Origin of the sequence: Vulcanibacillus modesticaldus, from assembly GCF_001730235.1 — a bacterium.
GTDB classification, from domain to species: Bacteria; Bacillota; Bacilli; order Tepidibacillales; family Tepidibacillaceae; genus Vulcanibacillus; species Vulcanibacillus modesticaldus.
In genome coordinates this window covers 1-57,671 of the sequence record NZ_MIJF01000046.1, presented here as the reverse complement: position 1 = coordinate 57,671, position 57,671 = coordinate 1, and the positions used below count along the sequence as shown (strand labels likewise).

The window sequence follows — 57,671 nt, the reverse complement described above, 5'->3', positions numbered from 1 at the left end:
TGTGTTCAAAGATGTTGGCTTTTTTATTTTATGAAAAATTTACAGTTTTAAACGAACAAATGTTTGTATATAATATTAAAGGAAGGTTTAATTGGGATGTTTCAACAAGCTAGGAGAGAGAAGAGGTTGATTAACGGTTGATGTACCCTGAAGAATATCAAGAATTTTCTCGGCTGATTAAGGAATATGTTGTGTTACACATTATTCTCAAAGTACTTGAATATGATCGAAAAGCGATTAGACAATCCACGTGTAAATTTTCAAATCTTTATGATCAACTACTAACGAATATTCAATGGAAAATTGAATATGATTTACGTCGAATAAAGAAAAATATTAAAAAATTAGGGGGGACCATAATATCCCAAGAGCAACAATCCGCTGTCAGGGTTGTAAAAACAAAATTTAAAGGTTTTGTTTACACTCATCGATACCTGAATTACGTTTTACAGGCTGAAAGTGAAGAATTATTAAAAACTTATATAAACTCCATCTAATAAATTATTAAATACTTTAAACATGTTATTTAACACGTCTTGGAGGAGGAGATTACTATGAGAAGATTGTTAGGTATTATCTTAATGATAGTGTTAGTGGCTACTTTCATTTTTTTTTATAGTGAAGCCACATATGAGAAGGAAAACTTATTAGAGGCAAAGGTCATCAGAGTGGTTGATGGGGATACATTTATTGCAGAGATTGAAGGGAATAAAGAGAAAATTCGTTTATTATTGATTGATACACCTGAAACGGTTCATCCCAAAAAACCAGTTCAACCTTTCGGACCAGAAGCGTCAGCTTTTGCTAAAGAAAAATTGGAAAATAAGATAGTCAGATTAGAATTAGATGTGCAAGAAAGAGATAAATACGGGAGAATACTAGCATATGTGTATTTAAATGATGGTAAGATGCTAAATGAATTATTATTGGCAAAAGGTTTAGCAAGGGTTGTCGTATATCCACCTAATGTCAAGTACGTAGAAAAATTCAGAGAGATTCAAAAAAGAGCTCAAGAAGAAAAGGTTGGAATATGGAGTAAATATAGCAGATAAGAATATCTATTTGTGATACAATAAGATTGGTAAATATTTTTATGATAATTTTCTTGATTGTAGCTATTTGGGATGTTAACATTTTTTTAAAAATTTTGATAGGGCATGAAGGAGACGATTAGTCATGTTTCCAAAGAGAGCTGGATTGATAGTATGGGTTAATGATACCAGATTAGCCAAAAATTTAGAGCGTTTTGGTAACCTGCTTTATATTTCAAAGCGGTTAAGATATGCAGTACTTTATGTTAATGAGTCTGAAGTTAAAAATAAAATAACAAACATTGAAAAACTACATTATGTCCGTAGAGTTGAACGATCATTAAGGACGGAGTTGATGACAGACTTTACAAAGGTTACGTAGATTTTCATAAGGGTTATGGTAAAGTTATTAGGTATTCTATTTTCATATATCACTAGTATTTTTGGTAGGTATTTAAAAATAGAATACTTTTTTTATGATCTTTTTATTTTCAGAAAAATCAAAAGATAAAGATAGGGGAGTTTTATTTGGGGAGATGACCTTATGCAACGATGGAGTAGGAATTTATATGTGTTATGGGGAGCAGTTTTTTTACTCATGGCCGCTATGTCGTCAATCATACCATTTTTACCACTTCTAATTGAGCAAAATATGGGAATTGAATCAGAAAAAGAGGTGGCAATGTGGTCGGGACTTATTTTCGGGGCCAATTTTTTTACTGCTTTTCTCGTTTCTCCATTTTGGGGGATTGTAGCAGATAGATATGGACGAAAGATAATGATATTAAGATCAGGTTTTGGGATGGCAATCGTTATAATAATGATGGGGTTGGCTACAAATGTTTATCAACTGCTAATTTTACGTTTAGTAAATGGATTGATTGCTGGGTTCAATCCTGCGGCTATCGCGCTAATTGCTACCAATACTCCTAAAGAAAAAGTTGGATACGCCTTAGGAGTCTTGAATTCAGGAAGGGTTGCAGGAACGATTATTGGGCCATTCTTTGGAGGTTTGTTAGCTGATTATATTGGGTTTAGTCAAATTTTCTTATATACTGGATTGTTAATCATGTTGTCAGCTTTTCTTGTTTTGTTACTTGTTCAGGAAGATTTTAAACCTATTGCAAGTTCACAAAGCGGAAGTTTTATTCAAGATTTCAATATTATTTTAAGAACCCAGCCTTTGTCGTCACTTTTTATGGTATCTTTTTTGATTCAATTTGCGGTTTTAAACGTTAATCCTATCCTACCTTTATATATCGGGAAGTTAAATCCACCTGGAGACAGGGTTGCTTTCTTTGCAGGTTTAGTTTCTGCTACTACAGGATTCGCGAATATGGCATTCTCGCCAAAATTAGGGAAACTTGGTGATAAATACGGCTCAGAAAAGGTGTTATTCTATTCTCTAATTGGTGCAGCCTTATTCTTTTTGCCACAAGGATTTTCAGGAAATGTATGGCAGCTTATGATGTGGCGTTTCTTGTTAGGGTTAACAATTGGAGGGTTGTTACCTTCAATTGATTCATTAATTAGACATTATTCACCAGTGGGAATGGAGAGTAGAACATATTCATATAGTAGCAGTGCACTTTTCCTTGGAAATCTACTAGGACCTATAGTTGGGGGAATTTTGGCTGGAATTATTGGCTTTAAAGGAATGTTTTTATTTACGGGGATCTTGTTGCTTACAAATGGTATTATAGTAAAACGTTTATTACAAAAACAAATTCAAATTAGAAAGTTTCAGAGTATGTAGGCCACAAATAGGTGGTTTATTTTTTTTTTGCTAATATTTGTTCATTGAATCTATGTTAGAAATCTATGAAGATAGAGATAGAGAAAATACAGGGGAGAGCGAGATAATGAAAAGATTGTTAAATAAAACAATAAGGATCTTTTTCGTTGGAATTATTATTGCTTCTTTTATTTTAGTAGATTCAACAACTATAAAAGCTGAAAGATTAAAGACTGAAAGATTTAATATGAGCTATTTATATTTTGGAAATTCCCAGAGTTTTGTTGAATACATTCCAAACACAAAAGGGGCATTAAATACTATATCTCCAAGTTATTTTGATTTATCTGCAGATGGTTACCTGGATGAAAAAGTAGATCCATTTTTTGTAGCACAGATGAAGAAAATGAATATTAGAGTTGTTCCTTTCTTAAGTAACCATTGGAACAGACAAAAAGGAAGGGAAGCATTAAAAAATAGAGAAAAATTAGTGGATCAGCTAGTAGATGTAATTACGAAATATGATTTAGATGGAATCAATGTTGATCTTGAAAATTTAACGGCTGATGATAGGGATAACTACACGGATCTTATAAGGCTTTTAAGGGAGAAATTACCGCCAGAAAAAGAAGTATCTGTTGCTGTTGCAGCAAACCCATATAAGCTTGAAATTGGTTGGCAAGGTTCTTATGATTATGAAGAATTGGCTAAATTTAGTGATTATTTGATGTTAATGACCTATGACGAGAGTTATTATGGCAGTGAACCCGGACCAGTGGCCAGTTTAAAATTTGTTGAGAAATCAATAGAGTACGCACTAGAAAAAGTTCCACCAGAAAAATTAGTATTAGGAATACCTTTTTACGGACGATATTGGAAAATAGGTGAGAAGGGAGGGCGAGGGATTTCAATAAGTAAAGTAGAGGAATTAGTGGATGAATTTAATGGTAAAGTCTACTTTGATAACAAGAGCAAGACACCATATGCTGTGTTTACGATACCTAAAGATGAACATCCAAAAGTTCATTATCGAAAGCTAACTCCCGGGAAATATATTGTTTGGTATGAAGATGACAAATCTCTTAAATTAAAATTAAGGTTAGTGGAAAAATATAATTTATTGGGTACGGGTAGTTGGAGCCTTAACGAAGCGCCAAAAAATATATGGAATTATTACCAATCTTGGTTAGACGGAAAACATTATTTTATTGATACTGAAAAACATTGGGCGGAAAACGATATTTTATCTATGTTGGATAGGGGATGGATGGTTGGAACTTCGGAAGAAAATTTTTCACCTAATCTACCGTTATCTCGGGCTCAGGCAGTTGTTGTAATAGTAAGGGCTCTCGGATTAAATAATGATTTTTCAGTAGATAATTTCTCCAATTTTGTGGATGTTGATGCCGATTATTGGGCTAAAAATGAGATTGAGATTGCTTATAGATACGGGATTATAAAAGGAGTTAAAGAGGGATATTTTGCACCAAATGAACCATTAACTAGGGCCCAAATGGCAGCAATATTATCAAGGATTTTAATTGATAAAAATAATGTTCAGATAGCAGAAAAACCAATTGATCGATTTGAAGATGTAAACTTTAATCATTGGGCTTACGCTGATATCATTAATTTGAGTACCCGTAATATTTTCATGGGATATACTGATGGTAAGTTCCATCCTAATGACTATCTCAGCAGGGGACAGATGGCGGCTTTGATGAATAGAATTGCTTCAAAGATAATGATTAATGAATAATAGTAATAAATCTAGAGAAAGATAAGTTATGAAATTATTCATGGAGGACTGGAATATGGATAAAAAGAGAGGAAAGACTCTAGATTCGAAGGGGGAGTATTTTGAGTTTAATATTGCTGATAAAAGCCATCAAAATATCAAGAGTATGAATGATGAAAATCTCAAACCATCGGATTTACTAAAAAAAATAACCGAATCAGATGAATATTAGAAATCATTTATTTATAGCAAACTGTTAAGGATGTCTTAACAGTTTTTTTGTTAATGATTTCAATAAAGTTTAGGCGACTTAAATAATTTGTACGGTTGTAAATCGGTATCCTTTATATTGATTATGTTATAAGATAAAATATATCTCATGAAAAGGAGTTAGACCATTGGATAATAAGCGAATTTGTTTAAATTTTAGAGAAAATAAAGATATAAAAGTTGGGGATAAAATATTAGTCAAACTGCCAAATGAGGAGATAGAGCGTAAATTCCTGGTGAAAAAATTGGATCATCGATTTAAAAACTTACCAATTGTCGAGTATAATGGAATAGAAATCGTTATTGACCTTTCAATAATCATCAGGAAAATGAATGATTAAGTTTTATGAGTTTAAAAGGAGCAAAAATTATGGTAGAAACTTGGCGTTTTATTGATTTTCAATACCACTCTCCTGCTTTTAATATGGCCTTAGATGAGGCTTTGTTAGAGTGGCATAGTAAAAAACTTTTTCCTCCCACAATTCGATTCTATGGTTGGGATCCACCGACATTATCAATCGGTTATTTTCAAAACATACATAAAGAAATAGATATAGATAAGGTTAACGAATATAATATTGGATTGGTTCGACGATTAACGGGCGGCAGGGCCGTTTTTCATGATAAAGAACTTACCTATAGTGTAATAGTCTCAGAAGATCATCCGAATATGCCTAAAACAGTAACTGAAGCCTATCAAAATATAAGTCGTGGATTATTAGAAGGTTTTAAACAACTGGGTTTAAATGCGTATTTCGCAGTACCTAAAACGAAAGAAGAACATGAAAAACTAAGAAATCCCCGTTCTGCCATCTGTTTTGATGCACCTTCGTGGTACGAACTTGTTGTGGAGGGAAGAAAAGTTGCCGGAAGTGCCCAAACAAGAAAAAAGGGTGTTATCCTTCAACATGGATCAATATTAATAGACATAGATGAAAATCTGCTTTTCGATTTATTCAAATATCCCAATGATAGAATTAAAGAACGGTTGCAGAAAAATTTCAAGAACAAAGCTATTGCGATAAATGATGTTGCCAATAAAAAAGTGACGATAGATGAAGTTAGAAATGCTTTTTATAGAGGATTTGAAATAGGATTAAATATCCGTTTTGAGCCGTATGAACTAACTGAAAAAGAGAAGGCTTTCGTAGAGGAGTTAGCTAAGGAAAAATATGAAAGTTATGATTGGACTTACTTGAAATCTAACAGAAGGGAAGAATAAAGATGGCAAAGGAAGTTAGAGAAAAACATCCATGGCTTAAGATTAGATTGAATACTAATGACAATTATAGAGGATTAAAGAAAATGATTCGCAATCGAAAATTACACACTGTTTGTGAAGAAGCGAGATGTCCTAACCTTCATGAATGTTGGGCAGAAAGAAAAACAGCTACTTTTATGATATTGGGTGATATCTGTACGAGATCATGTCGTTTCTGTGCAGTTACTACTGGTATTCCAAATAACGTTGATTTAGATGAACCAAGAAGAATTGCTCAGTCTGTAAAGGAAATGGAGTTAAGGCATGCAGTAATTACATCAGTAGCTAGGGATGATTTAGAAGATGGTGGAGCGTCTATTTTTGCTGAAACTATTAGAGCAATTAGGAGTCTTAGCCCATTGACTACCGTTGAAGTCCTTCCATCAGATCTTAATGGAGTGTATGAAAATTTGAAAATATTGATGAATGCCCGCCCAGACATCTTAAATCATAATATTGAAACAGTTCGTAGATTATCTGATAGAGTTCGCTCGAAGGCAAAATATGATCGGTCTTTAGCTTTTTTGCGACAAGCAAAGGAGTTACAGCCTGATATACCAACTAAATCCAGTATAATGATTGGTCTTGGAGAAACCAAAGAAGAAATTATTGAAGCGATGGATGATTTACGAGCAAACAATGTTGATATATTAACCATTGGACAATATCTTCAACCAACTAGGAAACATTTGAAAGTAGAAAAATATTACCATCCAGATGAGTTTGCTGAGTTAAAAGAAATTGCTTTAAATATGGGATTTAGTCATTGTGAATCTGGTCCTCTCGTTCGCTCATCTTATCATGCTGATGAACAAGTTAAGTTGACCTAATCTCTTAATATATTGGTCTTTTATTACAAAGAAAAACCGGATGATCTATATCATCCGGTTTTTTCCCCTATAATCCTGGGTTACGATCGAGGTCATCTCCCAATATATTGAAATTAGGTCCCGGTCCAAATCCTGTGCCAGGTCCAGGACCGAATCCTGATCCAAACCCTAGTTCAGAATCTGGTCCAAATCCTGGTTCACCTTCTAAACCAAATCCTGGTTCCATTCCTGATCCAAATCCCAATCCCGAATTGGGACCAAATTCGGGACCAAACCCAGGACCAGGTCCAGAATCTAATCCTGGTCCAAATCCTGTGCTAGGTCCAGGACCAAATCCAGGCCCAAATCCAGCCCCAAAATTTTGACTACTTCTAGGACCAGGTCCGCTTCCAAAGGAATTATTTACCGGTCCTCCCATACCGAAAAAATTTCTATTACTAAAGCCACGGACGGGTCTATTTCTTCTAGCTCTTGGATTAGGTGTTAGTATTTGTCTCAATACGTTTTTAATAGATGGTTTAGGCAAAAATAATCAGCCTCCTTTCAACAAAATCAATTCATTATAATCTATGCAGGAAGATTAGTCCTTGTAAGGCTGGTAAATATCCATTTTTAATGAATCATCTATATTTTTGAGCCATTCACTTACCCGTTCATATTCTTCTTTAAGTAAGAGACTATCAGGATAATTCTTTAGCCCCTTTATTAGATTCATCTTTGCAAATTCTAAAAGGATTACAGTTACTTTCATATAAGTTAATTCAGGTGAATTAGTTTTATAAATAATTTTTTTTGCCTCATCAACATCTCCAGTTAGCCATAAACTACCGGCTAAAAAGGGGATAGTGTCAAATATCTCTTGCTCGATTTTTATTTCTAAAAGTTGGGGGATAATTGGAAGATTATCTAATAAGATTTCTTTAATCTTCTGTAGAGGTTTATAACTAGTAATTCCATCTTCGGTAACGTATATTTTGTTATTTTTGGTCAAATGATGTCGCATAGAAAGACATTTACTAAAATCCTTGATAGCAGACTGATATTTTTTCGCCGCTTCAAGACAAAGTCCACGTATATAATACAAGTCTGGGTAATCAGGATATTTGTTAATCCCTTCATCAAGGTAATTTTTGCATTCAACTAGCTGTTTGCTTTCTAACAGAGATATTCCGAGCATTTTATATAATCGGGATTCATATCCGATTTCTTGGTCGGTATGTTTTAAAGCCTTTTTATAGTAGTGAATTGCTTCATTAAATTGATGTAGACGGAGATACTCGCTTGCTAAATTATACAGAGTAAATCCATCTGTAGGGTTTTTCTTAATTTCTGCTTGTAAAATTTCTAGATTTCTTTTGCTTTTTTTCTTATCTTTGTTGATTGATGGTAGGTATCCAAAATGATGGATTATCAGTTCAGTCATAGCAACAAATTTATCTTTTATAGGGAGTTGTTCGTGTATGGCACCAAAAAAACGAAGTTCAGGTTTATTGCGAAATAAGCGTAGACTTACACTCTTCTCACTATGAGTCAGACTTTCATCAGTATAGTTGATAATATTAAAGAGAAACCCTTCAATATCCTTGTCAGCTTTTTCTATTAGTTTTTTTAATAGTTCGCCATGTTCCAAAATTTCATCAGCGTCCAAATATAAAATCCACTCACCATTTGCTTTTTCTAGACCATGATTTCTAGCAATTGAAAAATCATTTTGCCATTTTATCTGAAATACTTTTGCTCCAAATTTTTGAGCGATTTTGATTGTATCGTCGGTTGAACCAGTGTCGATTATGATTATTTCATCTACATAATTAACTACACTATCTAAAGATTTAGGGAGGGATTTTTCTTCGTCTTTTGTAATCATGCATAAGCTAATTTTCATTTTTGATCGACTCCCTTAGCTGATACAATTTTATTTGTCCTTCATCAGTTAATTTTTCACTTTGGAGAGCAGAGTTGATAAGGGTTGAAATTTTTTTAAGCAAAAATTTATTCTGAAGATAGTGGCCTTCAACTCCAAAATTTGAAGAAGATTCTAACTTTAAAATGTCTTCAGCTTCAATATTGTGGCCATCTTTTAGCAATACCATTGCCACCTTTTCTTTAAAGCTAACTTTAACCTCTTTATTATTTAACTGAGAATATATTTTTTTTATGAGAGATATTTCTTTAAGTGTTGCTAAGAGTTCTCCAATACTAATCCACAAATTTTCATCACTTGATTTATAAAGCCATTCCATTAAAACTGTTGCTTTATCAATTTGTTTTAAGAAAAGCATATTTTCGATCAATCTAGCGATGATTTGATAGCCTTCAATCTCTAAGTTATTCAAAGTTATCTTTTTACCGGTTAATAGGGAATGAAGATCGAGATAGAGCTCTTTAATCTTTTGATTGAGGTTATTGGAGTTTAATATTTGTTTTAGTAAATTTTCTGCTAAATCCCATTTGTTATGAAACCAATAATTTTGAATGCGTTTTAATAGAACTTGCTCGTAATAACTATGTTCTTTGGGAATTGTAGAAAAATATTTTTCTGCAATTAGTGGTCTTTCTAACATCATATAACATATCCCTTTAACAAAAGCGATATCTTCCATTATATTTTGATTCGCTTTCGCTTCTAAAATATTGATGTAATAAAGTGCCTTCTGATATTCTTTCTCTAAGCATAAGATATCGATTAAAGTCATTAGTTGGTTATGCTCTGATTGTCCAAGATATTTAAGCAGGATTTTATCGATAACCCCCAATTGTGGATATTTTTTTACTAAGGTACCAATCAGATATAATGGTTCAGTTAAACTAGGTTCACTATGAAATGCTTGAGAATAGTAATCTAGGGCTTTTTCTGCATTAAGCAATTCTTCATGTATTTCTCCTATGGCTAAAAGAGCCTTATAACCTCCAACACCAGGTTCAGAAACCATTGAGGATGGAGGATCACCTAATTGATGACAACGTTTAAAATCATCAATAGCTTCAGAGAATTTGTGTAGTTTTTGATATATTTTACCTCGTAAAAAAACTAAGTCAGTATAAAATGGAAAGTATTTAAGCCCTTTATTGGCAATCTCAATTCCTAGTTCTAGTTTTCCTGTAATATAAAGTGACCAAGTTAGTAATTTATATAGGTGGGGAGTGTAAAGGTGATAGTGCTTAACGTATTTGACAGCTTCTTGAAATTGCTTGATGGCTTCTTCAATTTGATTGTTGTTTAAAAGTTCAATTCCATAAGTGTACCGTAGATAACTATCGGTAGGATTAAGCTTAATGTCTTTTTTTAGTAGCTCTATTTTCATTCGCTGTCTTTGAAGATATTTATCGGGATCTGGTTGATGGATTATTGTTATTTCAACATCTTTAATATTCGTAATAATTTCTTCTGGAATTCGTTCATAGACTAGGTTTTGATAGCGATATTCTTTACGATTGCGAAAAAGACGAAGAGATTGGGTAACGGAGGTAGATAAGTGATTTTCTATTTGGGTGCGTATATAAAATAGGTATCCCTCTACCAGTGGGTTATTAAGTAATCCTTTTATCTTTCTGGAGTCATCAATAGATAATGTTTCATCTGCATCAAGGAATAAAATCCATTTTCCTGAGGCTTTTTCGATTGCATAATTCCTAATTTCACTAAAATCATTATCCCACTTTTTAAAATAGACTTTAGCTCCAGCCTGTTTTGCCACTTTCACAGTCTTATCCGTTGAGCCGGTATCGACAATAACTATTTCGTCTACCACATCTTTTATATTTTTTAAACATAATGGTAATTTTTTTTCTTCATTTTTAGTAATAATACATAAACTTAATAGATTATCTCTCCTTTGCAACATTATCTCCCCTTTTCATATCACTAAAATAATATATGAGTAAAATTAAACAGATGTGTTTTGAATGGACATTAATGAGTTAAGTGTTTAATTTTCGGATGAATATACATATACACAGGCAATCAATTTATTAACAACGTAATTTAATAAGAGGATTTGTAAGGGGGGGATAATCATGAGTATGAAGGTTTTTACAGATACGGATAGTCAATTTCTGGCGCGTGTCTTCCAACCAACTGCTTCTAGTTTAAAGATGGAGCCAATTCAAACTGTTGCATCAAATTTACAAACTACCGCAAATCAAAGCTCAGCATCAGCATTACAGATGACAGCAAACCAAAGCGCAGCTTCGGCATTGCAAATGACAGCAAATCAGAGTTCAGCATCAGCATTACAGATGACAGCAAACCAAAGCGCAGCTTCGGCATTACAGATGACAGCAAATCAGAGTTCAGCATCAGCATTACAGATGACAGCAAACCAAAGTGCAGCATCAGCGTTACAGATGACAGCAAATCAGAGTTCAGCATCAGCACTTAATGCGACAGTATTCCAAACTGCTGCTTCCAATCTACAGGTTACCATCCATCAATCTTCTGCTTCTAACATGAATATTACTTTAGCAAATAGGGCGGTTGTTGACGAATCAGCAGTACTTACTGTTGCAAGTAGTTCAACTTATGCTTTTGGTGCTACAAAGACAGTTATTTCCTTAAGTAAATTTAGTTTTCTTGTTAAAGGTGGTACGGCATCAGTCAATGTTAAAATTCAATTAAGTCCGAATGGATTAACAGCTGCAAGTAACTGGATTGATGATGATACAGTTACTAGAACGTTAACTGCTAGTGCGTTAACTATTTTAACACCTACAAGATTTAGTAAATTTGTGCGTCTAGCAGCTATTCAGGCTGGTACCCAGTCAGCTTCATTAACTGTTTATTACCAAGGACAGGTATAATCATAAAAAATTAATAGATTTAATAAAAGGGCCGCTCAATTGCGGTTTTTTTTTGTGTTTATTTTAAATTTTTATAAGTTTTAAAAATAGTCATATCTTGTACTTTGCTTCATATCCATACAATAGATGGTTTTTCCTCTTACCATTTGGCGGAATCTTACGGCTACATTCTAAATAGTAAGGTTCAAAGAGTGAAAAACCGACTATTAGAAAGTAGTTTTGAGTTTCCAGACTGGTTGAAAGGGGGAAGGGCTATCGAGAAAAAATTAAAGGAGGAAAAAAATGAAACAAGGAATGGGTAAAAGGTTTTTCAGCTTGTTATTAACTTTGTTGTTGGTAGTTTCATTAATTCCCATCAACGCACAAGCAGCACCAAAAGTGGATAAGCCACGCGTTGACGTGAGCGACTTCATTAATAAGAACCTAGTGAATCTAAAACCATTAGAAAGAGTATTCATATCACCCAGTATTGATACTAAGACTGATAAATTTATAAGAGTAATAGTTGAGTTAGATCAAAATCCAATCAGTGTTGAACGAAATATTCAAGAACAAAATGGATTTTCATTTACTAAAGTTGATGAAAGACAAGTACTAAATAAAATATCCAACGCACAAGCAGAATTTACTTCATCACTAAAAAAATTACAGTTACCTGCAAAAGTAGTGCAGGAGTACCAATACGTATTTAATGGAGTGGTTGTCGAACTTCCCGGAAAATCAATCCCAATGTTAGCAAAAGCTAAAAACGTTAAAGGAATTTATCCGGTAGTTGAGTATTATGCCTTACCGATTGAGACGAAGCCGATGATGAGTGAAAGTGGGCCATTTGTTGGTTCAACTGCTATATGGGATCTTGGATATAAAGGTGAAGGGATTAAAGTTGGGGTTATTGATACTGGCATTGACTACTATCACCCAGATTTAGTTGATGCTTATGTCGGTGGTTATGATTTTGTTGATGATGATCCTGACCCATACGAAACTTTACCAGGCAATCCAGCTGGTGAAGCTACAAGTCATGGTACACATGTATCTGGTATTATTGCAGGTCAACATGTACAAGATAATGGAATCTATGGTATTGCACCTGAAGTAGATTTATATGTATATCGTGTACTAGGCCCCGGAGGGTCTGGAACTAGTGATGATGTTATCAGTGGAATTGAGCAAGCTGTTGTTGATGGCATGGACGTTATTAATCTTTCATTGGGAAATGATCTAAATGATCCAGATTATCCAACGTCCGTAGCTTTAAATAATGCGATGCTAGCAGGAACAATCGCTGTTACTTCCGCTGGTAATAGTGGTCCTAATCGTTGGACTATTGGTTCGCCAGCTGCATCGGCCTATGCAATAACTGTAGGTGCATCAACACCGCCTGGTGACCGTCCATTAGCAACAGGTGTTTCATCGTTAGATGAAAATTTAACCTATGATTTACGTATAATGGCTTATGATCCGACACAAGACTATCAAACTTTATTAAATCAACCGCTAGAAATGGTATATGTTGGGTTAGCATATCCAGAAGATTTTGAGGGGCTTGATTTAACAGGTAAGATAGCTTTTGTGAAACGTGGAGAAATCCCTTTTGTTGACAAGATTGCTAATGCAAAAGCAGCGGGTGCTGTGGCAATTTTGATGTTTAACCGTGATGGCTTGGATGATCACATTGGTTATTATTTGGGTGATTCAGTCAACTTCATACCGACATTTGATATGCGCGGAGATGAGGGTAGAGCTCTATTAGAAATGATCAATAATAATAATTCTACACCAACATTAATCAAAGTTAATAACGAGAATCTAAAAATAGAAAAAAACAAACCCATTCAAGAAAAACCAGGCGTGATTGAAAAAGCTCAACCAATTAAGTCAAAGGAAAAGGTTAAATCATCAACTATATATAAAGCGATGGATAATGATCTTGTTACTTTTACATTAACCGGGTTTTCTAATGAACGCTATTTAGGGGATGAATTAGCTTCATTCAGTTCTCGTGGTCCAGTTAAGAAAACATTAGATATTAAGCCGGATGTACTTGCACCGGGTGTATCAATTCGTTCAACTGTTGCTGCTTACGGCGGAGATTATACAAATGCTTATGAACGTTATCAAGGAACCAGTATGGCAAGCCCACACGTAGCAGGATTAGCAGCACTAGTTAAACAGGCTCATCCTGATTATTCGCCATTTGATGTTAAAGCGGCTTTAATGAATACATCAACTTTGATCGGAGATTTTGGTGAGTATACGGTATTTCAACAAGGATCTGGAAGGGTACAAGGATTAGAGGCTGTAACCACACCAGTATTAGTAGAAGTTTTAGATAAGACAGAATTTACGGTTGATGGTGAATTGACAGAAATGGATGACATTACGGGAAGTATTAGCTTTGGTCATGCGCCATTAGATGCTGATTTTAATGATACCAAGACTATCCTCTTGAAAAATGTTGATGGTAATGAGCATTCCTATACTGTTGATATCCAATTTTTAAATCAGGATACAACAGGTGTTACTTTAACTGTTGATCAAGAGAACATAACTGTTCCTGCAAATGGTCAAGTTGAAGTAACAGCAGAAATGTTCGTCGACCATACTTTAGCTCAACAAGATGAATATCAGGGATATATTTATTTCACAGATGAAAATGGAAATTCTGTTCATGTACCATTTGTTGTCTATGTTGGCGATATTGATATGCCAAAGGGATTTGGAGAGGTATTCCAATATCCCGAAGATTTCTCGCCAAATGGTGATGGTATCCTAGATACCACAGGTATTTATGTAGAAATTTATTCAGAGATGGACAGTCAGATGCTACTAGTTTGGGACCCAATTGCATATTACGAAGGTTATAACTATGGTTACATTGGTGAAATAGCTTACTGGGAAGGCGAAGATACCATTCCACCAGGTTTTTGGGTCATACCTGATTGGGATGGAACGTACTACGATTTCCGCACAGATGAATACGAAACCCTTCGAGATGGCTTCTATACCCTTGATTGGTATGGGTTTGATGAAGAAGGAAGTTATGTTGTGTGGAATGATCTCTATGTTGACACAGTAGCACCATCTATTCAATCGGGAAATGATAATTTCAACGTTGATGATAGCTCATTTACTTTTGAGGGAAATGTGGAAGATATGTATGTGCTGTTTGAAGAGTTAGATAAAGTAGCTGTCACTTATGATGTTTATGCTGAAGATGGAACGATGATTGAAGTAGGTGAAGTTGGTCTTAATGAAGATGGTAGTTTCTTATTAACATTATCGGATTTACCGGAGGGCGATACTAATTTAACATTCTATACTGCCGACATTGCTGGTAATACTGGCGAGACAAGTTTTGTTCTAAATTATCCTAAAACAGCTGAACTTGAAGGAACTACCGAAGCGGACATAGGTGGTACTTATGAAGTGAGTTTAGTTGCTGATGGTGTAGATAATTTAGTTGGAGCTCAAGTTGAAATAGCTTATGATGACTCTGTTTTCACTTTAGAAAGCGTAACTCCATCAGAAGCATTTATGGCTGGAGCTGGTGAAGATGGGGTTGTTGAGCTGGTAAATGAAGATCTTGGCTATACTGATGATGGCTTAAAATTAGTTACTGTAGGTGTAGCCTATAAAAATGAAGTTGAAGGTCTAAGTGGCAAGAATCAATTATTAAAAGTCACATTTAATGTCGCTAATGATTATACAAACCTAGATGAGCAGTTTACCTTTGTTGCACAAAATGCTAAGTTTGTAAACAAAGATTTAGTAGAATACCTGCCACAAACAACTTCTAATGCTGAAGTTACATTATTATCAACTTTAACAATGAGTGGAGTAATGTTACCTGAAGCATTTATGGTGGACGATGAATTAAACTCTGAAGTTGATTTCACTGCAATTGGGGCAACTTTAACTTCCGTAAATGATAAAGGTGAGTTAGTAAATGGAATGATTGACCCTGACGGAACATTTGTATTTGAACGAGTTTCACCATTTGAACAATTCAACTTAGAATTAAAAGTTCCAGGACACTTCCGTTCTGTTCTTGAAGATGTTCAAGCCCAAGTAGAAGTTGAAGGTGTATTGCAACCAGCAAGTATTGTAGTGGACTTCGGACTTCAGTTAGCTGGAGATGTTAATGGTGATGATGTCATCGATATTTGGGACGTTGTTGCTGTAGCTAGATTTTTCGGAATGGAGAAAACTGATGGGCTATGGCCAAATGAACAAGCTGGTAATGGGGATCTAAATCAGGATGGACAGATTGATATTTTAGATCTTTCATTCGTAACAAGTAACTTTGCGATGATAAATCAGTTAGTTCCTGAAGTTAATACTACACCATTACTTGAGATGCCTGAAGATCTAGATTTATCTTCACTGCAGAACTAATCAAATAGATGGGGTAGTCACTGGCTACCCTATCATCAAAATATAGTAATTGATCAGAAAATATGAAAGAGGTGAAAAGGATGACGTTGGTGCAAAAATCATTTTTAATCATCCTGATAAGTGTACTGATTATCTCTTTATTACCACTTAGTGCTAGTGCAGAAACTTTACCTACCCTTAATATAATAGATGACAAAGACGCGCTACGTGAGGGAGAAATTTTTACCTTAACAGCTGAATTGCTAGGTTTTGTTAATGATTATCAGAATATTTCATCGTTTGAAGTTGAAATCCTCTTTGATCCAAATGTTCTTGAACCGCAATCCTCTAAAGTTGAACTGGGTGATATTTTTTCAAATTGGGAAAAAAATCAATATGTTGTTGTGAAGGACAACCTTAATGAAGGTAAATTACATTTTGCAGCAAGTATTTATAAAGGTACAGAGCCATTTACGGGCAATGGAATTTTATTTTCAGCGCCATTTAAAGTTTTAACAAGTGGTACGATTGAAATAACGGTAAATAAATCCTTATTTGTTCAAAGCGATAATCCTGGGGTTAATGTTGTACATGCTGTCAATAATTTATCATTATCAGTGCAACCAGCAGAAACATCATCACCAGAGCCACCTTCGCCAAATCCTGACCCTGACCCAAATCCAACTCCAGAACCGAATCCTACGCCACCTCCTAGTCCTAAACCGACACCTAGTCCTAATCCTGGTCCATCCGAGCCACCATCAGATGGAGGAGTGGTAATTCCTGAACCAATTGAAATTGTTTATCCTACTAAGAAGAAAATTGAAGATTATAATGATTTTGAAGAAATAGCAAAAATTGATTGGGCTGTTGCAGCTATCGCTCGTTTAACTATGCTTGGCGTATTTAATGGTGATGAAAATAATAACTTCAGACCATTTGATAAGATGACTCGAGAAGAATTCGCTACAGTAATAATGCGGGTATTACAACTCGAAACAGTTACCACAACCGAAATAACTTATGATGATGTTAAACGAGGTAGTTGGTCAGATGAGGCTATAAAAGCTGTTGTTGCTAATAAGTTAATGAATGGAAAAAGGGTAGGCAATAGATTGATTTTCGCTCCAAAGGATTTGATAACAAGGGCAGAGATAGCTACTATCTTAGTTAGGGCTCTCAACTTACAGGTTAGTGATTATCCATCTCCATTCTCAGATACTTCAGGACATTGGGCACGAAGGGAGATAGATATCGCTTATCATAATGGATTGATTAAAGGGCGAAGTAAAGACCGATTTGCACCAGATGAGGAGGCAACAAGGGCAGAAGTTGCTGTGATGTTAGTAAGATTATTAGATTTTAAGCCTAATGTGAGGTAATGAATAATGAAAAAATTTTTAATCACCCTCCTGGTTTACTTGATTTTGTTTGGAATGATTCCCGTTACTGTATTTGCTGAAAATAATAATCTTGAAGATAAAGCGGATTTGTTCTTTGATGTAGCACCAAAAGTTAAAAAAAGATCAGTTTTTCCAGTAAATATTCGTTACAAAGGAAAGCAAAAGTTATATGGAATTCAATTCCAAATTAGTTATGATCCTAATGTACTTGAACTTGTGGACTTAACGGGACGGCCCTCTAACCGTGGTTATTTAGGTGCTTTATTCTCTAATCAATTAGGTGATTTGGTAATTGTTCAAAATGAAAATGAAGAAATTGATGGAAAAGCTAAATTAAAATTTGCGGTGTCTTATAAAGGTGAACCTAAAGAAGAGCTTTTAACAGATGGAGTTGTTGCCAAATATTATTTTCGTTGGCGCAACGGTGGAGTTAATTCTACTGATTTAATATGGGATCCAGTATTAACGTTATTAGTGGATGATCAGGTAAATAAAATTGAAACTTCTTTATCGAATACGACATTAAAAGGCACAAATGCCAATGCAAATAATACCAGCAATAATCAGTGTGTAAAAGTATCTAAGAATATTTCTAACGATAACGATGAGGTAATCTCTAGTGACTGTGGTGCTGATCTTACTATTCCTTCAGGTAGCCTAACGGTCGATAGTGTAGTATCACTTAAGTTTTTATCCGATGATAGTGAATTACCGAATTTAATCAGCAAAATCGTTGAAATATCGTTCGATACTCCTGCGTCATTTAAAAAACCGATAACACTAAAGATAAATTATTATGATGAAAAATTATCTGAAGGAGAGCAAGGAGCGATATATTATTATAATGATGAACTGGGGAGATGGATTTTCCTAGGGGGAACATCGAAGCAAAATATTATTAGTGTTCAAATACAGCGCCTCGGAAAGTTTGCAGTTTTTAGATATTCTCCAAAGTTATACACAGATGTCTTTGATCATTGGGCTAAACCGTATATTGAAAGACTGAGTACACTTGACATTATAAATGGTTATAAGGATCAAACTTTTCGTCCTGATAATTATGTGACAAGGGTAGAATTTGCTAAAATGCTAGTTAAGGCATTATGGTTAAGTAGCGAAGGAGTAACAATCAATTTTGCAGATGAGAATAAAATTCCAGAGTGGGGAAGAAGTTATGTAGCAATTGCTATTGCAAATAACTTAATCAAAGGTTATGAAGAAGATGGAACACTAATTTTTAAACCGTATAAAAATATTACAAGAGCTGAGATGGCGGTGATGGTTGCAAGGGCAATAAAAGATCAAACTGACTATGGGGAAACTTTATTTATTGATCAGGAAAAAATTCCACAATGGGCCAGAAATGCTATAGCATTGACCACATCAAAACAGATAATAAATGGTTTTCCCGATGGAACTTTTGGACCGGGGAAACTCGCAACTCGTGCTGAGGCAGCAAAAGTGCTTTATATGTTATTGAAGGAATTAAATATATAATTAAAACATTTGTATATTTCTATCAAAGCAAACAAAGCAGCTCCCTTTCTAGGGACTGCTTTGTTTGTTTAGGGTGTGATAGCAATTTTGTTCCAGTTTTTCAATGGACATCTCGAAATTTATGGTAACGCTTTGACAAACTATGTTTAAATTATGAAATAACTCTTCATGAATGAGAAATACTTTTTTAACTCTCTCTGGGGATTTGATGACTCCAAGGCGATTCATTTTATGAAAACCGATCAAGAGGACTTGTTGTAAAAAAACATAGTACAGATTATCAGTCATAAATTGTTTTAAATCTTTAAAATTATCTTCATAGGCCTTTTCTAAGATGTCAATAATTTCTACTATTTTTTTTTGTTCAAAAAGCTCAATCATCTGTTTAGAACGGATATTTCCTTTAATAGCTACTTGGCAAAGATTGCGAAACTTTGCTGCATATAATGAAAGTTCATCAATTAGATTTTGAAATTTTTTTGTTCGCTCAGATTGATTAATTTTATTTTTATTATTATTAATAAGTTGATCGACGCGAAGGGAGATTTTAGTTTTACAATATTTATGGATTGCCGTACTTAGTTTTATCTTAGTAGTACCATAGATTTTGGCTCCACCTTCAGTTGCATTCAGAATTTCAAGGTGAGGGTAGTTAGCGATTTTGCGTTCTAGACCTCGTTTAAAATCTAGCCACAATTGTGTAGAAGGAATTTGTGTTCCATCATTTCCTTCCGTATAAACAACGGGTTTGGATTTGATTTTAGAAACGGACTTTTTTCCGATATCTTCATAGTAAACGGAGTATTTACTATGAGTTCTCCCATCTAGACCGTAAGCAAAGTCTTGCCCAACGAAAATGATGGGGTTGGCCCCAAGATAAACAGCGATTTCAAAGGCAAGATGGGATACATTTGCTCCTGCATCAAGTTCACTTTCTTTATCGCCAATTATATTATTCATCCAACGATTAATCGATTCGGTACAACGAAAAATGGGGATTTTAGGTCCTGAAAAGGAGGGGAAGATGTTTCTATCGATTAATGCCAATGCCAACAATGAGATATCATCAGAATATTTTCGATCTTTAAAATGAAACTCATAAGCATTTCTGATTCTCTCAACGACGCAGAGTATATCTGGTTTTATATTATTTTTTGTTAGTGGTATAATAGCTGATTCAGTACTAATAATCAAACCACGACCTTTAATCTTTTTTAATTCATGGATGTTTTTGTCTAGTGATGGTCCGTTAGCAATGATAAAAGCGGGAACATCTTTATATTTGTTTTTTAAAATACTTAGATAAGGGTTTTCTATTACTTCATATACATTGGCTATTAAGTTATGAAAACCTAACAAGGTATCGTAGTGATCATTTCCAAGATAAAATATATTTAAACTAAGTTCTTTAAAGATGTAAGAATGGATAGCCAAATATTCATTTTTGAAATTTCTTTGTGCAGTTGGTGTGAAAACGACATATGGTGCAGTTGAGTATAAAAAGACGTCTGTAAAAAAGAGGGCTTGGAATTCGCTGGCAAACTCTTCAATTTTTCCAACAAAAAATCTAAATTTTTGAGTCTTAAAAATTGGTTCTAAATCAAAATAGTAGAGCATTGCAACAAATAAATAAATATTTTGTTCAAATACGATAACTATTGTATTAGGCTGTTTTTGTTTTAGTATTTCAAATAGTGGATAACCAAACCCGCATCCGTAAACGAATAGTGCTCCAGCATCTTCGATTGCTAAATTATGGTACCAGTTTTTGGCTTCTATTGTTGGCTGTGAACTATTAATGTGAAAAATGTGTTGGCCAGTATTATATTTACAAATTGGATGACCTTCCTTTGTATATTCTATTATTACATTTTCCCATATTTCTTCACTTCTTATCTTCAGAATTCTATTTAAAAGTTGAGAAGGTAGGTATTCGATATTTTTATTAAAATTGGCCATCAATTCATCTTTTTTCTCCATCTATCTCCACTTCCTTTTTCCACTTCGTAAGGAGTGGTAGAAGTTCAAATTCAATAGTATCAGTGATACCTATCAGGTCTTTATTCTGAAGATATACTAATAATTTTTCCAATAGAAAGCGTAATTCACTTAATATTATAGGATCATTTTTCTGTTCATTAGGATAAAATTTGAGGATATTTTCAAGTATTTGCATCCCTTGGGTAAAGTTCTGAAGTCCCTGTTGATCGTTACCATTTCGCCAATTATTAATAGTTATCGTCATTTTTTGTGTAAATTCTTCTAGCAACTGACCAATGTTAGTATTTTTCAACATCTTAAGTCATTCTCTCTGTCAAACAGTTTTTTCCATCCTTCATCTTTGTACCATTCCAAATTTGATAGAGTTGCCCAACTTAAGTGTAGCAACCGCTCTTCTAACGAATCAATATCCCTTTGTAGTTGCTGTAATTCTTCCTTTGACCAAAATAAATGCTGTAGTTTTTTTGCTTCCTCAATAATCCTAGCAATTAATTCTTCATAAGTAGCTAGATCTTCCAAAGTAACCACCCCTTTGATAATAGGATCTAATAACGAGGAAAAGAAGGTTTAAAATTCATAGATTACATAAATTTTAGTTCTTATATGATATGCTATTTAATTAATTTTGAGCCTTATTTTCAGCAAAATATGCGCAACCGATTAATAAAATGAATATTTTACCATATATAAATTTTTATTATAAAAGTGTTTTTATGGAGGTTTAAAATGAAACGTCAAGGAAGTTCCTCAACAAAAAAGAAGAAAATTATTGCCAAAAAGAAAAAAACTACTGTTAAGAAAAAAAGAAAAAGCAAAAGTAGTAAACCTTTGAATTTAGTAAATGAATTAGAGGTACAGGAAATGCAAATAGGAAAGTTGAGTAATAGTTATGAAAGTATAGCTGACCTATCAAAATCAGATGGACTTATTGAGATTTTTTCCGAGGGTGAATCTACAAGAAACACATTTGATAGCGATAAATTAAAGTATGTTGATTTAGGTGATGATAAAGAAATTATTGAAAAAGTCCAAATTTTTGGTGTTGATGATTCAAAGGTATTACCGATTATTACAGACCCAGAAGGACGATTGAAAGTAGTTGCTGACATCACGATCAATCCCATATCTTACAGGGAAATCGTAATTAAAAATTTACCAAGTTTGAATAACTATAATTTTACCCAACCTTTTGATGTTTCACAAAGTACTAGAACTTCGTTTATCGTGGTAAATCGTAGTTTAGTTAATACTGTAACGGTTCAACTTCAAAACAGCCCCGATAATTCGATCTATGAAACGGATCTTCCAGAGGATACTATCAAACCTAATTCATTTAAAATTTTGACCCCAACGAGATTTATTCGTTTTTATCGAATCGCCTATCGTTCAACGATTGCTGATAAACCCGCTGTAATCGATGTCTATTATCAATCACAAGGGAACCCAGTAATGCCATGAGCATTAACAGATTTAAATTTTTTAAATCTGAAAACTTATTAATTTGGTGAGAGAAGGTGGTTTTATGTCTGGAACTAAAGTTTTTAATGAAGATCCTAAACAAATAAAACCATTAGTCCATGGTTTAAATAACGGTAGTCCAACTCCAATTGCTGTTAATAGTAGTGGAAGAGTAAAGACACTTATTTATGATGTTAATGGTAATATGATCAATTTTATTTCCTCTTCATATAAGGATTTACGTGTTGTACAAATATTTGCTGAGGCTGGTTGGTTATTTAATTATAATGTTAACCCCTATATGATAATTTCAAAAACTACAGGAAGTGGAAATGTTTCAGTATCCAATAGTAAAGCAGTGTTACAAACGTCAGCTACAACCAACTCATCAGCAAAGATTGAATCCATTAGAGTAATACGTGCGGTACCAGGTGTTGGCTCACTCGTTAGATTTTCAGCTTTATTCACGACTGGTGTTACCGGAAGCACACAGATTATTGGCATTGGAGATGAGACTGATGGGCTATTTTTTGGTTATAATGGCACATCATTTGGAGTAATGCGTAGACAAAATGGTACGGATTATTGGACTCCTCAATCTAGTTGGAATGGGGATAAGTTTGATGGTACGGGGGTAAGTGGTGTAACCTTAGACCCTGCCAAGGGTAACGAATATTATATTACTTTCCAAGCTCCAGGATTTGGCTATGTATCTTTTGGAATCGAAGACCCTTCAACAGGTGATTTGATTATTGCCCACAAATTACGTTTCGCTAATTCTTCCACTAAGCCATTTTTACTTAATAATACTTTACCATTGATGGCCGAAGTAGAAAACACTACTAATAATACTAATATATCGTTAGAAACGGCTAGTGGGATGGCTTTTAATGAGGGAATAGTAACTGATGCACTTGATACTAGAAATTCGATTTCCGCATCCAAAACAAATATTTCTACTGAGAAAGCAATTTTAACTATCCGAAATAAGTTCACATATCAGTCCAAAACGAATCGTGTAAGAATAAAATTAGATTTTTTATCTATTAGTGTAGATGGTACAAAAAATGCAGAAGTTCGCTTGATAAAGAATACTACGTTAGGTGGTACGCCGAGTTGGACGGATATTAACACCAACACCAGTGTTATTGAATATGATACATCAGCAACTATCGTTACGGGAGGTAATTTAATTATATCTTCACAAGTAGCTAAAAATATTTCCAAAGATTTATTCTTGGGTGATTTGAACATTTTTTTATCTCCGGGAGATATTCTGACAGTTTCAGCATCCACATCTGGAACGGCTGAAGTTTCAGTGACTTTAAGTTGGCGTGAGATGTTCTAGATTTTAAAAAGTTTATGTCTAGTAATTGAAAATGAAGAAAGATTGTGAGAAGGTGATTTTTATGTCAGGAATTAAAGTTTTTAATGAGGATCCCGAGCAATTAAAACCATTAATTCATGGTTCAAGTGGTGGTAGTCCAACCCAAATTGCAGTTAATAGTAGTGGAAGGGTAAATACGCTTGTATATGATATTAATGGTAATATTGCGAATTTCAATTCTACAGCTTTTAAGGAATTACGTGTTGCTGAAATGACTGCTGTTACCGGCTGGACATTTAACTACAATATTAATTCTGATTTAGTTACATCTACTACGACAGGGAGTGGGACAATTACAACCTCAAATAGTAAAGCAGTGTTACAAACGACCGCTGCAACAAGCTCATCTGCTAAAATCGCAACAAAAAATGTACTTCGCTATTTACCAGGAATTGGGGCTCTTGTGCGTTTTACCGCTTCATTTACTACTGGAGTTGCGGGAAGTACACAAATAATTGGAGTAGGTGATGATACGGATGGATTCTTTTTTGGTTACAATGGAAGTTCTTTCGGAATTTTACGTAGACAGAATGGAAGTGACTTTTGGATTGCTCAATCTAGTTGGAATGGGGATAAATTCGATGGTACCGGTGTAAGTGGGGTTACCTTAGATCAGACTAAAGGTAATGTGTATTTTATTAATTATCAATGGCTTGGTTATGGTTATGTTGTTTTTGGCATAGAAGATCCATCAACCGGTGATTTTATTATTGCTCATAGTATTCAATATGCAAACACTAGTACAGATCCAACTGTTTTTAATCCAACGTTTCCAATTATGGCGGAAGTAAAAAATACAACTAACAATACTAATATTACATTACAAACTCTGAGTGCAATGGGATTTGTTGAAGGTAAAATAACTGCGGCAATCGATACTAGGAACTCAATTTCTTCATACAAAACAGGAGTTTCATCTGAAGTAGCAATTTTATCCATACGCAATAAATCAACATATCAAGCGAAAACAAATCGTGTGAGAATTAGACTGGATTATTTGTCAGTTAGCGTTGATGGTACAAAGAATGCAGAAGTTCGCTTGATAAAGAATACTACATTAGGTGGTACGCCAAGTTGGACGGATATTAACACCAATACTAGCGTTATTGAATATGATACATCAGCAACTACTGTTACAGGTGGTGACCTAGTTATATCTACACAAGTTGCCAAGAATATTTCTAAAGATCTATTCTTAGATAGTTTGGACTTGATTCTATCACCAGGTGATACTTTAACAGTTTCGGCATCCACTTCTAGAACAGCCGAAGTTGGGGTAGCTTTAAGTTGGCGTGAAATGTTCTAATCGTGATTACCAGATTTATAAAGGAGAAAACTGAATGTACTTTAAAGGAAAAAAAGTGCTGATTATTGGTGGTACGGGTTCTATTGGACAAAAGTTGGTTAGTAAAATTCTTCAAGATGATCCAACAGTAATTAGAGTTTTTAGTCGGGATGAGTACAAACAGTTTAAAATGCAAAATAAAATTGGGACTTATTCCAATATCCGCTATTTAATTGGTGATATCAGGGACTATGATCGAATCATAAGGGCGATGCAAGATATTGACTACGTTTTCCATTTGGCTGCTATGAAGCACGTACCATCATGTGAATATAATCCTTTTGAAGCTGTACAAACAAATATTATTGGCACCAACAATGTGATTCGTGCTTCATTGGTAGTTGGTGCAAAAAGGGTGGTTTTTACCAGTACTGATAAAGCGATATCACCTACTAATACTTATGGAGCAACTAAGCTAACTGCAGAACGATTAATTTTGGCAGCCCAATATAATAAAGGTCCCCACGAAACGATTTTTACAGCTGTCCGTTTTGGTAACGTGATCGGGTCTAGGGGGTCAGTCATTCCTTTATTCAAAAAGCAAATATTAGAAGATAAAAAGATAACAGTTACTGATCTTAATATGACTAGATTTATGATGACGGTGGACGAAGCGGTTACTTTGACGATTAAGGCTTTAAAAGAATCACAAGGGAAAGAAATCTTTATTTTTAAAATGCCAGTTATTCGTCTCAAAGATCTAGTAACTGTTGTTCTAGAAGAAGTTAGTAAAAAATACAAAATTAATATGGAGCAGCTCTCTATCGAAGAAATCGGACTTAGACCTGGAGAAAAGATGTTTGAAGAACTGATGACAATTGAGGAATCACGCTATTCATTGGAACTACCGGAGATGTTTATCGTATTTAACGGACTTTTAAATAGAAATTGTAATCAAAATAGGAATAAATCTCTAATAGGAAGTTATAGTTCACATAATCAGCAACCTTTAGCGCTTGAAGAAGTACGGGAGCTGATTTTATCACAAGATATAATTTAATATTTATTCTTAAAATTGGGAGGATAGGATGAAAGTATTAGTGACTGGAGGAGCAGGATTTATCGGAAGATGGGTAGTGAAACAACTGCTAGATGATGGTCAACAAGTTTGGGTTTTAGATGATTTATCCAATGGACGAAAGGAAAATCTATTAGAATTCTTAGGCAATGGTGGGTTTAAAGGTTTTATTGTAGGTGATATCAAAGACAATCAAGTTCTACAGGACTTATTTGTCAATGAATTTGATATTGTCTACCATTTAGCGGCAAGTATTAACGTCCAAGATAGTATTGATGATCCCAAAACTACTTTCGAAAATGATACCTTAGGAACCTTTAATCTTTTGGAACAATGTAGAATTCATCGAACAAAATTAGTTTTTATGAGTACATGTATGGTTTATGATCGTGCCACAGATGAAGAAGGAATTAGAGAAACCCACCCCATAAAACCAGCTTCACCATATGCAGGTTCAAAAATAGCTGCGGAAAATATGGTGCTTTCATATTACTATGCTTATGATTTGCCGACAGTGGTTATCAGACCCTTCAACACCTATGGTCCATTTCAAAAAACAGGTGGTGAAGGTGGGGTTGTAGCAATTTTTATCAAAAATAAATTAGAAGGTAAAATGCTAAATATTTATGGTGATGGAAAGCAGACGCGAGATCTGCTTTATGTAGAGGATGCGGCTAGATTCGTCATTCAAGCAGGATATTCCGACAAAGCCAATGGGGAAATTATCAATGCTGGATTAGGAAGGGATATCTCAATTAATGATCTAGCAAGATTAATCGTTAAAGATGATTCACGGATAAAACATGTCAAGCACATTCACCCACAAAGTGAGATTCAAAAATTATTATGTAATTATAGTAAGGCTAAAGAGTTATTAGGGTGGGAGCCGCAAATTTCCCTTGAAGAAGGCATTAAGCGGACTGAAATATGGATAAAAAAAATGCTTAAAAATGCTTAGGAGAGGTATTTAATCATGAAATTGGCAATTGATGGCGGAAAACCAATTAGAAGCAGTTATTTGCCCTATGCCAAGCAATGGATTGATGACAAGGACATAAAACAAGTTATTGAAGTATTGAAAAGTGATTATCTCACTACAGGTCCAATGATTCAAAGGTTTGAAACAAAAATAGCAGATTATGTAGGTTCAAAATATGCAGTTGCCTTTGCTAATGGAACTGCAGCGCTTCATGGGGCGATTTTTGCCGCTGGAATTAAAGAAGGTGATGAGGTAATAACATCGCCCATTACTTTTGTATCCAGTGCTAATTGTGTCCTATTTCAAGGTGGAACAGTAGTATTCGCAGATATAGATCACATTACATACAACATTGATCCCACAAAGATAGAAGAACTTATTACTTATAAGACAAAGGCAATTATTCCAGTGGATTTCACCGGTCAACCCGTAGATTTAGAAAAGATTAAAGAAATAGCTAAAAAATATAATCTAATCGTAATTGAAGATGCTGCTCATGCTTTGGGTGCTATTTATAGAGGTAAACACATCGGTTCAATAAGTGATATGACTATGTTTAGCTTTCATCCAGTAAAACATATTACAACTGGTGAAGGAGGAATAATCACTACAAATAACGAGAAGTATTATCAGAAATTGCTTCAATTTCGAAGTCATGGCATCACTAAAAGCCCTTCTCAGCTTATCAATTACGATGGACCATGGTACTACGAAATGCAACACCTAGGATATAACTATCGGATCACCGATATCCAGGCCGCTTTAGGTATTAGTCAACTAGCTAAACTAGACAAATTTCTTAAATTGCGTCAAAAATACGTGAAAATGTACAATGAAGCTTTTATAAATATAGAAGGGATTCAAATCCCATATCAAGCAAAAAATGTAACATCTAGCTGGCATTTATATGTAATCCGCCTTAAATTGGATAGATTATGGGTTAGTAGAAAGGAAGTATTTGCAGCACTTAAGGCTGAAAATATTGGAGTTAATGTACATTATCTCCCTGTGTATTTTCACCCATTTTATCAAGGTCTTGGTTATAAACGGGGCCTATGCCCAAAAGCAGAAAAATTATATGAAGAAATGATAACTCTCCCGTTATTTCCAAAAATGTCTGAAGAAGATGTTAATGATGTTATTAGGGCAGTAAAAAAAGTGATCGGCTACTATTTAAAGTAAATTAATAAAATTGCTCAAAGTGGGTGTTTCCAGGTGAAAATCGTTGCGATCATTCAGGCACGGATGAATTCTACTAGGCTGCCAGGAAAGGTTTTGAAATCAGTTTTAAATAAGCCATTACTGGAATATCAAATTGAGAGAATAAAAAGATCAAAATTACTAGATGAAATAGTCATTGCAACAACAGTTAAAGAAGTGGACCTTCCGATAATTGCTTTAAGTAAACGACTAGGTATTATCTATTTCCGTGGGCTTGAAGCAGATGTACTGGCTAGATATTATGGTGCGGCAAAGAAATTTCAAGCTGACATAATAGTTCGTTTAACTTCAGATTGTCCTATAATCGACCCACAGATTATCGATAGAGTTATCGAATATTATCTACTCCATCAAAATGTCTACGATTATGTTTCCAATATATTAAAAAGAAGTTATCCGAGGGGGATGGATACAGAGGTTTTTTCCTTTGAATCCCTAGAAAAAGCTCATTTTCAAGCAACAAAACCATTTGAAAGAGAACACGTAACCCCATTTATTTATAAACATCCTGAACTTTTCGGTTTAGGAAATGTAGCTAGCAAAGAAGATTTAAGTCAATATCGTTTAACCGTAGACACACCAGAAGATTTTCAACTAATTAAAAGAATAATTGAGCATCTTTATCCCCTAGACCAAAACTTTACTCTATTTGATGTTATCAAATTACTAGATAAGATTCCTGAATTGGCGCAAATCAATATGGGAGTAAAGCAGAAAGATTTAGACTAATCTTCTTGTGAAATGAGTGGAAGGGATGAATATATATTTTAGAGTAGATGCTTCCCTAAAAATTGGGACAGGTCATGTAATGCGATGTTTAACTTTGGCAGAAGAACTTAAAATTGAAGGTGCAGAAGTAACTTTCATCTGTCGGGAGTTGGAGGGGAATCTTATAGATTTAATAAAAAGTAAAGGTTTTAAAGTTTTTCGTTTGCCATTTCAATCATCAAAAGATAAATCAGGAACAACATGGGAAATTGATGCAAAACAAACAATAAACGTTTTAAAAGAAGAAAAGAGAGATATAGATTGGTTAATTGTTGACCACTATGCCTTAGACATTCACTGGGAATCTCAAATAAGACGCTATGTTAAAAAAATTATGGTAATCGACGATTTAGCAAATCGGCAACATGATTGTGATTTATTATTGGATCAGAATTTATATAAAAACATGGAAAAACGCTATGATAAGCTTGTTCCGCATAAATGTATAAAGTTACTAGGTCCTAAATATGCCCTGTTACGTTCAGAGTTTAAAACAGTTCGGAAGAGTCTAGAAGAGCGAGATGGTAATGTTGAACGCATTTTGATTTTCTTTGGAGGAACTGATCCAACAAATGAAACAGAAAAGGCAATAAAGGCAGTAAGTTCTTTAAACAAACCCAATATTAAAGTAGACGTGGTAGTAGGTGAAGCTAATCCAAATAAGAAGAGGATAAAAAAACTTTGTTCTACCATTCCAAATGTAAATTATTATTGTCAGGTTGAAAATATGGCAGAATTAATGGCCAATGCTGATTTAGCTATTGGTGCAGGAGGATCATCAACATGGGAACGTTGTTATGTTGGTTTACCAACTATTACATTAATTGTAGCAGAGAATCAAAGTGAAATGACAGTAGCGGTGGCAGAAAAGGGGGCGATATGGAATTTAGGTTATTCATTTAATGTAACTATTGAGATGATTACAAATGTGTTAAAAAAAGCAATAAATAGTCCGCATATTTTAAAAGAAATGGGGAAAAAGGCTATAGATTTGATTGATAGTCGTTCAATTAGTAATGACAGTTTGTTAATACAATACATCTTGGGGGAACGATAGATGTTATTGGAAAAAAAATATAATTTAAGAACGATAGAGGAATCGGATCTGAACGTTGTTTTAGAATGGCGTAATTCTGAACGAATTCGATCCAATATGTATACTGATTCTATAATTTCAATGAATGAACATCGGAAATGGTTTGAAAAAATAAAACAAGATCAAAGCTCATCATTCAATATATTTGAAATTCAAGGAACTCCAGTAGGAGTTGTTCATTTTTATAATATAGATAGAAGAAACAACAAGTGTATGTGGGGATTTTACATAGGAAAAGAAGATTTACCACGAGGAAGTGGTTTAATTATGGGATATTTCGGATTAAGATTTGCATTTGAAGAATTGGGTATCCGTAAAATATCCGGTGAAGCTTTAGCCTTTAATAAGGCTAGTATTAATTTTCATAAGAAGTTAGGCTTCCTAGAAGAAGGAAGATTCTTAAAACATATCTTAAAAAATAATAAATACGAGGATGTTGTATCTTTTGCTATTTTCAAAGAGGATTGGAAGCAAAATAAAACTAGACTTAAAAAAATAATTGAAAAGTATGAAACATAAAAAACTTTTAAGACAACTTCTAAAAACAAATTTGAGGAGATATGAATATGAGTATCAATAATATTACTTTAGCGGGAAAGAAAATCGGACCTCAATCTCCACCGTTTATCGTTGCTGAAATGTCCGGCAATCATAACCAATCATTGGATAGAGCTCTAGCAATTATAGAGGAGGCAGCAAGAGCGGGAGTTGATGCCGTTAAACTCCAAACCTATACTGCAGATACTATGACGCTAGATGTTGATGATTTAGACTTCTTGATAGTAGATAGTAATAGTTTATGGAAAGGGAAAAGCCTTTATCAGCTATACAAAGAGGCTTATACGCCTTGGGAATGGCATAAACCAATATTTGATCGATGTAAAGATTTGGGGTTAATATGTTTTAGTACTCCCTTTGATGAAACTGCTGTAGATTTTTTAGAATCATTAGATGTTCCAGCCTATAAAATCGCCTCCTTTGAGAATGCCGATATTTCTTTGATTAAGAAAGTTGCAATTACAGGAAAACCTTTAATCATCTCAACCGGTATGGCTAGTATTGCAGAATTGGATGAAACGGTACGAACAGTTAGAGAGTTAGGTAACGACAATATCATCTTATTAAAAACAACTAGCACTTACCCAGCCTCTCCAGGGAACACTAATATTCTCACCATTCCCCATATGAAAAAACTATTTGATTGTCAAATCGGTCTTTCAGACCATACATTAGGAATAGGGGTAGCAATAGCCAGTGTAGCTTTGGGAGCTACAATTATTGAAAAACATTTTACTCTTTCACGTGAAGATGGGGGAGTTGATTCGGCTTTCTCAATTGAACCTAAAGAAATGAAGGCTCTAGTCATTGAAAGTAAGCGTGCTTGGCAGGCTCTTGGAAAAGTTAGTTATGGAGTGACAGAAAAAGAAAGGGATTCAATGAAATACAGACGCTCCCTATATATTACACAAAATATGAAAGCTGGAGAAGTTTTAACGAAGGAAAATGTACGTTCTATAAGACCTGGTTATGGTTTAGAACCAAAGTTTTATGAGGTTATCCTAGGTAAAAAAGTTAAAAAAGATGTGGAAAAAGGTACACCTCTTAGTTGGGAATTAATTTATTAGTCATCATAACTGAAAGGAGTGTGCTATGAAACGAAAATCTAATAGAAAAGTACTAGGTGACTTGCGAAAAATGAATATTCAAAATATCAAAGAAAATTATCAGCGAATTTTATTGGAGCCTTTTCCAGTGGAAACTAGGAAAATTGTTGAATTGGTAAAAAATAAGAATTACAAAGCGATCGTTATTTACCCTGCTGATAGAAAGTCTGGTCCACATGAACGTCAGTTAAATATTCTAAGGCAGTTCGCTAGTAAAAAATACCTATGTTTTTATTGTGAAATCTCTAGTGGACGTGATCTAATAAAAGAATTGGAGAAAAATTTATTCATTATTAATAATGATTTGTATTTATTGCCATTCATAAGAAGTAAATATGTGATTACCATGGTTTCCCATTCTACCCAAATGATATTTGCTGATTTATTACCTAATAAGTTAGTTTGGTATGATGTCTTTAATAGAAAGTATTTGTTATTAAAAGAAAATCTAAAAATTTTAAAATATGCTGATATAGTTAGTTATGCCAATCAGCAATTCAAAAAATATGTGAGACTTGGGGAAAATGCAATCTTCCTGCCTCAAGAAAAATCTGAAATCGTAGGAATTTTTGAAAAGAGAATAAATAATAATTATTTATGGTGGAAAATATATGCTAACATTAATCCAGCTGACGAAATTGCTGTAATGACTTCTACTTTTTTTGATTTCAATGGTGAGGATTTCTATTCTGGTGGAGCTGAAAGATACTTAGTAGATTTAGCTGAACTTTTTTCCAAAAAAAATCTTATCTTAAACGTTTATCAAAAGGGGAATTTTCCTTGGGTTCGTAGATATAAAGATATTGATGTGATTTCATTATTTATCGATAATCCCCAACAAATCGGATTTAATCGAAGTTTTTACGAACAAATTGAAGGAAGAACGCTTCTTAACATCTATTCTGCTTACTTTGAGGCCTATCCACAGGTAGCTCATCCTAATATTGGCATTAGTCATGGTGTAGCATGGGATAATCCCATAAATTATTTTAGTTCAGGTAATAAATTTTGGGAAACAAATCTAAGATTTATCGAAAGTGCAAAGTTGTGTGATCAATTGGTTTCTGTCGATACTAACACTGCCAATTGGTTTCAAACGATAAATTATGAAATAAGCCGTAATATAAAAGTTATTCCAAATTACGTTGATTTGAAACAATTCACTCCAAGAAAAAATTACGATAAAAAAAGTGAAAAGATAGTTATAATCTATCCCCGTAGACTCTATAAACCTCGCGGTTTTTATTTAGTCCTTGAGATATTAGATGACATTTTGGTAAACTATTCAAATGTAGAATTTCATTTTGTAGGAAAAGGCTTAAATTCTGATACTAAGCATTTACTTAAGAAGCGAGAAAAATGGGGTGACAGAATAAAATGGTATACATTGCCACCTAAAAAAATGGCGATGGCATATCAGAATTCCGATATTGCTCTAATACCAACGATAAATAGTGAAGGAACTAGTTTATCTTGTCTAGAAGCAATGGCTTGTGGTAATGCTGTAATTGCTACAAGGGTTGGAGGTCTAACAGATTTAATAATCGATCAATATAATGGATTGTTAATTGATCCCAAACCTCAGGCCTTGAAGGAAGGGATTATTGATTTATTAGAAAACAAAGAAAAATTAATTGACTTTAAAAAGCGTAGTGTTGAAGTTGCCAAGGCATTTTCTAAAGAAAACTGGATAAAGAAGTGGGAAAAGTTAATCGACCACCATCTAAAAGGTGGATTTTCCAAAAAACAAAAAGGACGCTTGGTGGAAGTATATCTTGAGAAATTACCACCTAATATATTAGGGTTAGGTAAGTTGATAAACACACTATTAAGTCGAGGTGATCTAATATATATTTATGTGAAAAATTTTGAGCTAAGTAAAAATCTAAGTTTTGGAAGGATTCAATGGTTAGATTGGAACACTGAAAAATATTCTATTCCTGATTTTATTATTGCTGATGAGATGATAGCAAAAGAAATTAATAGTAAGATTGATTTAACAATTAATAGTACTTGGCTAAAAAAGTTTACACATTCTCCCCAAAAATATTATCCCCAGTTAGGTATAAAGACAAAAATCTCCCGTAGTTAGTTGGGAGATTTTTTAATGCAGTTTTCATATTAGATTTTTACGATGACTAGAAAGTATTCTTTTAATTTGATAATACCTCATTTGCCATGAATGAAGCTTAATCCAATTGTTGGACCTATTATAATCTATGGGAATCTTATTATTTAATATTAGGCTAATGTTTTTGATAAACGAATTGTTGTCTTTACCGACAAATACATTAGGAACGTTTCTTGCTTCAGGAATATTAGTGGACACAACTGGTTTTCCTGCCGCAAGGTATTCATACATCTTAATTGGGTTTGTTGCTGAAGTGATTTGGTTGATCTTAAAGGGAATCAAACATACGTCACAATAATAAAGATATCTGGGGATTTGTTGGTATGGTTTATGCCCAAGAAAAACGATATTTTTACTAGAAGTATTAAATTTTCTACCGAATTCAGTCCCAATAATGGTGATTAATGCATTTGGGAATGCTTGTGCTACTTGTTTTATTAGATTAGTATCAACCCATGGTGCCCAAGCCCCTACATATCCAATGATAGGTCCATTATGCTGTAGGTATTCCCTAGGTTTTTCTGGTGGGGAGTCTTTATATCTTTGAAAATGTTTTATATCACAGCCGTTAGAGATCAGATAACTTTTCTTTTTGGGAAAGTTTTTTTCTATGTAATTTTGAAGGTTTTTGGCTGATGTTATAACTATATCAGCTTTTTGTACGGAATTTTTAACATATTTAGACCATTCAGGGAAATTATCTATAAAATCAAAAATAACAAAGTCGGGAGAATACCGGTGGACATAGAGAGATTGTAAAGGCCATGAAAACCAAAGTATGATTTTTTTTCTCTGTTTTTTAAACTTAGGGATAATTTCTTGGATAAACCTCTTGTTATTGTGTACTACAAATAGATTTGGTAGAGCTTGAGAAAATAGTTTGGATGACTGTGTTTTGTTACAAAAATATACTTCGTGTCCATCGAGTGCAAATTGTTTCATCAATTGCTGAGGGCGTTGAAACATCCAATTCCAATCTAATGTGGGAGGGTATATAATTACTGCCATCTTCTCACTCCTTGTTTTGTCCATAACAAAGTTTTTATATATTCTATTCTTCAAAAACTTACATTGGTATGGTCGTTTTTATCGATTTAAGTGGTCAATAGTACATGCATAGCAAAATTGGTGAATACCTAAGACGAAATTTTGTCCTAATTAATATACTAATGTGAATGGTAAATTGGATGGTAAAGAGGTGATATCAATGATAAAACTTATCATTTCCTCTGCAACACATAGGATGGGTTCAACTTTGTTACAAAGAATTTGTAATACTAGGAAAGAAACATTGATCTGGGGCGAACATGGTGGTGCTTTAACTGATTTTGCCAACATTTATATAAATCTGCTACATTTTTCTATTCATAGTAAAAAAGAAAGGGATGCCTATTTTGATAATGGTGAGGACGTAAATCAATGGATTGCAAGTATGACACCGGATATTCCGTATGTTGAAAAAGCAATAATTCAATCGGTAAAAAGCTTTTTTAATAATCTATATAATCAGTATAAGGATAGTCACGATTTTGTTGGATTTAAAGAAGTTAGATATGGAGAACGGGAATTGACACTATTTAGAAAATGCTATCCAGAAGCAAAGATTTTTCTCTTAGTTAGAAACCCTGTAGATACTTACGCTAGCGTTAATCGTAAGTGGTATCCAACGATTGAAGACTTTACAGAAAAGTGGAAAAAGAATGTCTCTTATTACATTGATTTAGATAAGAAGGATCCCAATGCCTTTTTGTTACGTTATGAGGATATTGTTAATAAAAGCAAGGTAACTTTAGAATTGATTTCTAAAATAACCAAGGTTTCGGTTAAAGATATCGAGGAGGTATTAAAACATAAGTTGAGGAGTACCAAAAAACCTATCACTGAAGATGAGAAAAGATTTATCATAAAAAAATGCCAACAAGTTATGAAGAAACTGGGGTATCAGGTTCAATATTAGTAGCCGTGCCAATATTCCGTAGTAATCATATAAATAAGTAAAATAAAATTTACTTTTTATTGAGGTGTTCAAATGAACAAAAATATAACGAAACATTATGGCTTAATATCTAAAGAGGATCGTCAGAGAAAAAATGGACATAAAAGTAAAATTGTATGGTTTACCGGATTATCAGGATCAGGTAAGTCTACATTGGCCGTTCATCTAGAAAGAGAATTATTTGCTAGAGGTGTAAACACCTATATTCTAGATGGGGATAACATGAGGTTAGGTCTTAATAAAGATCTTAAGTTTAGCAAGGAAGATAGAAAAGAAAATATTAGACGATTGTCTGAAGTGGGTAAATTATTCGTAGATGCCGGAATTGTCGTCTTAGTCTCAGCTATTTCACCATTTAAAAAAGATCGTGATGAAGCGAGAAAAATATTTAAAACTGATGAATTTATTGAAGTGTATGTCAAATGTTCCCTTCATGAATGTGAGCGGCGTGACCCTAAAGGGTTATATAAAAAGGCACGGGCTGGATTAATTAAAGATTTTACTGGTATTTCTTCGCCATACGAACCACCAGAATATCCTGATCTAATTCTAGAAACAGATAAGGAGTCTATTAAGAATATGGTCACTAGGTTGATAGACTATTTAGTAGATAATGGTCTATTTGAAGTATAAAGTTTGCTTGAAAGGGGTGAAAAGCATGATCCCTCCACATGGAGGTATATTAATTGATCGTCAAATAAAAAAAGTGGAACGTTATAACTATTTAAAAAAGGCAAAACTATTACCATCAATTGTATTATCTGATTGGAGTTTATCTGATTTAGAATTGATCGCCAATGGTGCCTATAGTCCTTTGAAAGGGTTTATGAACAAAGCTGATTATGAAAGTGTTTTAACTAAAATGAGGTTAGCTGACGGTACTATTTGGAGTATACCAATAACTTTACCTGTAAAATTAAAAGAAGCGCAAAAGTATCAAGTAGGTGAAGAAATTGCTCTAACAGGGCTTGATGGAACTATTTATGGTATATTAAAGTTGGAAGAAAAGTATAACTATGATAAAAAAATGGAAGCTAATTATGTGTATGGTACTACTGATACAGCCCATCCAGGAGTACAAAAAATATATGCGAAGGGCGAAATATATTTTGCTGGTCCAATATATCAATTGAATCCGTTATCTCACCATGACTTTAAATCGTTTTACAAAACCCCATCTGAAACAAGAATGATGTTCACTGAATTAGGTTGGAAGACGATTGTAGGTTTTCAAACTAGAAATCCTATTCATCGAGCCCACGAGTATATCCAAAAATCTGCCTTGGAGATTGTTGATGGTTTACTGCTTAATCCTTTAGTTGGGGAGACGAAGGCAGATGATATTCCTGCTGATGTACGGATGAAAAGCTATCAAGTTCTGATAAAAAACTATTTTCCAAATAATCGTGTTAGATTAGTTGTTTTTCCTGCAGCAATGAGGTATGCAGGCCCTAGGGAAGCTATATTCCATGCGATTGTACGCAAAAATTATGGTTGTACTCATTTTATCGTAGGAAGGGATCATGCTGGGGTAGGCAATTTTTATGGAACTTATGATGCACAAAGAATTTTTGAACGATTTTCTCAAGAAGAACTAGGAATTACTCCTTTATTTTTTGAAAATAGTTTTTACTGTAGAAAATGTGATAGTATGGCATCTTTTAAAACTTGTCCCCATGATGAAAAACATCACATCTTCCTTTCAGGAACCAAAGTAAGAAAAATGCTTAAGGATGGAAAGATTCCCCCAGTAGAATTTATGCGCAAAGAGGTAGCACAAATTCTAATTCAAGGAATGAAAAGATGACATTCGAGATTGGCTTTGTGTTAGTGGCAACTTTTATAATGTTGATAATGTTGATCATAAATGTTGCTAAACCCAGTATAATAATCTTCTTGACACTATCTCTTTTTCTTCTTACGGGGATAATAGCACCTGAAGAAGCATTAAGGGGTTTTTCTAATCAAAGTGTAATAACGATAGCATTACTGTTTATCGTAACAAATGCAATAAAAAAGGTGGGGGTATTTTATCATTTGATAGAGATTCTTTTAAACAATAGCAAAAATCCAAAAATTTCTTTTTTAAGATTAATATTGCCTGTATCGTTGTTTTCCGCCTTTTTAAATAATACTCCAATTACTATGATGTTTATTCCAGTGGTAAAAAAATGGTGCAATAATAAAGAAATTTCTCCTTCTAAGTTCCTTTTGCCATTATCTTATGCTTCCATCTTTGGAGGAATGTTAACTTTAATTGGATCATCCACAAATCTTGTAGTTCATGGAATGATGTTAGAAAATCAATTGGACGGTTTTTCAATGTTCCAATTGTCGATAATAGGAGTACCAGCATCAATATTGGGAATATTTTATTTATTCTTCTTCGGATATGATCTTTTACCAAGCCAAGTTCAAACCAAATACCAAGAAGATATTAGTAGTATTTCTTCTTTTGTAAGACCAAGGATGACAAATTTTAAAACAGTGATTGTTATCACAACATTTATTTTGATGGTTTTCTTGGTGGCTTTTAGAATCTTTACGACGTTTCAATCTGCATTAATAGCAGTTATAATCTTAATATTAACTAAAATAATCAGTCCTAAAGAAATAAAGAATATTATCGACTTTAATGTATTAATCTTAATAGCCTCTTCCTTTGGGGTTGGAGTAGCTCTTAATAAAACTGGAGCGGGATTTTATCTAGTTTATAAAATTTTACAATGGGTTACTCAATTTGGCTTAATCGGTATTATACTCTTTGTTTATATCATGACCAATTTGATTACAGAAGTGATTAACAATAACGGTGCGGCTATGATTATGTTTCCGGTCGTTTTAGAAATTGCACATCAATTAAACATCGAACCTACCCCTTTGATGATGACTCTTACCATTGCAGCATCGGCAAGTTTTTCTACTCCAATTGGTTACCAGACAAATCTATTAGTTTATCGACCAGGCGGCTATAAATTTAGTGATTATATTAAAGTGGGATTACCTTTGAATTTCATATTTATGGCTGTTACCGTTTTTATTTTGGGAATTATCTACGGGTAAATGTAAATATAAAAATCTTATTTGTAAGAAAGAGGTATTCTAATGCTTAATAGAAATCATGCTCCCTTTGTGACTATCCTTCTACCTTTTTATAATCATAAAAAATATTTGAAAAAGGCGATTGAAAGTGTTAGAGGACAAACATATCCAAATTGGGAATTGATAATATTAAATGATGGTTCAATTGATTCAATTGATGATAATATTCGCTCCTTGATTAACAATGATAAGAGGATAATTTACAAGGGATTTAATCTAAATAAGGGTAAAGGAAAAATTCTCAATTTTGGACTGAGGATAGCAAAAGGGAGTTATATTTTGGAATTGGACAGTGATGATTGGTTGCATCCAAGGGCACTTTCAAATTTTGTTGAACACCTCAACAAAGTAGATCCAAGTATCGGAGTAATATATTCCGATTATAAAGTTGTTAAGAGAACTAAAGATGGAACAAGCTATCACTTAATCAAAGGAAAACCATTTGTTGATCGTATCCACTGGGTCAAGAATTTTTTTGTTCCAATTCCTCGTTTTTATCGTAAGCAGGCATTATTAGATGTTGGAGGTTGGGTGACTAATTATCCATCTGATGGCAGATTATATGAGGATATTGCTACAATTTTAAAGTTGCTTGGAAAATATCGAATCTCTTATTTAAACAAACAGACGATCTACGTTAGAAAGCATGGAAACAACATTACCCATTTAAATCGGTATGCATGGAAACCTATTTACAAATATTTACTAGCTAAAGCTTTAAAAGAATGGAAGGAGCCTTATCTAGTATACGTTAATAAGAAAGGGAAGGTGGCAATAAAAGAAGGGAATTATAAAAATAGCAATCTACCATTAATCTCGATTGTGATTTACTTCCAAAACCATGCCAAATATCTCTCATATTTTATGCAGAGTCTGGTTCATCAGAATTATTCAAACTTTGAACTAATATTTATTGATGACCATTCTTCTGATGCTTCGATGGCAATTATAAAATCATACTTAAATAAATATCAATTAAAACATCGAGTATTTAATTTATCTTCTGTCAAAAGTAAAAAGGAGATTATGGAACAAGTATTAAACGTTGCTAAAGGTAAATATCTTATGGTCCTTTCACCAAAGGAATTGTTGAATCCTGAGGCCTTAGAGGTATTGATGTTTAAAACTGAAGCAGAATTAAGGAAAGGAAAAAAGATTATATGTACCTATGGCAGTCTCAGATCATTCAAAATTTTTCCATCTTTTAAATTTATGAGAAGCTTAAGGTCTTACCCACCAAGACCTTGTTTGTACAAGACAGAAGATTTAATAAAGATGGGGGATTGGGTGCTAAATTCTTTAATAAATAAAAAATATCAAAACAATAAAATCTTATTGGCACATTTATTAAAAAAAGGCGATTTCCTATATATTCCTAAGAATTTAAGTATGGAATTACGAGAAAGGGCTAGAAATAAAGAAATGTGAATATATTCACAATAAACACTCGTTGAATCAAGAATAATAAAAATAATCTGAAAATACAATACATTTAGAAAAAGCTTCTTTGTATTGATTTTTTGTTTATTTTCTAATAGAATACTCCGGGAGAAGTTCATAAGTTTGTAAAATTTATCACAATATTTTTGGTTACTATTGTAATATAATAACCTTGGGATGATTATTAAGGGAGTGTTGTGAAATGTTGGTTAAAGAGATCCAAGATTTTCATGAGTTTAGTTTGGATGGTTTAGCAGAGAATATTCACGTAATTTATGAGAAGGTATGTCAAGTAAAACATAAGTTGAATGAGAAGTTTGAGGTAGTTGGATCTGTAGAACATGAGACATACGAAGAAATTTCGGTTTACGAAGATTCAGGCTCCCTTGTTAAGAAAGCTAGTTATCGAATTGGAAAAGATGTAAACAACAAAGAAGAGGCTCTTAATCTAATTTCTCAACTTTTTGTTCATAAATTGAGTGCTTAAAGAAAGGCGACCAATGGTCGCCAATTTTTTTTTAATCAGATTTTATTGATTCGATAAACCTCATCAGAGCCTTTCGTTGTTTGGGAGTTAATTCAAGTGTTTTCTCCACCAAAACCTGAATATCCTCAGGTAGAGCTTCAAGTCTCTTTCCATATCCTGAACCAATCTGGTCGATAATATCCTCTAAGAGGATTTTGGACTCATCTAATGCTTTATATATTTGAATTAGAGCCTTTAATGGATTTATTTCATTCATCTATTCTGATCCCCATAAGTCAATAGTTTTTCGATTTCTTTTTTGATGATAATCAACTCATCAGTTGTTAATTTATGAACATCACGAATGACGCCTTTTAATTTCAATGTCCTAAATTCATTTAAATATGCTGGATAGGACTCGCTCTTTACAGCCATTTAATAAGCCCCTTTCAAATTTTTGCAATAATATTCTATCATCACTTTCGTCAAAAATAAACACTCATAAAGAGCTGTTTTTGGGTATTTTTGTTGAAAATTATCGGTATATTATCATTAATAGCAGTTTTTGTAGTTTTTTTAAATATATTGTATTAAAAGGAGAAACAGATACGATGGGATTTATATTGTTTATTCTGTTACTTATTTATTTGATTATCGACCGACCATTTATTAAAAATAACAAAACTAGTAGTAAAAAGATGTTTGTAGCAATTTTATTGATATTAGGATTGATACATGGCACTTACTATTGGTATTTATCAGAACAATTAAATTCAAAAATAATCTCCGGTATTTTGTTACTGGTATTATTTGTAGCTTATCTAATGAGTGGTGATCATCACGGTATTGAAGATAAGGTGGCAAGGAAGGTTTTTCGAATAATCACTTGGTTGATTATCTGGTTTTTGACATTATTTCATATGTTATATACCTAATAATAATGGTATAATTACCGGAAAAGTATTATCTTGATTGTTTGGTTTTATTGATTATTCAAGAAGTAAACGATTAGGGGTTAGAGGAGAAATGTTGTTATGAAAAAAATGATTTTACATGATATTTATATCCCACTGGGAACGGGTCTTAATTCCATTAGCTTAAATGTTGAGTCTTTAGAAGGGGATTTCGATGTCAAAAAATGGATATATCTTGTTCCCAGTTTTTCTTTAATTCCTAAGGTAAAAGAGATTATTATATCTAAACATAACTCATTGATGAAACGTATTGAAATCATGACCTTTGACCAAATGATGAGAAGGTTGGTGTCTAACGAGAATAAAAAGCTACTTACACCGTCTGAACAAGAGCTGCTCGTAAAAAGGGCTGTAGAAAAAGTCCACAATGGGATAGGGTTAAATTATTATGCGGATTCTAGAGAGAAAACTGGCTGGCTTCATAAGGTGGAAATCTGGATTGGGGAGATGAAACGTTCAGGAGTGTCTTCAGAACAGTTAATGACACTTTGGCAAGAAAATTCGGCTAAGTACCAAGAATTAGCTCATATTTATCAAGCCTATCAAGAACTATTACAAAAATACTCCTTCATAGATCATGAAGAACCCTATCATTCTTTTTTAGCCAAAGATAGCGATGCTTTCATAGCTAAAGAATATTTAGGTATCATTACCGATCAATTTTATGATTTTTCACCGCTACAGATGGAAGTCCTAAGCCGTTTAGGGGATTATAGCTATGATGTAATTATTCATCTAGCAACTGATGAACGAAGAAAAAATTTGTATCAGTGGACATATAATACGATCGATTTTTTATCCAAGTTAGGTTTTGATATTGAAGAAAAACCTTCCAATGAAAATGATCTTTTTCCTATAAAAAATTCCTTATCACATTTAAAAATGAATCTTTTTTCAACCTTTCCAAAGAAGATTGATGGACAGGATTCGATAAAGGTTCTATCTTTATCAGGTGTGAAACAAGAGATAGAAAATATTGCTGCCGAAATAAAATCTTTAGTGATAAATGATGGGATTTCGCTAGAAAAGATGGCCATTATCGCGCCCCAATTAGAAAAGTATCAATTGACTATTAATCAAATAATGTCAAAATCAGGAATACCGATTCGTTTAGTTAAAAAAGAACCTTTAATCCAAAATCCTTTCGTTCAATCAATGATTAGTTTAGTAAAAGCATTACAAGGTATAAAGAAAGATTGGATGAACATTATATTCAGTCCCTACTTCAACTTTAATAGAAAAATCGATCCCTCACGTTTAATGATGCTTCTACGGGAATTATCCTTTCCACTTTCACTAGATGTGTGGAATGAGAGATTTTTAAGATATATCAACAAAAATGAAGAAAAAAAAGAAGCGTTAAAACCTTATGATAGGGTAATGAAGCAGTTGTTTCAGTTGAAGGAATTGATTCCATCTGAGGGAAATAACCAAAGCTATGTGGAATTACTAGATTTGTTGGAACAAAAGTTAGATGTCTTCCAAAATATCAAATCTTATTTTATTGCTAATCCAACAAAGGAGTCAGCTTTTCGAGATCTCAAAGCTTATGAAGTGTGGCAGGAATTAAAACGAGAATTGATTTTAATGGATCGATTTTTGGTGAAAGCGGAAAAGATGAGTTTTTGGAATTGGATTAACTCTTTAGTTTTGGCAAGTGAAAAAAAAGAATATGACTTTACTCAAGGTAAACGTAAGGGAGTTTATCTTTTACAACCAAGTCAGATCAGAGGTAGAGAGTTTCAAGTAGTGTTTGTACTTGGATTAGTTGATGGCGAGTTTCCAAAGGCTATCAAAAATGACTGGTTACTACCTGATAAAGAAAGATACAATTTGAGAAAGCATGGATTTCATTTAAATTATTCTAGTGATTATGAAAATCTACAAAAATACCATTTTTATCAGTGCGTTCTTGCTGCAAAAAAGAAATTGTATTTGGTATATTCAGCTAGGACTGAAGATGGGCAGGAACTATTGCGTTCATTTTTTATTGATGAGTTGCTAGAACTATTTAATAATGGAACAATTGATGTGAAGGCGTTGGAAGTATCAGATATTGTACCACGTGATTGGAATAGTTGCGTATATTCTACACAATTAATAAATAAGGTATACAATGATCTCCAAAACTATGGAACTGATAGTGAAGAAGTAGAAATAGCAACATCTAAGCTTCAAACTTTGCAAATAAAATATCCTAGTTTAATAAGAACAATAAATATTGGTGTTAAAAGTGAAATTGATCGATGGAAATCCTTGAAATCTAGGTATGATGGCTATTTAGAAGAGGATACCAATCTACAACAGATCAAACAACTAATCAATGAGAAAGTATGGAGTACTACCCAACTAAATGTTGCTAATAAGTGTCGTTTTGCCTATTTTGCTGAAAATATTTTGGGATTGACGAAGTGGGATGAGCCGCAGGATTCATTAACATCGATTGAAAAAGGTGATTTGATTCATCGAGTACTACAACGTTTTTTTGCAAAATATCGTGAAGATACTGGGGAGGTAATAGATCCCAAATTTGAACAAGATTATCTTAGATTAGTAATGGATATTGCTGAGGAAGAATGGCAGACCTTTATCAATCAAGAAGGACGTTATATTAATGAAGTTTTAAGTGACCTTGATTGGCAAAGAGTTAAACAAACAATAAGACAAATAATTATTCACGAAATGACTTGGAGAAGGAAGAGTTCAAGTTATTTTTATCCAAAATATCTGGAATTGTCGTTCGGATTATCCTATGATGAAGAGATGGTAATGAGAGAGGAAGTAGATAAAGAATCGACGAAAGAAAAGGCGGTATTAACTTTAAATTCCCGTTCGATTCAAATAAGGGGAAAAATCGATCGCGTAGATGTTAATGACCAAGGTCAATTTGTAATTTATGATTACAAATCTGGAAACCCTCCAAGCAATAAAGAGGTGCGGGAAGGACATGACCAGCAATTATTAATCTATCTATATGTTCTTCAATCTTTACTAGGTTTCGATTTAGATCAGGTGATTGGTGCTGCCTACTATACTAAGGGTAGTAAAAATGGTAAAGGCGAGTTATCAGATAATCGAAATCGTGGCATATGGAGGGAGCAGTATTTAGGTGAAGTTGGAATTAGTAATCGAGTAGGCTCAAAAATAAAAGAGGAAGAATGGCATATTTGGCTAGAAAGTATGAAAACAAAACTCGAGGAATTGATAATCGAGATGGAAAAAGGGAATTTTGCTGTTTTGCCGAGTGTAGAATGTCCAAGTTACTGTTCTTACAATAAAATCTGTCGAAAAGACGAGGAAAGAATTAGAGTGAAATCAGGGATGAGGGAGGAGGAATAATGGTTTTTCCATTAACTGATGAACAGCAATTCGCTGTAGATACCTTAAATATTAACTGTATCGTTCCCGCAGGGGCTGGTTCCGGTAAAACTAGAGTATTGGTAGAGAGATACTTAAAAATTATTGAAAAATATTTTGACTCAAATCCCAACATTATTGAAGAAATTGTGGCCATTACTTTTACCGAAAAGGCTGCAAGGGAAATGAAAGAACGCGTTAGACAAGGGATGATAGTAAGAAGAGATCAAGCATTAGAGAATAATCAACTCGATAAAGCCATGATGTGGCGAGAGAACATTCAAAAAATAGAGAGAGCGACAATTTCTACTATTCATTCCTTTTGTGCTAAAGTTCTTAGAGAGTTTCCTGTTGAAGCTAATATTGATCCGGAATTTAAGGTGCTAGATAGTACGGAAACTAGCTGGATCTTAGCAGAAGTAGTAGAAAAAGAACTGATGAAAATTTTAGAATCGGAGAAGTTAAAGGGGATTTCTCCCTTATATCAATGGGTTAAAGTCGCTGGTTTTAAACGTGCTGTAAATCAGTTATTAAATTTATACAATCAAATTACTAACTCTGGGATAGAAATTAAAGAGCTTGAAAGATTAACTGAAGAAAGTTTTAATATTTCTCCATATCAATTACTAACTGATTGGGATGAATTAATAATTTCCGGAGATGAATTATACTATGGCGAAAGTAATGGGAAGAAATTCAAAGTATTTCAAGAAAAGTGGCCATATTTAAAATCACAGATATTGCAAGCTAGGGAAACGGGTTCAGCTCTAAATAGTGTTATTGATGAAATGTGTGAATTGACTAAAGGTAACCTTGGGTCTAGTGTTAAGGAACTGAGAAAAAAAGCTAATGATCAAGCTAACTTATTCAGAGAAAAATTAAAAGCTATTGATTATCACCAATTAGAAAGGGAATATTTGCTGAGTTTCTACTCGGTACTTAATTTAATAGACTCATCATTCAAGACAGAAAAGGAACGGATGAATGGGTTAGATTTTGATGACCTGCAGCTTAAAACAATAAGACTATTATCTGATAATCAAGAAGTGAGAAAAATAATTCATCGCAGAACATCTTTTTTGATGATTGATGAGTTTCAAGATAACAATCAGATTCAAAAAAAATTAATTTCTTTATTGTTAGAAGATGAAAATCGGAAGATTAGGCAAGGAAAGTTGTTTGTAGTAGGTGACCCAAAACAATCCATCTATCGTTTTCGAGGAGCAGACGTATATGTATTTAAGGAGATGGAACAAGAAATTGTTAAAAATGCTGGAAGAATAGCACCATTACGCTATAATTTCCGCTCTGATCCTAAGATAATCGAATTTGTAAACTTTTTTTTCAGTCAAATCATGTCCAATGACCCTAGTTCTCCTAATTATTATAAGGAAGCTATTGCTATGGGAGAGGTTTCAAAGGAACAAGATAATGTGGAATTTATCCCAATTTATCTTGATAGTAATGATGAAGAAAATATCCGTGAAAAAGAAGCTGAATATCTGGCAACAAGAATAAAATCGCTTCTTCAGCAAGGGATAGAAGCAAAGGAAATAGCGATCCTCTTCAGATCAATGTCCAATGTAAAGGTCTACGAACAGGCACTATTTAAAAAGGGGATACCTTTTTATGTTGTTGGAGGTAGAGGGTTTTTCCATAAACAAGAGATATACGATCTAATCAATATCTTAGAATATTTAACTGATCCTTCGAATAATATTGCCTTGGCGGGAATCCTACGCTCTCCTTTGGTTGCTATTACTGATGATACCCTTTATCAGATTATGACAAAGGAAGTATGGAATAAACCTTTTAGTAGATGGGGAGAAACTATTTCAGAAGTAAACGAAGCAGAACAAGAAAAATTGCAACATTTTATCTGGTGGATAACGTCTATAAAGCAAAAGTTAGGGAGAATCAAGGTATTTGAGTTATTAGAAGAAGTCATCGAGCTAACTAATTATCAAGCAATTCTTCTGGCGCTGCCAAATGGAAAACAAGCTGTTGCAAATATAGATAAATTAATAAGGTTAGCTAAAAATTTCCCGGGAGATAATCCATATTCAATTTTTGAATTTATGGAGCGAATTAAGAAGATGCTAGCAGATGATCTACAAGAAAAAGAGGCTGCAATTGAATCAGAATCAGGAAATACGGTAAAATTGATGACCATACATCAATCAAAGGGCTTGGAATTCCCCTACGTTTTTGTCCCTGACTTATCTAGAAGACCTGTAAATGATGATTCATTAATTAGATTTGATGCTAAATTGGGTTTAACCTGCAGGATTCATATTGATGAAGAATGGGTAGGACCAATCAGGTGGTTATTAGTGGCTAAAAATGAGAAAAAATTAGAACGTGAAGAAGCTGTACGTTTATTGTATGTTGCAGCTACGAGAGCAGAGAAAAAATTGATTTTTTCAGGTAAAATAGAAGATACAAAGGGGAAATTTGAGGTTAAAGATGTTTTACAAGCTGATACATGGAGTAAGTGGTTAGACGTAGTTCTTCAGTATCAGCGAATATCCATTGAAGATCGAATTTGGGAGTACAAAAATTTACATGGTGACATCGCTAAAATAAAGATTATTTACTATAAAGAATTGGAAGAATCTATTGTTGGAAAGAAGGATAACTTGTTTGTTAAAGAACCTCTTTCTAGCTTAAACTCTTTTCAACCTAACTCTAATATGATAGATTATACTAGTCCTATTCAAATAACATCACCAGACAACGTGTATTCTATTTCAGAAATAAAACGTTATCAACAATGTCCTAGGTACTACTTTTACTACGATCGACTTTCATTATATCAATCAATTGATTGGTTACAGGGAAAGAATGTTGATGATCTTTCCGATGATAAATCTATTGCAAACAGCGATGGTGAGGAGTTTTCTCTTATGAAATTAACTCCGATGTTAAAGGGTACCTTGGTCCATCAATTGTTAGAATATGTAACTATTTTTCCATCCCGTATTTCAATGTGGGATTCATACCTGTTGAAGTTGCTTTGGAATTACGGACTAACAAAAGAATTGGTCGGTGAGAAGAACTTAGAGGAATTCAAAGAAGAAGTTAAAATGTACCTCAATAATTTTGTGAAAAGTAGATTCTTTAACAGAATCCAAACTGTGGAGATAAAGACTGAATATGACTTTATTCTCCAATTGAAAAACGGCAAATTACATGGTACCATCGACCGGCTGGAAGTATATCCAGATGGAAAATTTACGATTGTAGATTACAAGACTGACAAAGAGATAAATATTGAACAATATAAATCACAGATAATGACTTACGCTTTGGCTATTATGAAAAACTTCGGTTTTATACCAAACAGTGGGGTCTTATATTTTATTCGCCATAATCATATTGAGGAATTTAACATTAATAAAAATAGTTTGAACGAGTGGGAATTATCTTTAGAGGACATTTTAGCTAAAATAAACAATTCCATGTCGCTAGAAGATTTTCAGCAAAACCTAGGCCAATGTTATCGTTGCCCAATGAAAGAGTTTTGCTAAAATATTTTTTCTTAAATATAGCAACTTTGTTTTTAATTAAGAGTCTTAATTTTAGGTTAGAATTATTACATGGAGGGCTGGGGTAAAATGAAATGGTTATTTAAGATGATAATAGTTCTAAGTTTAATTGTAATAATATTTACTGGATGTAATACTATAGAAAATGATAAACCAGATTCTTCAAACACAACTCAACCTGCTAAGGAAGAACAAATTGATAACAAACCTACAGATGAGAAGCCAAAAGAAGAAGGTAAAACACCCGATTCTTCTTCGATTGATAATCAAAGATTGACATTTAATGAAGCATTTCCGAAAAATATTATTGATGAGCCTCAAGTTTTTTTAGAACAACTGATACCTGGATTTAAAATGGGACTATCTAACGAAGAGGCAGAAAGACTTTTGGGTACACCTGATGTGATCAATGCTACTGAAAACGAATGGGGACAAAGGACAGAGTGGGTATATGAAGATATTAAGGGATATCAGTTTATCTTAACCTTTAATGATTTAAATGAGGTTGTTAATTTTAAATTGGTAAAATATTTAGATTCTAGAGGGGTTATTCCTAAAGTAACAAATAAAACAGCACCTAAAGATGGCGAACCAGTTACCTATACTGAACTAGGCTTTGAAGGTGTTTTATTAGGCTCCAAGATAGATGAAGTGCTAGAGCGCTTCGGAGATCCTTATAAAAGCTATTTATCTTATGACGAAATGTATGGCTATGATTTAGCGATGGTTTATAGGGGAATTACTATTCATACGATCTTAGAACATGAAGAGCCATATATTCAGTTTATCGAAACCAATGAACTTGGAACTGTAACCACATATCGTAATATTTCAGTAGGGAGTTCTATTGAGGAAGTTATTAATCGTTACGGGGAACCACCTTATGATTGGCAAGGTATGGATAGCTTAATCTATTCCACTGAGGATTTTTGGTTTGCTATAAAATTCGAAATTGAGAATGATAAAGTGGCTTCAATTAGTATTTATGAAGCTTCTTAAGGTGAATTATGTATTGATAAGTTTGTAGTAATGTTTACAATGGACTAACTTTGGTTATCAAAGAAGTTGATAACCTAGGTAGTCCTTTTTATTTATCAATAAAATAATCAAAAAAACCCAATTAAAGCCCGAGGTAAAGATCGCCAATTGACAAATAGCATCTAATATATTAACATAGTTATAAAAAGAAATTGATAATCATTATCATTAAAATAGGTGCGGAGGAGATAAGAATGTCAATAGTCATAGTTGGAGGAGATCATCTAGGGAATATAGATAAGAAGTTATATAGAATGGGTTTTCAAAGTATTTTACATATCAAAGGACGCAAAGTATCGGATATAAAAAAGTTTATACCGAAACAAACCAACGTAGTATTGGTACTTACTGATTACGTTAATCATAATTTAGCAAAAAAAGTTAAAGAGAGAGCTAAAGAAAATTCACTACCAATTTATTTTTCCAAGAGAGCCTGGAGTAGTATTTCTACTTCTCTTCAAGACATAAAAATATCGTAGGGCAATAACCGTTCCCAACTAAATTCACTCCTCATAATCTAAATTAAGAAATTGAAGGGAGTGAAATTAGTTGAAGAATAAAAGACTTTGTAAACTTTTCGCAAGATTACTAGGTGGTTCATTGGAAATGACCGATGAGATGTGCTCAGTAAGCAAGCGAAAAAATATAAAAGTTACTATTTTCGGACGTAGAACCAATTCTCCTTTGGTAGTTTACCATAGGTTCTCTTTCGAGTTGATTGACCGTAAAGGTAGAGCTTTAAATCTAGGTCAAGTTGTGGTGTTAAAGTCAGAAATAATCCCTTTTGTCTACCAATTGCAAAAAAGTGGAATTAAAGTTAGTTTGCATAATCACTGGCTAAATACAAACCCACGTTTAACCCATATACATTTTCAGTCTGTCGATAATCCAATAATTTTTGCCTTAAAGATTAGAAAAGCGATGAGATTAATTAAATAATTCAGACAATAATAAAACTTCTCAAATGTCACTTTGAGAAGTTTTAATTTTATGATTATTTTTTTAAGCGCCTGATAATATCAAGGGTAAGAGTATAAATTAATCCCGACAAAGCAGTGATGTCGATAAAGATTCCAAGTAAAGCTATACCTAATGCAGTAAATTCTCCATTTATTACCGATCTTGCATAATAAATTTTGTAGACACCAATTAAAAAGATCACTATGAAAAAAAAGTACCTTAGGAACTTTCTTTTTTTAATTATTCGATCTATCAAAAAAGCTAAAAGAATACCAATAAAAACAAATAACAAGAAGATTAGTAATATTTGCAAGGCCATCCCTCGATTCTATATGTGATACTACAATAATATATCAAATTTTGGTGCAGGTACATTAATATTTTTAAAATTGAACTTCGTATAAAAATATACTAAATACAAAAATGTTGTAAGTTTATTTTTTTTTCGATAAGATTGAAGCAAATATATGTGGAGGCTTGATCAATGTCATTGTCGTTAACAAGACGAGAACGCAAAAAAGCAGCGATGAGAGTCAAAATTGTTAATATAGCAATGGAGCTTTTCAAAAAAAATTCGGTCAAGAATATAACGATGGAGCAGATTGCTGAAGAAGTAGATATTGCTAAAGGAACTTTATATAATTATTTTCCCGCCAAAGAAGCTATTATCGCTGAATTTGTCCGAAGTAGTATTAAGGAAAAGGAAAGCGAGTTACTAAAGAAGATAAAATTATTGCCAAATACCAAAGCTCGTTTTAATTATTTTTTTCGCGAGGTAATACATTTATTTAATATGGAACCGGACATAATGCAAGCGCTAATAAAATTTCGGTTGCGTAACTTCCATGAAGCATTTATTAACGATAACTTTCGGAGTGGTGCAAAAAATATATTGGCAGAAATTATTAAGTTTGGTCAGGAAAATGGGGAGTTAAGATCAAACATCGAATTAGAACAATTAGTTAATTTTTTTGAAAATCATTTGTTTGCTAATATTATCGTACAGTTTGAAAAGGGAAGTTTACGATTATTATCAGATGAGCAAATCGACTTAATCATCGATTTGTTTTTAAATGGTGCAATGAAAAGAGAGGAGGAAGACTAATGAAGAAAGATGTGCTTTTTTTCCAAGAAATCGATAAGAATAGTTTAAAATTAGTTGGAGGTAAAGGGGCTAATTTGGGTGAACTGACACGAGCTGGTTTTTCTGTACCAGAAGGTTTTTGTGTTACAACTGAGGCCTTTGATGAGTTTATCAAAAATAGTTCGGAGATGGAAGATATTTTTAATGATTTAGCTCACTTAGATATGATGGACATTGACCAATTGTCAAAGCTTGGTAGCCGGATTCGCCAACATTTACTTACTTTAGACATTCCAAAGAATGTAGAAAAAAATATTATAGAGGCTTGGCAAGCGATCGGTGAAGATTACGCTTATGCGGTTCGCTCTAGTGCAACAGCTGAGGATTTACCTTCTCACTCATTTGCAGGACAGCAAGATACATATTTAAACATAAAAGGTGAAGATCAACTACTTATCCATGTTCGTAAATGTTGGGCGTCATTATTTACGGATCGAGCAATTGCTTACCGGGCCAAAAATGGTTTTGATCATCGTAAAGTGAGACTATCGGTGGTCATTCAGAGAATGGTGAATTCTGAAGTGTCAGGGATAATGTTTACTGCTGACCCGATTACAGGTCATCGGGAAATCGTTTCGGTCGATGCTAACTTTGGTTTAGGTGAAGCACTAGTATCTGGCTTGGTTTCAGCAGATTTATATCAGGTTCGTAATAATAAAATCATTAAAAAACAAATTGCTGATAAAAAGATAGCAATTCTTCCTAATGAAGATAGTGGAACCACCAAGCAAGAATTAGATTTAGGATTTCAAAAACAACAAGCATTGACAGACCAACAAATCATCGAGTTGGCCAAAATCGGGAAAGAAATTGAAAAATATTATGGGAAACCACAAGATATTGAGTGGTGCTTACTTGATGGGAAATTTTACATAGTACAAAGTAGACCGATTACCTCACTTTATCCAGTTCCAGAGGTTGACGATGAGAGGTTACACGTTTTCTTTTCTTTTGGGCACCAGCAAATGATGACAGAAGCTATCAAACCACTAGGTATCTCAGTTTTACGTACTTTTTTTCCGTTTGGCAAACCCGGAAATAATAAAGCAGAAAGTAATGTACTTCTTCCCGCCGGTGGACATTTATTTGTTGATTTAACTAATTTATTTACCATCAAGCGAATGCAAACTATAATACCGGAATTACTTGGTCAATTAGATCAGTTGATTGGAAGTGCCCTCAAGGAGTTTGTAAATAGGCCAGAATTTCTACAAAAGATAAAAAAAGATGCTAAAGTTCGCCGGGCGTTTTTAAAAAATTTTATACCAGTAATTACTAATATTTTTTTGAATATGTTTGTTCGGAACCCTTACCAAGCGATAGATAAAGCTGATCGTTATATTGAGCAAAGTGTTGTGGAATTTAAGGAAAAATTAGCGAAAGCTCCTAAAGAACAAAAAATTTTGGCAATTCAAGATGGGATTGGATCTGTATTTATGAAATTTCTCCAGGATATTTTTCCTTACCCAGCAGCTGGGATTGGGGCATCGAAAATATTGGCGAAATTATCACAAAAATGGTTAGGTGATGCTATTGAGGTTGAAAAATTGAATAAGTCTTTACCGGGGAATGTAACCAGCGAAATGGGGTTGGCCCTAGGTGATGTGGCGGATATTGCCCGAAAAACCCCAGAATTAATAAAATATCTAGAAGATGAAAACTTAGATAGTGTTGGGAATATTAATTTTTCAGATGTAAATCCAGAATTTGATCGTGCTTTCCAAGAATATTTAGCGAAATATGGTATGAGATGTTCTGGCGAAATCGATATCACAAAAAAACGGTGGTATGAAGACCCTAAACAACTTTTCCCTGCAATTGTAAGTCAAATTAAGAGTTACCAGCCAGGAGAACATCGAGAAAAATTTATTGAAGGTAAAAAAGAAGCAGAGCAGGCAGCAAAAACATTGATTAATCGAGTCAGACAAAGACCGATGGGATTTTTCAAAGCAAAAATTATCTCTCGACTTATAAATGTCTTTCGTAATTTGATGGGAATACGTGAACATGGGAAATTTATGTTTATTCAAATTATGGGGATTTATAAAAAAACTATTTTAGAATTGGCAGAGGAATTTGTTGAAACTGGATTATTAACTGACAAAGAGGATATTTATTATTTTTCTTTAGATGAGCTAAATCAGTTGTTTAATGGTAATATTTCAAAATCAAAGATTACTGAAATAATCAAGCAGAGAAAGGCAGAATTTGAACAATTTACTAAATTAACCCCACCACGGGTAATCACTAGCGATGGTGAAATAATTACTGGCACGTACCAAGTTGAGGCCCCACAAGGTGCGCTTATTGGTTCACCTGTTTCCATAGGGGTTATTGAAGGAAGGGCAAAAGTATTACTTCGTCCTGATCAAGGTCAATTAAATAAAGGAGAAATATTAGTTGCACCTTTTACTGATCCTGGTTGGACTCCCTTATTCTTATCTGCTGCAGGATTGGTTATGGAAGTTGGCGGGTTAATGACACATGGAGCCGTTGTGGCCAGAGAATATGGGATTCCTGCTGTTGTTGGAGTTGAGAACGCCACAAAGATAATTAAAGATGGCCAATATATTAGAGTCAATGGTAACAAAGGATATGTTGAGATACTAGATGAATAAATAATAATGAGACACTGTGCCAAACGGCTCCTCACCTATAAAAAATAAAGGCAAGAAGAACCTTTCAACATTATAACGAAGGGTTCTTTTTTATTTAATCGGAAATAATTTCGACATATTTTTTACCGCTTAATGCAAAAAAACAGTATTTTACTGCAAATATATATACATTTAAAACAAAAAAAGGTACATTATACCTAAACAAACATCTTTACCCATAGACATAACCTACTGCATCAAAACAAGACTAGTAATGAGAAGCGTAAAGTTAACTTCAGAACTTGAACTACCAACTATCCTAGCAAAAGGAGGTGAAGAATGTATTTACTAGAATCATCAATTCACTTAATGGAGTAGGAAGCTAAAAAAGGACCATATAAGAGATGGGTAACAGAGTCCAAATGGAAAAAAGTTGAGAAAAGTTATAAAGTCAAAGTAAAAAGAGGATACTGGAAATACTCATGGTGGACAGGTAGGAAGTATTGGGTAGATAGAAGCTATTACAAGACTAAATACTACTACACATGGAAGAAAGTAACCAGTGGATATTGGAAGGTAGAATATAGGACAAAATGGGTAAGGAAAACAAAGTGGACGAAAAAGCTAGTAAGAGAAGGATATTATAAATGGGAGAGCAAATGGGAAAGAAAGTATGTCAAATCTGGATACAAGAAATGGGTAGACACTAGTTATAAAAAAGAGGTTGTAGTAGATTCAGGTGGAGGATATTACAAGACATACAAGGTAACAAAGAAAGTAAAAGTAAGAGACGGATATTGGCAAGTATACCTTGTAAAATCTGAAATCCATGAAAGTAAAACACCTGGAAAAGAAGTAGCAGATGGAAATAGTGAAGCAAATGATAAGTCAACAAATGTAACCTTTAATAAAACAGTTAGTTATTCATCTTTAAAAAAACCTAAAACAGATAAAAATCAGCAAAATACAAAACTAATAAACGAAGTATTAGAATATCTTAAAGCATCAGGAAAGCAAATAGTCTTAGGTAATTATACAGATGAAGTAACACTATTAGGAACAACAGGACAAATTGGACTAGGCATACTAGGATTAGACGCAGTAGCGGATATAAGAGACATCACATATGACATACAGAATTGGGAATGGACATGGTCACATGCAGGGAAAACATTAATTGATGTAATAGGATTAATACCAGTAATAGGAGCAATAAAATACGCAGATGAAGTAGTAGAAGTTGTAAAACAAGGAGAAAAGATTAAAGGAGTATTAAAGGGACTATTAGGAAAAGTAAAAGGGATAGTCAATAAGAGAGTAGAAGAAGCTGCAGAAATATTAAAAGATGAGACTGGTGCTGTAAGATTAGGTTCTAAGGGACGAGTAAGCTTGATGAAGTATTTAGCATTGCAAAGAAATATAACTTAGATGATGCAACTTATACAGACCATATTCTCAAGAGACATGGGTATGGTTCAACAGGTTATTCTTTCAAAAGTAAGTTTAGCTCAGACTTTGACGTTCTTGGTGGAATTGATGAAGTTTTAACCGGTGGTAACTCAATTGTTAAACCAAATACTGGCGATAGAGCAGGCTATATATTTGAGCAGACTTATGATGCAGTTATTGGTTATGACAAGAAAGGTAAACCACTACACACATTGAAAGTTGTTATTGATGAAGCTGGTAATGTTATTACTGCATTCCCGAAAAAATAGGAGGTTGTGATGTCTGTTAGTTTTGTAATTGGTAAAGGAATTGAATCAGCTGAATACGCAGAAGATGCAATAGAGTTCTCAGAAGAAATTCAGCAATTCCTCTCGAAAAATCGAGATATTTTCTCGAAAGATATAAGCAAGTTGGTTGATATTGACCCATACGCTGATACATGCATTACGAGTGATGATGTCTTAGTAATTCGTGATATAGCAATATCTATCAAAAATGACATAGCGGCAAAAGAGTCAAATTCAAGTGACATGATAGATGAAGTTATTGAGTTTACAACAGAGTTGATAGACTTCTGCAATGAAGCAATGGAAAAGGGTTTAAACCTTATTGCTGTAGGAGACTAATATTATACACAAATAGCTTACATTCAAAGGCGATGTAATGGCAAATTAGCCATCGCATCGCCTTTTCTTTTGGGCGGGGCTATCCAATATCGAATGATTACAATACCTTTACTAAGACAAACATAGTCCATATAAGCTTAGTAAATTTAGTATTAATCCCCACCCACCTATCATAAATACGCACCACAATACTTTTGAAGAAAAAATGAGGGGAAAGAACCCTAAGCAAATTATTAAAAACCCAGTAAGTAGAAGATATACTACAATCTAATACAGTATACTATAGAGCCTTAAGGTGTATATATACTCTCTTTAAGGTTCCTTTTTATGTTTCTAATAGATTTCCCCACCCCGCCATTTATTTTGAATGGGAGGGGGGCGATAAATATTTTGAGATATCTAAAATGGTGCATTACGGTGCATTAAAAAATTATCAATACAAATAGGAAATATCAATAATAGATATAAGCAACAGATTAATAAGTAATATCTAATTAGGACAAATTCAATAAATATGAACAATAAGAATTTAATCATATTTCCCTTATGCTCCTATTATCGCTAATGGCGGGGGGAAGAGTAGCATAATCAATTCATTTATCTATTAGATAGAATATCTATATAGAACTATTATCTACTATGTGTATCTTATAGTACTGAGTCTTATGTAGTGTATGTATATATACTGTTTCTTGTTATTTTGTATATATGTTTTATCACTAGCGTTGCATTAATGTAGTCAGAATATTTCTTCTAATAATCACTAGTTCATAAAAAAATCCTTTATAATGGAAGTACAGGTGCTCCCTGTCCAAATCCAATATAAAGGACCATGCTTATGGACAAGGATACACTATTTTCGTCATTTGGTAAATGGATAGCTCCTATCAATTCTGTAAAATTACAACAAAAAGTAGAAGAAATGAAGCAAGACAAATACGTTAAAAAATTAACAACAAGAGCT

At 33.6% G+C, this 57,671-nt stretch carries 49 protein-coding genes; 39 read left to right on the top strand and 10 right to left on the bottom strand.

Annotated elements, in window-relative coordinates:
• Positions 1-140 precede the first annotated feature (140 nt).
• The 9 genes from BHF71_RS08490 to lipA all read left to right on the top strand — a co-directional run bounded on the left by BHF71_RS08490 (position 141) and on the right by lipA (position 6,865).
• Positions 141-497 (top strand): YhjD family protein, encoded by a 357-nt coding sequence (locus BHF71_RS08490; protein WP_069657236.1) that lies wholly within the window; start codon positions 141-143, stop codon positions 495-497.
• 57 nt (positions 498-554) lie between these two features.
• Positions 555-1,052: a thermonuclease family protein gene (locus tag BHF71_RS08485; protein WP_069657235.1), complete on the top strand. Its 498-nt coding sequence runs from the start codon at positions 555-557 to the stop codon at positions 1,050-1,052.
• A gap of 124 nt (positions 1,053-1,176) precedes the next feature.
• Positions 1,177-1,413, top strand: a complete 237-nt coding sequence (locus BHF71_RS08480) for a YlbG family protein (RefSeq protein ID WP_069657234.1) — start codon at positions 1,177-1,179, stop codon at positions 1,411-1,413.
• Positions 1,414-1,575: 162 nt separating this feature from the next.
• A complete protein-coding gene (locus BHF71_RS08475) occupies positions 1,576-2,787 on the top strand; it encodes an MFS transporter (RefSeq protein ID WP_069657233.1) in 1,212 nt (403 codons plus the stop codon).
• A gap of 106 nt (positions 2,788-2,893) precedes the next feature.
• Positions 2,894-4,525, top strand: a complete 1,632-nt coding sequence (locus tag BHF71_RS08470; protein ID WP_069657266.1) for a glycosyl hydrolase family 18 protein — start codon at positions 2,894-2,896, stop codon at positions 4,523-4,525.
• Between the two features lie 55 nt (positions 4,526-4,580).
• Positions 4,581-4,736, top strand: coding sequence for a hypothetical protein (locus BHF71_RS12150; RefSeq protein WP_176717343.1), 156 nt, complete (start codon positions 4,581-4,583; stop codon positions 4,734-4,736).
• A 166-nt stretch (positions 4,737-4,902) separates the two neighbouring features.
• Positions 4,903-5,115 (top strand): hypothetical protein, encoded by a 213-nt coding sequence (locus BHF71_RS08465; protein ID WP_069657232.1) that lies wholly within the window; start codon positions 4,903-4,905, stop codon positions 5,113-5,115.
• Positions 5,116-5,141: 26 nt separating this feature from the next.
• A complete protein-coding gene (locus BHF71_RS08460) occupies positions 5,142-5,996 on the top strand; it encodes a lipoate--protein ligase family protein (RefSeq protein ID WP_141705369.1) in 855 nt (284 codons plus the stop codon).
• Positions 5,997-5,998: 2 nt separating this feature from the next.
• Positions 5,999-6,865 (top strand): lipoyl synthase, encoded by an 867-nt coding sequence (gene lipA, locus BHF71_RS08455; protein WP_069657230.1) that lies wholly within the window; start codon positions 5,999-6,001, stop codon positions 6,863-6,865.
• Between the two features lie 67 nt (positions 6,866-6,932).
• Here the strand turns inward: lipA and BHF71_RS12500 are convergent, their stop codons facing one another.
• From BHF71_RS12500 to BHF71_RS08440, 3 genes are read right to left on the bottom strand one after another with little or no spacing between them, the layout of a single operon-like run.
• Positions 6,933-7,391 carry a hypothetical protein gene (locus tag BHF71_RS12500; RefSeq protein WP_069657229.1) on the bottom strand — a complete coding sequence of 153 codons (459 nt, stop codon included), beginning with the start codon at positions 7,389-7,391 and terminating at the stop codon, positions 6,933-6,935.
• A gap of 54 nt (positions 7,392-7,445) precedes the next feature.
• Positions 7,446-8,750 carry a glycosyltransferase family 2 protein gene (locus tag BHF71_RS08445; protein WP_069657228.1) on the bottom strand — a complete coding sequence of 435 codons (1,305 nt, stop codon included), beginning with the start codon at positions 8,748-8,750 and terminating at the stop codon, positions 7,446-7,448.
• The gene (locus BHF71_RS08440) at positions 8,740-10,710 is read right to left on the bottom strand and encodes a glycosyltransferase family 2 protein (RefSeq protein WP_084024443.1); all 1,971 of its coding nucleotides are present in this window, start codon (positions 10,708-10,710) and stop codon (positions 8,740-8,742) included. The genes BHF71_RS08445 and BHF71_RS08440 overlap by 11 nt, the downstream gene beginning before the upstream one ends.
• Before the next feature lie 172 nt (positions 10,711-10,882).
• On the opposite strand from BHF71_RS08440, the gene BHF71_RS08435 reads away from it, so the two are divergent.
• The 4 genes from BHF71_RS08435 (at position 10,883) to BHF71_RS08420 (ending at position 18,942) form a co-directional block, all read left to right on the top strand.
• On the top strand, positions 10,883-11,665 hold the full coding sequence (locus BHF71_RS08435; RefSeq protein ID WP_069657226.1) for a DUF6385 domain-containing protein: 783 nt from the start codon (positions 10,883-10,885) through the stop codon (positions 11,663-11,665).
• A gap of 282 nt (positions 11,666-11,947) precedes the next feature.
• Positions 11,948-16,063 (top strand): S8 family serine peptidase, encoded by a 4,116-nt coding sequence (locus BHF71_RS08430; protein ID WP_069657225.1) that lies wholly within the window; start codon positions 11,948-11,950, stop codon positions 16,061-16,063.
• Positions 16,064-16,143: 80 nt separating this feature from the next.
• Positions 16,144-17,424 (top strand): S-layer homology domain-containing protein, encoded by a 1,281-nt coding sequence (locus BHF71_RS08425; protein WP_069657224.1) that lies wholly within the window; start codon positions 16,144-16,146, stop codon positions 17,422-17,424.
• A gap of 6 nt (positions 17,425-17,430) precedes the next feature.
• Positions 17,431-18,942 (top strand): S-layer homology domain-containing protein, encoded by a 1,512-nt coding sequence (locus tag BHF71_RS08420; protein ID WP_069657223.1) that lies wholly within the window; start codon positions 17,431-17,433, stop codon positions 18,940-18,942.
• A gap of 48 nt (positions 18,943-18,990) precedes the next feature.
• Here BHF71_RS08420 and BHF71_RS08415 read toward each other — a convergent pair whose 3' ends face one another.
• The 3 genes from BHF71_RS08415 to BHF71_RS08405 are packed head-to-tail and all read right to left on the bottom strand — an operon-like array spanning position 18,991 to position 21,462.
• The gene (locus BHF71_RS08415; RefSeq protein WP_069657222.1) at positions 18,991-20,922 is read right to left on the bottom strand and encodes a motility associated factor glycosyltransferase family protein; all 1,932 of its coding nucleotides are present in this window, start codon (positions 20,920-20,922) and stop codon (positions 18,991-18,993) included.
• Complete coding sequence (locus tag BHF71_RS08410) at positions 20,906-21,238, bottom strand: hypothetical protein (protein ID WP_069657221.1); 333 nt, start codon at positions 21,236-21,238, stop codon at positions 20,906-20,908. The genes BHF71_RS08415 and BHF71_RS08410 overlap by 17 nt, the downstream gene beginning before the upstream one ends.
• Positions 21,232-21,462 carry a hypothetical protein gene (locus BHF71_RS08405; RefSeq protein ID WP_069657220.1) on the bottom strand — a complete coding sequence of 77 codons (231 nt, stop codon included), beginning with the start codon at positions 21,460-21,462 and terminating at the stop codon, positions 21,232-21,234. Before BHF71_RS08405 ends, BHF71_RS08410 begins: the two co-directional genes overlap by 7 nt.
• A 207-nt stretch (positions 21,463-21,669) precedes the next feature.
• On the opposite strand from BHF71_RS08405, the gene BHF71_RS08400 reads away from it, so the two are divergent.
• The 11 genes from BHF71_RS08400 (at position 21,670) to BHF71_RS08350 (ending at position 33,971) form a co-directional block, all read left to right on the top strand.
• A complete protein-coding gene (locus tag BHF71_RS08400) occupies positions 21,670-22,401 on the top strand; it encodes a DUF6385 domain-containing protein (protein ID WP_069657219.1) in 732 nt (243 codons plus the stop codon).
• A 64-nt stretch (positions 22,402-22,465) separates the two neighbouring features.
• On the top strand, positions 22,466-23,749 hold the full coding sequence (locus tag BHF71_RS08395) for a hypothetical protein (RefSeq protein ID WP_069657218.1): 1,284 nt from the start codon (positions 22,466-22,468) through the stop codon (positions 23,747-23,749).
• A 61-nt stretch (positions 23,750-23,810) separates the two neighbouring features.
• Positions 23,811-25,094: a hypothetical protein gene (locus tag BHF71_RS08390; protein ID WP_069657217.1), complete on the top strand. Its 1,284-nt coding sequence runs from the start codon at positions 23,811-23,813 to the stop codon at positions 25,092-25,094.
• Between the two features lie 34 nt (positions 25,095-25,128).
• Entirely contained in the window at positions 25,129-26,133 is a 1,005-nt protein-coding gene (locus tag BHF71_RS08385) for a polysaccharide biosynthesis protein (protein WP_069657216.1), read from the top strand.
• A 28-nt stretch (positions 26,134-26,161) separates the two neighbouring features.
• Positions 26,162-27,109, top strand: a complete 948-nt coding sequence (locus tag BHF71_RS08380; protein ID WP_069657215.1) for a dTDP-glucose 4,6-dehydratase — start codon at positions 26,162-26,164, stop codon at positions 27,107-27,109.
• 15 nt (positions 27,110-27,124) lie between these two features.
• A complete protein-coding gene (gene pseC, locus BHF71_RS08375; protein WP_069657214.1) occupies positions 27,125-28,312 on the top strand; it encodes a UDP-4-amino-4,6-dideoxy-N-acetyl-beta-L-altrosamine transaminase in 1,188 nt (395 codons plus the stop codon).
• A gap of 33 nt (positions 28,313-28,345) precedes the next feature.
• Positions 28,346-29,080 carry a cytidylyltransferase domain-containing protein gene (locus BHF71_RS08370; RefSeq protein WP_069657213.1) on the top strand — a complete coding sequence of 245 codons (735 nt, stop codon included), beginning with the start codon at positions 28,346-28,348 and terminating at the stop codon, positions 29,078-29,080.
• Between the two features lie 25 nt (positions 29,081-29,105).
• Positions 29,106-30,176, top strand: coding sequence for a UDP-2,4-diacetamido-2,4,6-trideoxy-beta-L-altropyranose hydrolase (pseG, locus tag BHF71_RS08365; protein ID WP_069657212.1), 1,071 nt, complete (start codon positions 29,106-29,108; stop codon positions 30,174-30,176).
• Positions 30,177-30,734, top strand: coding sequence for a UDP-4-amino-4,6-dideoxy-N-acetyl-beta-L-altrosamine N-acetyltransferase (gene pseH, locus BHF71_RS08360; RefSeq protein ID WP_069657211.1), 558 nt, complete (start codon positions 30,177-30,179; stop codon positions 30,732-30,734).
• Positions 30,735-30,781: 47 nt separating this feature from the next.
• Positions 30,782-31,840, top strand: coding sequence for a pseudaminic acid synthase (gene pseI / locus BHF71_RS08355; RefSeq protein WP_141705365.1), 1,059 nt, complete (start codon positions 30,782-30,784; stop codon positions 31,838-31,840).
• A gap of 25 nt (positions 31,841-31,865) precedes the next feature.
• The gene (locus BHF71_RS08350; RefSeq protein ID WP_069657210.1) at positions 31,866-33,971 is read left to right on the top strand and encodes a glycosyltransferase family 4 protein; all 2,106 of its coding nucleotides are present in this window, start codon (positions 31,866-31,868) and stop codon (positions 33,969-33,971) included.
• Positions 33,972-33,995: 24 nt separating this feature from the next.
• Here the strand turns inward: BHF71_RS08350 and BHF71_RS08345 are convergent, their stop codons facing one another.
• Positions 33,996-35,018, bottom strand: coding sequence for a glycosyltransferase (locus tag BHF71_RS08345; protein WP_069657209.1), 1,023 nt, complete (start codon positions 35,016-35,018; stop codon positions 33,996-33,998).
• A gap of 199 nt (positions 35,019-35,217) precedes the next feature.
• Here BHF71_RS08345 and BHF71_RS08340 point away from each other — a divergent pair, with 199 nt between their 5' ends.
• From BHF71_RS08340 to BHF71_RS08315, 6 genes are all read left to right on the top strand, one after another.
• The gene (locus tag BHF71_RS08340; RefSeq protein ID WP_069657208.1) at positions 35,218-35,967 is read left to right on the top strand and encodes a sulfotransferase; all 750 of its coding nucleotides are present in this window, start codon (positions 35,218-35,220) and stop codon (positions 35,965-35,967) included.
• 72 nt (positions 35,968-36,039) lie between these two features.
• Entirely contained in the window at positions 36,040-36,639 is a 600-nt protein-coding gene (gene cysC, locus BHF71_RS08335; RefSeq protein WP_069657207.1) for an adenylyl-sulfate kinase, read from the top strand.
• 25 nt (positions 36,640-36,664) lie between these two features.
• Positions 36,665-37,813 carry a sulfate adenylyltransferase gene (sat, locus tag BHF71_RS08330; RefSeq protein WP_069657206.1) on the top strand — a complete coding sequence of 383 codons (1,149 nt, stop codon included), beginning with the start codon at positions 36,665-36,667 and terminating at the stop codon, positions 37,811-37,813.
• Entirely contained in the window at positions 37,810-39,069 is a 1,260-nt protein-coding gene (locus BHF71_RS08325; protein ID WP_069657205.1) for an SLC13 family permease, read from the top strand. The genes sat and BHF71_RS08325 overlap by 4 nt, the downstream gene beginning before the upstream one ends.
• A gap of 42 nt (positions 39,070-39,111) precedes the next feature.
• The gene (locus BHF71_RS08320) at positions 39,112-40,536 is read left to right on the top strand and encodes a glycosyltransferase family 2 protein (protein ID WP_069657204.1); all 1,425 of its coding nucleotides are present in this window, start codon (positions 39,112-39,114) and stop codon (positions 40,534-40,536) included.
• A gap of 214 nt (positions 40,537-40,750) precedes the next feature.
• Positions 40,751-41,035 (top strand): hypothetical protein, encoded by a 285-nt coding sequence (locus BHF71_RS08315; protein WP_069657203.1) that lies wholly within the window; start codon positions 40,751-40,753, stop codon positions 41,033-41,035.
• 31 nt (positions 41,036-41,066) lie between these two features.
• Here the strand turns inward: BHF71_RS08315 and BHF71_RS08310 are convergent, their stop codons facing one another.
• Positions 41,067-41,291 (bottom strand): hypothetical protein, encoded by a 225-nt coding sequence (locus BHF71_RS08310; RefSeq protein WP_069657202.1) that lies wholly within the window; start codon positions 41,289-41,291, stop codon positions 41,067-41,069.
• Positions 41,288-41,449 carry a hypothetical protein gene (locus BHF71_RS12145; protein WP_176717342.1) on the bottom strand — a complete coding sequence of 54 codons (162 nt, stop codon included), beginning with the start codon at positions 41,447-41,449 and terminating at the stop codon, positions 41,288-41,290. Before BHF71_RS12145 ends, BHF71_RS08310 begins: the two co-directional genes overlap by 4 nt.
• Positions 41,450-41,625: 176 nt before the next feature.
• Between BHF71_RS12145 and BHF71_RS08305 the strand changes: the two genes are divergently transcribed.
• The 6 genes from BHF71_RS08305 (at position 41,626) to BHF71_RS08280 (ending at position 50,870) form a co-directional block, all read left to right on the top strand.
• Positions 41,626-41,949, top strand: coding sequence for a hypothetical protein (locus BHF71_RS08305; protein WP_069657201.1), 324 nt, complete (start codon positions 41,626-41,628; stop codon positions 41,947-41,949).
• Between the two features lie 99 nt (positions 41,950-42,048).
• Entirely contained in the window at positions 42,049-45,327 is a 3,279-nt protein-coding gene (locus BHF71_RS08300; protein ID WP_069657200.1) for a PD-(D/E)XK nuclease family protein, read from the top strand.
• Positions 45,327-48,875: a UvrD-helicase domain-containing protein gene (locus BHF71_RS08295; RefSeq protein WP_069657199.1), complete on the top strand. Its 3,549-nt coding sequence runs from the start codon at positions 45,327-45,329 to the stop codon at positions 48,873-48,875. Before BHF71_RS08300 ends, BHF71_RS08295 begins: the two co-directional genes overlap by 1 nt.
• Positions 48,876-48,962: 87 nt before the next feature.
• Complete coding sequence (locus tag BHF71_RS08290; protein WP_069657198.1) at positions 48,963-49,892, top strand: hypothetical protein; 930 nt, start codon at positions 48,963-48,965, stop codon at positions 49,890-49,892.
• A 233-nt stretch (positions 49,893-50,125) separates the two neighbouring features.
• Complete coding sequence (locus tag BHF71_RS08285; protein WP_069657197.1) at positions 50,126-50,410, top strand: DUF2325 domain-containing protein; 285 nt, start codon at positions 50,126-50,128, stop codon at positions 50,408-50,410.
• 70 nt (positions 50,411-50,480) lie between these two features.
• Positions 50,481-50,870, top strand: a complete 390-nt coding sequence (locus tag BHF71_RS08280; protein WP_069657196.1) for a DUF1259 domain-containing protein — start codon at positions 50,481-50,483, stop codon at positions 50,868-50,870.
• A gap of 55 nt (positions 50,871-50,925) precedes the next feature.
• Here the strand turns inward: BHF71_RS08280 and BHF71_RS08275 are convergent, their stop codons facing one another.
• On the bottom strand, positions 50,926-51,204 hold the full coding sequence (locus BHF71_RS08275; RefSeq protein WP_069657195.1) for a hypothetical protein: 279 nt from the start codon (positions 51,202-51,204) through the stop codon (positions 50,926-50,928).
• Positions 51,205-51,375: 171 nt separating this feature from the next.
• Between BHF71_RS08275 and BHF71_RS08270 the strand changes: the two genes are divergently transcribed.
• The 3 genes from BHF71_RS08270 to BHF71_RS08260 all read left to right on the top strand — a co-directional run bounded on the left by BHF71_RS08270 (position 51,376) and on the right by BHF71_RS08260 (position 56,707).
• A complete protein-coding gene (locus tag BHF71_RS08270) occupies positions 51,376-51,996 on the top strand; it encodes a TetR/AcrR family transcriptional regulator (RefSeq protein WP_069657194.1) in 621 nt (206 codons plus the stop codon).
• The gene (locus BHF71_RS08265; RefSeq protein ID WP_069657193.1) at positions 51,996-54,653 is read left to right on the top strand and encodes a phosphoenolpyruvate synthase; all 2,658 of its coding nucleotides are present in this window, start codon (positions 51,996-51,998) and stop codon (positions 54,651-54,653) included. Before BHF71_RS08270 ends, BHF71_RS08265 begins: the two co-directional genes overlap by 1 nt.
• A 1,706-nt stretch (positions 54,654-56,359) precedes the next feature.
• Positions 56,360-56,707 carry a hypothetical protein gene (locus BHF71_RS08260; RefSeq protein ID WP_069657192.1) on the top strand — a complete coding sequence of 116 codons (348 nt, stop codon included), beginning with the start codon at positions 56,360-56,362 and terminating at the stop codon, positions 56,705-56,707.
• Positions 56,708-57,671 lie beyond the last annotated feature (964 nt).

Coding starts and splice junctions, on each gene's coding strand:
- BHF71_RS08490 (WP_069657236.1), top strand. CDS start 141: ATGTACCCTGAAGAATATCAAGAATTTTCTCGGCTGATTAAGGAATAT.
- BHF71_RS08485 (WP_069657235.1), top strand. CDS start 555: ATGAGAAGATTGTTAGGTATTATCTTAATGATAGTGTTAGTGGCTACT.
- BHF71_RS08480 (WP_069657234.1), top strand. CDS start 1,177: ATGTTTCCAAAGAGAGCTGGATTGATAGTATGGGTTAATGATACCAGA.
- BHF71_RS08475 (WP_069657233.1), top strand. CDS start 1,576: ATGCAACGATGGAGTAGGAATTTATATGTGTTATGGGGAGCAGTTTTT.
- BHF71_RS08470 (WP_069657266.1), top strand. CDS start 2,894: ATGAAAAGATTGTTAAATAAAACAATAAGGATCTTTTTCGTTGGAATT.
- BHF71_RS12150 (WP_176717343.1), top strand. CDS start 4,581: ATGGATAAAAAGAGAGGAAAGACTCTAGATTCGAAGGGGGAGTATTTT.
- lipA (WP_069657230.1), top strand. CDS start 5,999: ATGGCAAAGGAAGTTAGAGAAAAACATCCATGGCTTAAGATTAGATTG.
- BHF71_RS08445 (WP_069657228.1), bottom strand. CDS start 8,750: ATGAAAATTAGCTTATGCATGATTACAAAAGACGAAGAAAAATCCCTC.
- BHF71_RS08440 (WP_084024443.1), bottom strand. CDS start 10,710: ATGTTGCAAAGGAGAGATAATCTATTAAGTTTATGTATTATTACTAAA.
- BHF71_RS08435 (WP_069657226.1), top strand. CDS start 10,883: ATGAGTATGAAGGTTTTTACAGATACGGATAGTCAATTTCTGGCGCGT.
- BHF71_RS08430 (WP_069657225.1), top strand. CDS start 11,948: ATGAAACAAGGAATGGGTAAAAGGTTTTTCAGCTTGTTATTAACTTTG.
- BHF71_RS08425 (WP_069657224.1), top strand. CDS start 16,144: ATGACGTTGGTGCAAAAATCATTTTTAATCATCCTGATAAGTGTACTG.
- BHF71_RS08420 (WP_069657223.1), top strand. CDS start 17,431: ATGAAAAAATTTTTAATCACCCTCCTGGTTTACTTGATTTTGTTTGGA.
- BHF71_RS08415 (WP_069657222.1), bottom strand. CDS start 20,922: ATGGAGAAAAAAGATGAATTGATGGCCAATTTTAATAAAAATATCGAA.
- BHF71_RS08410 (WP_069657221.1), bottom strand. CDS start 21,238: ATGTTGAAAAATACTAACATTGGTCAGTTGCTAGAAGAATTTACACAA.
- BHF71_RS08400 (WP_069657219.1), top strand. CDS start 21,670: ATGAAACGTCAAGGAAGTTCCTCAACAAAAAAGAAGAAAATTATTGCC.
- BHF71_RS08395 (WP_069657218.1), top strand. CDS start 22,466: ATGTCTGGAACTAAAGTTTTTAATGAAGATCCTAAACAAATAAAACCA.
- BHF71_RS08390 (WP_069657217.1), top strand. CDS start 23,811: ATGTCAGGAATTAAAGTTTTTAATGAGGATCCCGAGCAATTAAAACCA.
- BHF71_RS08385 (WP_069657216.1), top strand. CDS start 25,129: ATGTACTTTAAAGGAAAAAAAGTGCTGATTATTGGTGGTACGGGTTCT.
- BHF71_RS08380 (WP_069657215.1), top strand. CDS start 26,162: ATGAAAGTATTAGTGACTGGAGGAGCAGGATTTATCGGAAGATGGGTA.
- pseC (WP_069657214.1), top strand. CDS start 27,125: ATGAAATTGGCAATTGATGGCGGAAAACCAATTAGAAGCAGTTATTTG.
- pseG (WP_069657212.1), top strand. CDS start 29,106: ATGAATATATATTTTAGAGTAGATGCTTCCCTAAAAATTGGGACAGGT.
- pseH (WP_069657211.1), top strand. CDS start 30,177: ATGTTATTGGAAAAAAAATATAATTTAAGAACGATAGAGGAATCGGAT.
- pseI (WP_141705365.1), top strand. CDS start 30,782: ATGAGTATCAATAATATTACTTTAGCGGGAAAGAAAATCGGACCTCAA.
- BHF71_RS08350 (WP_069657210.1), top strand. CDS start 31,866: ATGAAACGAAAATCTAATAGAAAAGTACTAGGTGACTTGCGAAAAATG.
- BHF71_RS08345 (WP_069657209.1), bottom strand. CDS start 35,018: ATGGCAGTAATTATATACCCTCCCACATTAGATTGGAATTGGATGTTT.
- BHF71_RS08340 (WP_069657208.1), top strand. CDS start 35,218: ATGATAAAACTTATCATTTCCTCTGCAACACATAGGATGGGTTCAACT.
- cysC (WP_069657207.1), top strand. CDS start 36,040: ATGAACAAAAATATAACGAAACATTATGGCTTAATATCTAAAGAGGAT.
- sat (WP_069657206.1), top strand. CDS start 36,665: ATGATCCCTCCACATGGAGGTATATTAATTGATCGTCAAATAAAAAAA.
- BHF71_RS08325 (WP_069657205.1), top strand. CDS start 37,810: ATGACATTCGAGATTGGCTTTGTGTTAGTGGCAACTTTTATAATGTTG.
- BHF71_RS08320 (WP_069657204.1), top strand. CDS start 39,112: ATGCTTAATAGAAATCATGCTCCCTTTGTGACTATCCTTCTACCTTTT.
- BHF71_RS08315 (WP_069657203.1), top strand. CDS start 40,751: ATGTTGGTTAAAGAGATCCAAGATTTTCATGAGTTTAGTTTGGATGGT.
- BHF71_RS08310 (WP_069657202.1), bottom strand. CDS start 41,291: ATGAATGAAATAAATCCATTAAAGGCTCTAATTCAAATATATAAAGCA.
- BHF71_RS12145 (WP_176717342.1), bottom strand. CDS start 41,449: ATGGCTGTAAAGAGCGAGTCCTATCCAGCATATTTAAATGAATTTAGG.
- BHF71_RS08305 (WP_069657201.1), top strand. CDS start 41,626: ATGGGATTTATATTGTTTATTCTGTTACTTATTTATTTGATTATCGAC.
- BHF71_RS08300 (WP_069657200.1), top strand. CDS start 42,049: ATGAAAAAAATGATTTTACATGATATTTATATCCCACTGGGAACGGGT.
- BHF71_RS08295 (WP_069657199.1), top strand. CDS start 45,327: ATGGTTTTTCCATTAACTGATGAACAGCAATTCGCTGTAGATACCTTA.
- BHF71_RS08290 (WP_069657198.1), top strand. CDS start 48,963: ATGAAATGGTTATTTAAGATGATAATAGTTCTAAGTTTAATTGTAATA.
- BHF71_RS08285 (WP_069657197.1), top strand. CDS start 50,126: ATGTCAATAGTCATAGTTGGAGGAGATCATCTAGGGAATATAGATAAG.
- BHF71_RS08270 (WP_069657194.1), top strand. CDS start 51,376: ATGTCATTGTCGTTAACAAGACGAGAACGCAAAAAAGCAGCGATGAGA.
- BHF71_RS08265 (WP_069657193.1), top strand. CDS start 51,996: ATGAAGAAAGATGTGCTTTTTTTCCAAGAAATCGATAAGAATAGTTTA.
- BHF71_RS08260 (WP_069657192.1), top strand. CDS start 56,360: ATGTCTGTTAGTTTTGTAATTGGTAAAGGAATTGAATCAGCTGAATAC.